The organism is Arenibaculum pallidiluteum, from assembly GCF_017355985.1.
Classification (GTDB): domain Bacteria; phylum Pseudomonadota; class Alphaproteobacteria; order Azospirillales; family Azospirillaceae; genus Arenibaculum; species Arenibaculum pallidiluteum.
This window is the reverse complement of the sequence record NZ_JAFIQU010000026.1, coordinates 1-57,671: the sequence shown is the minus strand read 5'-3', so window position 1 is coordinate 57,671 and position 57,671 is coordinate 1. Positions and strand designations below refer to the sequence as shown.

The 57,671-nt window shown below is 69.6% G+C and carries 44 protein-coding genes and 1 tRNA gene (1 of these 45 running past the window's edge); 29 read left to right on the top strand and 16 right to left on the bottom strand.

Annotated features, from left to right (window positions below; all coding sequences use genetic code 11):
* Window positions 1-589, top strand: partial view of a PRC-barrel domain-containing protein gene (locus JUB13_RS29505; protein WP_207485837.1) — the 3' portion only. It extends 20 nt beyond the left edge of the window; the window shows 589 of its 609 coding nt (coding positions 21-609); the start codon falls outside the window, past its left edge; its stop codon occupies window positions 587-589.
* Between the two features lie 95 nt (window positions 590-684).
* Window positions 685-2,253: a DegQ family serine endoprotease gene (locus tag JUB13_RS29500; protein WP_207485836.1), complete on the top strand. Its 1,569-nt coding sequence runs from the start codon at window positions 685-687 to the stop codon at window positions 2,251-2,253.
* A 52-nt stretch (window positions 2,254-2,305) separates the two neighbouring features.
* On the opposite strand, the gene JUB13_RS29495 is transcribed toward JUB13_RS29500, so the two are convergent.
* Both JUB13_RS29495 and gndA read right to left on the bottom strand, forming a co-directional pair.
* The gene (locus tag JUB13_RS29495) at window positions 2,306-2,797 is read right to left on the bottom strand and encodes a gluconokinase (protein ID WP_328703047.1); all 492 of its coding nucleotides are present in this window, start codon (window positions 2,795-2,797) and stop codon (window positions 2,306-2,308) included.
* Window positions 2,794-4,218 carry an NADP-dependent phosphogluconate dehydrogenase gene (gene gndA / locus JUB13_RS29490; protein WP_207485834.1) on the bottom strand — a complete coding sequence of 475 codons (1,425 nt, stop codon included), beginning with the start codon at window positions 4,216-4,218 and terminating at the stop codon, window positions 2,794-2,796. The genes JUB13_RS29495 and gndA overlap by 4 nt, the downstream gene beginning before the upstream one ends.
* 392 nt (window positions 4,219-4,610) lie before the next feature.
* Between gndA and glpD the strand changes: the two genes are divergently transcribed.
* From glpD to JUB13_RS29450, 8 genes are all read left to right on the top strand, one after another.
* Entirely contained in the window at window positions 4,611-6,161 is a 1,551-nt protein-coding gene (glpD, locus tag JUB13_RS29485) for a glycerol-3-phosphate dehydrogenase (RefSeq protein ID WP_207485832.1), read from the top strand.
* A complete protein-coding gene (locus tag JUB13_RS29480) occupies window positions 6,158-7,261 on the top strand; it encodes an ABC transporter ATP-binding protein (protein WP_207485830.1) in 1,104 nt (367 codons plus the stop codon). The genes glpD and JUB13_RS29480 overlap by 4 nt, the downstream gene beginning before the upstream one ends.
* A gap of 15 nt (window positions 7,262-7,276) precedes the next feature.
* Entirely contained in the window at window positions 7,277-8,392 is a 1,116-nt protein-coding gene (locus JUB13_RS29475) for an ABC transporter ATP-binding protein (RefSeq protein WP_207485827.1), read from the top strand.
* A gap of 13 nt (window positions 8,393-8,405) precedes the next feature.
* The gene (locus tag JUB13_RS29470) at window positions 8,406-9,281 is read left to right on the top strand and encodes a carbohydrate ABC transporter permease (RefSeq protein WP_207485825.1); all 876 of its coding nucleotides are present in this window, start codon (window positions 8,406-8,408) and stop codon (window positions 9,279-9,281) included.
* Between the two features lie 125 nt (window positions 9,282-9,406).
* The gene (locus tag JUB13_RS29465) at window positions 9,407-10,159 is read left to right on the top strand and encodes a carbohydrate ABC transporter permease (RefSeq protein ID WP_236025326.1); all 753 of its coding nucleotides are present in this window, start codon (window positions 9,407-9,409) and stop codon (window positions 10,157-10,159) included.
* 22 nt (window positions 10,160-10,181) lie between these two features.
* Window positions 10,182-10,460, top strand: coding sequence for a DUF2160 domain-containing protein (locus JUB13_RS29460; protein ID WP_207485821.1), 279 nt, complete (start codon window positions 10,182-10,184; stop codon window positions 10,458-10,460).
* A gap of 106 nt (window positions 10,461-10,566) precedes the next feature.
* The gene (locus JUB13_RS29455) at window positions 10,567-12,336 is read left to right on the top strand and encodes an ABC transporter substrate-binding protein (protein ID WP_236025322.1); all 1,770 of its coding nucleotides are present in this window, start codon (window positions 10,567-10,569) and stop codon (window positions 12,334-12,336) included.
* Window positions 12,337-13,051: 715 nt separating this feature from the next.
* Window positions 13,052-13,723: a hypothetical protein gene (locus tag JUB13_RS29450; RefSeq protein ID WP_207485819.1), complete on the top strand. Its 672-nt coding sequence runs from the start codon at window positions 13,052-13,054 to the stop codon at window positions 13,721-13,723.
* A 690-nt stretch (window positions 13,724-14,413) separates the two neighbouring features.
* Here the strand turns inward: JUB13_RS29450 and JUB13_RS29445 are convergent.
* The 4 genes from JUB13_RS29445 to JUB13_RS29430 form a co-directional block, all read right to left on the bottom strand.
* Window positions 14,414-14,490 (bottom strand) — tRNA-Arg (locus JUB13_RS29445).
* A 230-nt stretch (window positions 14,491-14,720) separates the two neighbouring features.
* Window positions 14,721-17,687, bottom strand: a complete 2,967-nt coding sequence (locus JUB13_RS29440; RefSeq protein ID WP_207485817.1) for a PAS domain S-box protein — start codon at window positions 17,685-17,687, stop codon at window positions 14,721-14,723.
* A gap of 371 nt (window positions 17,688-18,058) precedes the next feature.
* Window positions 18,059-19,750, bottom strand: a complete 1,692-nt coding sequence (locus JUB13_RS29435) for a methyl-accepting chemotaxis protein (protein ID WP_207485816.1) — start codon at window positions 19,748-19,750, stop codon at window positions 18,059-18,061.
* Between the two features lie 279 nt (window positions 19,751-20,029).
* The gene (locus tag JUB13_RS29430; protein WP_207485814.1) at window positions 20,030-21,112 is read right to left on the bottom strand and encodes an acyltransferase family protein; all 1,083 of its coding nucleotides are present in this window, start codon (window positions 21,110-21,112) and stop codon (window positions 20,030-20,032) included.
* Between the two features lie 289 nt (window positions 21,113-21,401).
* On the opposite strand from JUB13_RS29430, the gene JUB13_RS29425 reads away from it, so the two are divergent.
* From JUB13_RS29425 to JUB13_RS29400, 6 genes are all read left to right on the top strand, one after another.
* Window positions 21,402-22,208: an enoyl-CoA hydratase/isomerase family protein gene (locus tag JUB13_RS29425; RefSeq protein WP_236025321.1), complete on the top strand. Its 807-nt coding sequence runs from the start codon at window positions 21,402-21,404 to the stop codon at window positions 22,206-22,208.
* Between the two features lie 10 nt (window positions 22,209-22,218).
* Window positions 22,219-23,052, top strand: coding sequence for an SDR family oxidoreductase (locus tag JUB13_RS29420; protein ID WP_207485810.1), 834 nt, complete (start codon window positions 22,219-22,221; stop codon window positions 23,050-23,052).
* 139 nt (window positions 23,053-23,191) lie between these two features.
* Complete coding sequence (locus JUB13_RS29415) at window positions 23,192-24,016, top strand: alpha/beta fold hydrolase (RefSeq protein WP_207485808.1); 825 nt, start codon at window positions 23,192-23,194, stop codon at window positions 24,014-24,016.
* Window positions 24,017-24,249: 233 nt separating this feature from the next.
* Window positions 24,250-27,162 (top strand): ATP-binding protein, encoded by a 2,913-nt coding sequence (locus JUB13_RS29410; RefSeq protein ID WP_207485806.1) that lies wholly within the window; start codon window positions 24,250-24,252, stop codon window positions 27,160-27,162.
* A gap of 198 nt (window positions 27,163-27,360) precedes the next feature.
* Window positions 27,361-28,050 carry a nuclear transport factor 2 family protein gene (locus JUB13_RS29405; RefSeq protein ID WP_207485804.1) on the top strand — a complete coding sequence of 230 codons (690 nt, stop codon included), beginning with the start codon at window positions 27,361-27,363 and terminating at the stop codon, window positions 28,048-28,050.
* A 346-nt stretch (window positions 28,051-28,396) separates the two neighbouring features.
* Window positions 28,397-31,147 carry a hybrid sensor histidine kinase/response regulator gene (locus JUB13_RS29400; RefSeq protein WP_207485802.1) on the top strand — a complete coding sequence of 917 codons (2,751 nt, stop codon included), beginning with the start codon at window positions 28,397-28,399 and terminating at the stop codon, window positions 31,145-31,147.
* 22 nt (window positions 31,148-31,169) lie between these two features.
* Here JUB13_RS29400 and JUB13_RS29395 read toward each other — a convergent pair whose 3' ends face one another.
* Window positions 31,170-32,870 carry a glycoside hydrolase family 17 protein gene (locus JUB13_RS29395; protein ID WP_207485800.1) on the bottom strand — a complete coding sequence of 567 codons (1,701 nt, stop codon included), beginning with the start codon at window positions 32,868-32,870 and terminating at the stop codon, window positions 31,170-31,172.
* Between the two features lie 68 nt (window positions 32,871-32,938).
* Window positions 32,939-33,268, bottom strand: coding sequence for a heat shock protein HspQ (hspQ, locus tag JUB13_RS29390; protein ID WP_207485798.1), 330 nt, complete (start codon window positions 33,266-33,268; stop codon window positions 32,939-32,941).
* Between the two features lie 201 nt (window positions 33,269-33,469).
* Between hspQ and JUB13_RS29385 the strand changes: the two genes are divergently transcribed.
* Window positions 33,470-34,549: a COX15/CtaA family protein gene (locus JUB13_RS29385; protein ID WP_328703046.1), complete on the top strand. Its 1,080-nt coding sequence runs from the start codon at window positions 33,470-33,472 to the stop codon at window positions 34,547-34,549.
* 64 nt (window positions 34,550-34,613) lie between these two features.
* Here JUB13_RS29385 and JUB13_RS29380 read toward each other — a convergent pair whose 3' ends face one another.
* Window positions 34,614-35,393, bottom strand: a complete 780-nt coding sequence (locus JUB13_RS29380; RefSeq protein ID WP_207485794.1) for an endonuclease/exonuclease/phosphatase family protein — start codon at window positions 35,391-35,393, stop codon at window positions 34,614-34,616.
* Window positions 35,390-36,079: a TVP38/TMEM64 family protein gene (locus JUB13_RS29375; protein ID WP_207485792.1), complete on the bottom strand. Its 690-nt coding sequence runs from the start codon at window positions 36,077-36,079 to the stop codon at window positions 35,390-35,392. Before JUB13_RS29375 ends, JUB13_RS29380 begins: the two co-directional genes overlap by 4 nt.
* Before the next feature lie 180 nt (window positions 36,080-36,259).
* Here JUB13_RS29375 and JUB13_RS29370 point away from each other — a divergent pair, with 180 nt between their 5' ends.
* From JUB13_RS29370 to JUB13_RS29350, 5 genes are all read left to right on the top strand, one after another.
* Window positions 36,260-37,870: a peptide ABC transporter substrate-binding protein gene (locus tag JUB13_RS29370; RefSeq protein ID WP_236025320.1), complete on the top strand. Its 1,611-nt coding sequence runs from the start codon at window positions 36,260-36,262 to the stop codon at window positions 37,868-37,870.
* Window positions 37,871-37,933: 63 nt separating this feature from the next.
* Complete coding sequence (gene oppB / locus JUB13_RS29365; protein ID WP_207485790.1) at window positions 37,934-38,857, top strand: oligopeptide ABC transporter permease OppB; 924 nt, start codon at window positions 37,934-37,936, stop codon at window positions 38,855-38,857.
* A gap of 10 nt (window positions 38,858-38,867) precedes the next feature.
* Window positions 38,868-39,797, top strand: coding sequence for an ABC transporter permease subunit (locus JUB13_RS29360; protein WP_207485788.1), 930 nt, complete (start codon window positions 38,868-38,870; stop codon window positions 39,795-39,797).
* 4 nt (window positions 39,798-39,801) lie between these two features.
* The gene (locus JUB13_RS29355) at window positions 39,802-40,896 is read left to right on the top strand and encodes an ABC transporter ATP-binding protein (protein ID WP_207485786.1); all 1,095 of its coding nucleotides are present in this window, start codon (window positions 39,802-39,804) and stop codon (window positions 40,894-40,896) included.
* A complete protein-coding gene (locus JUB13_RS29350; RefSeq protein WP_207485784.1) occupies window positions 40,893-41,954 on the top strand; it encodes an ABC transporter ATP-binding protein in 1,062 nt (353 codons plus the stop codon). Before JUB13_RS29355 ends, JUB13_RS29350 begins: the two co-directional genes overlap by 4 nt.
* A gap of 102 nt (window positions 41,955-42,056) precedes the next feature.
* On the opposite strand, the gene JUB13_RS29345 is transcribed toward JUB13_RS29350, so the two are convergent.
* The 3 genes from JUB13_RS29345 to aceA form a co-directional block, all read right to left on the bottom strand.
* A complete protein-coding gene (locus tag JUB13_RS29345) occupies window positions 42,057-42,620 on the bottom strand; it encodes a DJ-1/PfpI family protein (protein WP_207485781.1) in 564 nt (187 codons plus the stop codon).
* Between the two features lie 509 nt (window positions 42,621-43,129).
* Entirely contained in the window at window positions 43,130-43,330 is a 201-nt protein-coding gene (locus tag JUB13_RS29340; protein WP_207485779.1) for a DUF4170 domain-containing protein, read from the bottom strand.
* A 62-nt stretch (window positions 43,331-43,392) separates the two neighbouring features.
* A complete protein-coding gene (gene aceA, locus JUB13_RS29335; protein ID WP_207485777.1) occupies window positions 43,393-44,679 on the bottom strand; it encodes an isocitrate lyase in 1,287 nt (428 codons plus the stop codon).
* 198 nt (window positions 44,680-44,877) lie between these two features.
* Here aceA and JUB13_RS29330 point away from each other — a divergent pair, with 198 nt between their 5' ends.
* From JUB13_RS29330 to JUB13_RS29315, 4 genes are all read left to right on the top strand, one after another.
* On the top strand, window positions 44,878-46,320 hold the full coding sequence (locus JUB13_RS29330) for a short-chain fatty acyl-CoA regulator family protein (RefSeq protein ID WP_328703045.1): 1,443 nt from the start codon (window positions 44,878-44,880) through the stop codon (window positions 46,318-46,320).
* Window positions 46,321-46,484: 164 nt separating this feature from the next.
* Window positions 46,485-49,955 (top strand): ATP-binding protein, encoded by a 3,471-nt coding sequence (locus JUB13_RS29325; RefSeq protein ID WP_207485775.1) that lies wholly within the window; start codon window positions 46,485-46,487, stop codon window positions 49,953-49,955.
* A 155-nt stretch (window positions 49,956-50,110) separates the two neighbouring features.
* Window positions 50,111-51,148 carry a lipid A deacylase LpxR family protein gene (locus tag JUB13_RS29320; protein WP_207485773.1) on the top strand — a complete coding sequence of 346 codons (1,038 nt, stop codon included), beginning with the start codon at window positions 50,111-50,113 and terminating at the stop codon, window positions 51,146-51,148.
* 105 nt (window positions 51,149-51,253) lie between these two features.
* The gene (locus tag JUB13_RS29315; RefSeq protein WP_236025323.1) at window positions 51,254-52,261 is read left to right on the top strand and encodes an aspartate-semialdehyde dehydrogenase; all 1,008 of its coding nucleotides are present in this window, start codon (window positions 51,254-51,256) and stop codon (window positions 52,259-52,261) included.
* A gap of 232 nt (window positions 52,262-52,493) precedes the next feature.
* Here the strand turns inward: JUB13_RS29315 and JUB13_RS29310 are convergent, their stop codons facing one another.
* Window positions 52,494-53,384, bottom strand: coding sequence for a LysR family transcriptional regulator (locus JUB13_RS29310; protein WP_207485769.1), 891 nt, complete (start codon window positions 53,382-53,384; stop codon window positions 52,494-52,496).
* A gap of 112 nt (window positions 53,385-53,496) precedes the next feature.
* Between JUB13_RS29310 and JUB13_RS29305 the strand changes: the two genes are divergently transcribed.
* A complete protein-coding gene (locus tag JUB13_RS29305) occupies window positions 53,497-54,111 on the top strand; it encodes a nitroreductase family protein (RefSeq protein WP_207485767.1) in 615 nt (204 codons plus the stop codon).
* Complete coding sequence (locus JUB13_RS29300; RefSeq protein WP_207485765.1) at window positions 54,108-55,043, top strand: DMT family transporter; 936 nt, start codon at window positions 54,108-54,110, stop codon at window positions 55,041-55,043. Before JUB13_RS29305 ends, JUB13_RS29300 begins: the two co-directional genes overlap by 4 nt.
* Window positions 55,044-55,138: 95 nt before the next feature.
* Here the strand turns inward: JUB13_RS29300 and JUB13_RS29295 are convergent, their stop codons facing one another.
* Entirely contained in the window at window positions 55,139-56,032 is an 894-nt protein-coding gene (locus tag JUB13_RS29295; protein WP_207485763.1) for a LysR family transcriptional regulator, read from the bottom strand.
* Between the two features lie 178 nt (window positions 56,033-56,210).
* Here JUB13_RS29295 and JUB13_RS29290 point away from each other — a divergent pair, with 178 nt between their 5' ends.
* Window positions 56,211-56,645, top strand: a complete 435-nt coding sequence (locus tag JUB13_RS29290) for a cupin domain-containing protein (protein WP_207485761.1) — start codon at window positions 56,211-56,213, stop codon at window positions 56,643-56,645.
* A 66-nt stretch (window positions 56,646-56,711) separates the two neighbouring features.
* Here JUB13_RS29290 and JUB13_RS29285 read toward each other — a convergent pair whose 3' ends face one another.
* The gene (locus JUB13_RS29285) at window positions 56,712-57,515 is read right to left on the bottom strand and encodes an IS5 family transposase (RefSeq protein WP_207485759.1); all 804 of its coding nucleotides are present in this window, start codon (window positions 57,513-57,515) and stop codon (window positions 56,712-56,714) included.
* Window positions 57,516-57,671: the final 156 nt, after the last annotated feature.

The following is a 57,671-nucleotide window of genomic DNA, read 5'->3' as shown; positions in this document are numbered from 1 at the left end:
AGCGCAGGCCTTGGGCCTCTGTCTTCTACCCGCCTGCGGCGACACCCTTCCGGACCGGCTCGGCGCCGGCGACCGCAGCTTCGTCCTGCCCGACTGGAAGCAGCCCGACCCCGCGGGAACGCTGCGCGCCCGGACACTGATGGGCATGGCCGTCATGGGACCGGCGGGCCCGGTGGGACAGGTGATCGATCTGATGGTAGGCCCGGACGAGCGGCTGGCCGCCGTGATGGTCGAGGGTCCGGCCGGGCAGGCCGCCATGCCCTGGGCGGCCGTGCAGGCCGAAGGCGCGGTGCTGCGCGTCGCCGGCCCCGCCGGGGTACCCCCGGCCACAGCGCCCGCCGCATCCACCTCCGGCGGGTGGAGCGTCGCGGCGCTGCTGGGCGACCTCGTCACCTTCGTCGACGGGCAGTCCTACGGCACGGTCGAGGACGTGGCCTTCGATCCCGACGGCGCCGTGCGCACGGTGGTCGTGCGGCCCGACGATCCCGGCGCCGAGGCCGCCTTGCTGCCCTTCTACGGGCGGCGCTTCGGCTTCGAGCCCGGCTCGGGCCGCTACGTGCTGCCCTTCGGCGCGCGCAGCGTCGGCTGAGCGGCGGGCGTCCCGCCCCCTCCTCCGGGTCCGGCCACGGCGGAACCTCCGCAGGCGCGACGGGTTGCAGCGGCGACAGCACAGAGGAGGAACCCATGAACGCGCGCGTCCTCGCGAGCGCCCTTGCAGGCGCGGTCGCCCTGGCGGCGGCAGGCCCGCTTCCGGCAGCCGCCCAGCAGACGGGAGCCGGCAGCCCCATGCGGCAGGCCCCGGACAGCTTCAACCCCCTGGTCCAGGAAAAGCTGCCCGCGGTCGTGAGCATCGCGACGACGCTGAACGACACCCCGCCGACGGGGCCCGGCGTCATTCCGGGCCCAGGGCCGGGCCCGGGGCCGGGTCCCCGCGGGCGCGGGCCTATTCCTGGCCTGCCGCCGATCCCCGGCCTGCCCCAGATCCCGCCCGAGCTGCGCGACCGATTCGGCCTGCCCGAGCTGCCGCCGGGCCCGCAGCGCGCGCTGGGCTCCGGCTTCGTGATCGATTCCACGGGCTACATCGTCACCAACAACCACGTGGTCGAGAATGCCGACGAGATCACGGTGATCCTGCAGGACAAGACGGAGCTGCCGGCCAAGCTGGTCGGCCGCGACGCGCGCACCGACCTTGCGCTGGTCAAGGTCGAGCCGCCGCAGCCGCTTCCCGCCGTCGCCTGGGGCGATTCCGAGAAGACCCTGGTCGGCGACTGGGTGCTCGCCATCGGCAACCCGTTCGGACTCGGCGGCACGGTCACGGCCGGCATCGTCTCGGCGCGTGCCCGCGATATCAACGCCGGCCCCTATGACGACTTCCTGCAGACCGACGCGGCGATCAACCAGGGCAATTCCGGCGGCCCGCTCTTCAACATGAACGGCGAGGTGGTCGGCGTGAACACCGCGATCTTCTCGCCGAGCGGCGGCTCCGTCGGCATCGGCTTCGCGGTGCCGTCCGCCATCGCGCGGGACATCGTCGCCCAGCTCCGCCAGTCCGGCGGCGTCGAGCGCGGCTGGCTCGGCGTGCAGATCCAGCCGGTCTCGCCCGAGATCGCCCAGGCCCTCGGCCTCGAGAAGCCCGAGGGCGCCCTGGTCAGCGGCCTGACCGAGAGCAGCCCAGCAGGCCAGGCGGGCGTCGAGGTCGGCGACGTGATCCTGAGCTACGAGGGATCGGCGGTCGGCGAGCTGCGGGACCTGACCCGCGCGGTCGCCAGGACCCCCGTCGGCAAGCGGGTGGAGATGGTGGTCTGGCGCGACAGCCAGCGGGTGACGCTGAACCCGACCATCGCTCGGCTCGAGGAGGCTGCGGCCCGCCTGGCCCGGGCCGAGACCCAGCCGCCCTCGACGGCGGTGGAGGGAGCGCTCGGCCTGGCGCTTGCCGAGATCACGCCGGAGCTGCGCCAGCGCTTCGGCCTGGAGAGCGCCGACGAGGGCGTCCTGGTCGCCGACGTGCGCGAGGGCAGCCCGGCCGACCGCCAGGGCTTCCGCCCGGGCGACGTGATCACCCGGGTCGGCCGGCAGAAGGTCTCGGAGCCTAGCCAGGTGGCCGAGGCGGTCCGGCAGGCGCGCGAGCAGAACCGCGAGGCCGTGCTGATCCTGCGCCAGCGCGAGGACGCCCAGAACTTCGTCCCCCTGCCGCTCAGGCCAGAGGGCAACGGGTCGGGCGACGGGTCGGGCGCCGGCCCGAACCGCGGCTGAGCTGCGGGCGCGGCCACGGGCGAGGACGTCCGGCCGCGACCCTGCGCGGGCCTCAGGACCCGCGCAGGGCTTGCGCGATGCCGGCGACCAGCACGTCGGGCGGCGCCGTGACCTCGACCGTCAGGGCGTCGTCCGGCGCCTCCAGCGTGGCGATCTGGGTCGGCAGCAGGGCGGGCGGCATGAAATGGCCGGGCCGTTCCCGCAGCCGCGCCGCGATCAGCGCCTCGTCGCCGCGGAGATGGACGACGCGCGCCACGTCCTCGCGGCCGGCCAGCAGCCGCTCGCGATAGGTCTTCTTCAGCGCCGAGCAGGCGACGACCACGTCGCGGCCGGCATCGGCCTCGGCCCCCATGGCAGCGGCCAGCGCGTCCAGCCAAGGCCAGCGGTCGGCATCCTCGAGCGGGGTCCCGCGGGCCATCTTCGCGACGTTGGCGGGCGGGTGGAAGTCGTCGGCCTCCAGGAAGACGGCGCCCAGCGTCGCGGCCAGGGCGCGGCCCACGGTGCTCTTCCCGGCGCCGCTGACGCCCATCACCAGCACGATCACGGGCGCGTCCAGTCGGTGTGCACGACCGCGTCCGGGCGGTCGAGACGGCGGTAGCCATGGGCGCCGAAATAGTCCCGCTGCGCCTGGATCACGTTGGCCCAGAGCTTCTCGCTTCGGTAGCCATCCCAATAGGACAGGGCCGAGGCCGTGCAGGGCACCGGCAGGCCGGCCTCGGCGGCCAGCACCAGGGCGCGCCGCCAGCCCGGCTCGGCGCGCGCGACCAGCAGGCCGATCCCGGGATCCAGCATCAGGTTCGGCAGGGTGGGGTCGCCGCGCAGCGCGTCGAGGATGCGGTCGATCAGCTTCGCGCGGATGATGCAGCCGGCCCGCCACACCCTGGCGACGGCGGCCAGGTCCATGTCCCAGCCGAAGGCCTCGGCGGCGGCCCGCATCACCGCGAAGCCCTGGGCGTAGGTCGCGATGCGTCCGCACAGCAGCGCATCGTGCACGGCCTTCGCGAGTTGGTCCGGGGTCTCCGCCGGCGGGGGCACCGGCGGGCGCGCCGCGGCCAGCCCCCGGGAGGCTCGGACCCGCTCTGCCTTCAGGGCCGACAGGCAGCGCGCATGGACGGCCTCGGCGATGGTCGGGGCCGGCATGCCGAGCTCCAGCGCCGTGGTGGCGGCCCAGTGGCCGGTACCCTTCTGCCCGGCCGCATCCAGGATCACGTCGAGCATCGGAGCCCCGGTCTCGGGATCCGTCTTGCGCAGGATGTCGGCCGTGATCTCCAGCAGGTAGGAGCCGAGCTCGCCCTGGTTCCACAGCGCGAAGGTCTCGGCCAGGCGCGCATGGGAGAAGCCGCCGAGATGCCGCAGGACGAAATACGCCTCGGCGATCAGCTGCATGTCGGCATACTCGATGCCGTTGTGGATGGTCTTCACGAAGTGGCCGGCGCCGCCGGGCCCGACCCGCGCGAAGCAGGGCTCGCCCTCGGCCCGGGCCGCGATGGCCGAGAGCATGGGCGCGACCCGCGCCACCGCCGCCTCGGTCCCGCCGGCCATCAGCGAGGGGCCGCGGCGCGCGCCCTCCTCCCCGCCCGAGACGCCCAGGCCGACATAGAGCAGCCCGCGATCGGCCGCCGCAGCCGCGCGCCGGCCGGTATCGGCGAAGTGGGAGTTGCCGCCGTCCACCAGCAGGTCGCCGGGCGCCAGATGCGGCGCGAGATCGGCGATCACCGCGTCCACCGGCGCGCCCGCGGGCACCATCAGCAGCACAGCGCGCGGGCCTGCCAGCGCCGCCACCAGCTCGGCCGGCCCGGCGCATGGGACGGCGGAGGCGGCATCGGCCGCGAAGGCGGCGCGGCGGCCCGGGTCCAGGTCCAGCCCGGCCACGCGATATCCATGGTCCGCCAGGTTGGCCGCCAGGCTCCGCCCCATCACGCCGAGGCCGACCAGCCCGAGATCCGCCTTCCCGCCCATCGCCATCGCAACTCCTCCGTCCTCCGGGCCCCATCGCCAGAGGCGCGCCAGGATGGCGCCCGCACCGGCGGGCGGCAAGGGTATAGACGACCGCGCGGCGAAGCCGCCCCAGGTCCCGTTGCGGGGGCTTCGCCCCAGCGCCCCTCGCAGCGTCCGCCGCAGCGTCGGCCGCAGCGTCGGCCGCAGCGTCGGCCGCAGCGTCGGCCACAGCCCCTCACCCGCCTCCTTGCCGCGTCAACAGCCCCGGAGAGGTGCACCCCAAGGCCATGCTTGTTCTTTTGCGCAATTGTACGTCGGGCAGCAGTTTCTTATACGAACATGTGAATGCGCGCTGGGCCGCGCATGCGAACACTGGGCCGATATGAAAACGCGCCCGATGTGAACACGGGAAGGTGTCGATGGCCGGTTCCGGACCCAATCCCTTCGACCTTCTCGTGATCGGCGGCGGCGTGAACGGAGCGGGGATCGCGCGTGACGCCGCGGGGCGCGGGCTCTCGGTCCTGCTCTGCGAGAAGGACGATCTCGGCAGCGCCACCTCCTCGGCGAGCTCCAAGCTGATCCATGGCGGGCTGCGCTACCTCGAGCATTACGAGTTCCGGCTGGTCCGCGAGGCGCTGATCGAGCGCGAGGTGCTGCTGCGCGCGGCGCCGCACATCATCTGGCCGCTGCGCTTCGTGCTGCCCCACGACCGCAGCATGCGGCCGGCCTGGATGCTGCGCCTGGGCCTGTTCCTCTACGACCATCTCGGCGGGCGCAGGCTGCTGCCGCCATCGCGCGGGATCGACCTGCGGCGCCACCCCGCCGGGCGGCCGCTGAAGCCCGTCTACACCCGCGGCTTCGAGTATTCCGACTGCTGGGTCGAGGACAGCCGCCTGGTGCTGCTGAACGCCACGGACGCCGGGCTGCGCGGGGCCGAGGTGCTGACGCGCACGCGCTGCGCCGAGGCGCGGCGCGAGGGCGCGGCCTGGCGCGCCCGGCTGCAGGCGGAGGGGACCGGCGAGGTCCGCGAGGTCGCGGCGCGCGCCGTGGTGAACGCCGCCGGTCCCTGGGTCGGCGACGTGCTGAGCGCGGGGCTGGGCCTCGCCGCGCGCTACGGGGTGCGGCTGGTCAAGGGCAGCCACATCGTCGTGCCCCGGCTCTACGAGGGCGATCACGCTTACATCCTGCAGAACGAGGACCGCCGCATCGTCTTCGCGATCCCCTACGAGCACCGCTTCACGCTGATCGGCACCACCGACGTCGACTACCGCGGGGATCCCGCGAAGGTCGCCATCAGCGAGGACGAGACGGCCTATCTCTGCCGTCTGGTCGACCGCTACTTCGAGCGGCAGCTCACCCCCGCCGACGTCGCCTGGAGCTACAGCGGCGTGCGCCCGCTTTACGATGACCGAACCGAGGATGCCTCGGCGGTCACGCGGGACTACGTGCTGGAGCTCGACACCGCGGACGGCGCCGCGCCGCCGCTCCTATCGGTGTTCGGCGGCAAGATCACGACATATCGCCGACTGGCCGAGCAGGCGGTGGACATGGTCCAGAAGGCGCTGGGCCGAGACGGGCGCCCCTGGACCGGCGGCACGCCGCTGCCGGGCGGCGACATCCCGAACGCCGATTTCGAGGGCTTCCTGGCCGGGCTCCAGCGCCGGCACCCCTGGCTTCCGCCCGCCATGGCGCGGCGGCTGGCCCGCGCCTACGGCACGCGCGCGCCGCTGCTGCTCGGCGAAGCCGCCGATCTCGCTGATCTCGGAGAGCATATGGGCGGCGATCTCTACGCGGCCGAGCTGGAATACGGCATCCGCCACGAGTTCGTGCGCACGGCCGAAGACTTCCTGTGGCGGCGCAGCAAGCTCGGCCTGCATCTGGACGCGGCAGCCCGGGAGGCCGTCGCGGCCTGGTTCGCCCGCCGCGCCGACGGCACGCGCCGGCTCAGGACCGCTGGAGGCAGCCGATGACCCTGCGCCTCGAAGACGTCTCCAAGCGGGTCGGCGCCGCGCTGCATCTGGACGGGATCTCGCTGGCGCTGGAGCCCGGCAGCTTCAACGTGCTGCTGGGCCGGACGCTGGCCGGCAAGACCTCGCTCCTGCGCCTGATGGCGGGACTCGACAAGCCGACGGGCGGCCGGATCCTCGAGGACGGGCGCGACGTGACCGGCGTGCCGGCGGGCCGCCGCGACGTCGCCATGGTCTACCAGCAGTTCATCAACTACCCGTCCTTCACGGTCTACGAGAACATCGCCTCCCCCCTGCGGCGCCAGGGCCTCGGGCGCGACGAGATCGACCGGCGCGTGCGCGGCACCGCCGCCATGCTCCACATCGAGGGTCTGCTCGACCGGCTGCCGGGGCAGCTCTCGGGCGGGCAGCAGCAGCGCACGGCGATCGCCCGGGCGCTGGTCAAGGGCGCCCGTCTGCTGCTCCTGGACGAGCCGCTGGTGAACCTCGACTACAAGCTGCGCGAGGAGCTGCGCGCCGAGCTCAGGCAGCTCTTCCGGGATACCGGGACGATCGTCGTCTACGCGACCACCGAGCCGGCCGAGGCGCTGATCATGGGGGGCAACACCGCCGTCCTCCACGAGGGGCGCCTGATCCAGCACGGGCCCACGGCCGAGGTCTACGGCCAGCCGGTGACCGCCGATTGCGCGGCGATCTTCAGCGACCCGCCCATGAACTTCCTGGACGCGATCCTGTCGGACGACCGCCTGATGCTGGGCGACGGCACGGCGCTGCCGCTGGCCGCCCACGACCGCGGCCTGCCGCCGGGTCCCTGCCGCGTCGGGATCCGCGCGAACCACCTGTCGGTGGTCCGGCCCAACGACATGGCCGTGGCGATCCGCGCGCGGGTCGAGCTGGCCGAGATCAGCGGGTCCGAGACCTTCATCCATGTCGGGCATGCCGGCGTCCCCCTGGTCGCCCAGGAGCACGGCGTGCATCCGCACCAGATCGGCGAAACCATCGCGCTCTACGTGGATCCCACGCGGATCTTCGTCTTTGCGCCCGACGGCACGCTGCAGGCGGCGCCCGCCCGGGTGCCGCAGCGCCGGCGCGGCGTCGCCTGAGAGGAGGATCGGGCCATGGCGACCATCGAGCTCCGCGACATCGCCCACAGCTACCGCCCGGATCCGCGGGGGCCCTCCGACTACGCCCTGCGGCGGCTCAGCCGGAGCTGGGAGGACGGCACGGCCTGCGCGCTGCTGGGCCCGTCGGGATGCGGCAAGACCACGCTGCTGAACATCATCTCGGGCCTGATCACGCCCAGCGAGGGTCGCATCCTGTTCGGCGGCCGGGACGTCACCGGCCTGTCGCCGGAGCGCCGGAACATCGCCCAGGTATTCCAGTTCCCCGTCATCTACGACACCATGACGGTCTACGACAACCTGGCCTTCCCGCTGCGCAACCGCGGCATGGCGCGGCCCGACCTGGACCGGCGCGTGCGCCGCGTGGCCGAGCTGCTGGATCTCACGGGCGATCTCAAGCGCCGCGCGCAGCGGCTCACCCCCGACGCCAAGCAGAAGATCTCGCTGGGGCGCGGCCTCGTGCGCGAGGACGTGGCGGCGATCCTGTTCGACGAGCCGCTGACCGTGATCGACCCGCACATGAAGTGGCAGCTCCGCCGCAAGCTCCGCGAGATCCACAAGGAGGTGCGGCTCAGCCTGATTTACGTGACCCACGACCAGGTCGAGGCGCTGACCTTCGCGGACCAGGTCGCGGTCATGGTCGACGGCGCCATCGTCCAGGTCGGCACGCCCCAGGAGCTGTTCGAAGAGCCCGCCCACACCTTCGTCGGCTACTTCATCGGCAGCCCGGGCATGAACCTGCTGCCCTGCGAGCTTGCCGAGGGCGGGGCGCGGGTCGACGGCATCCCGATCCCGCTGCCCGCGGGCCCGCGCCCCGACGCCGGCCCTCACGCCGGCCCGGGCGCCCGCTACGAGATCGGCATCCGTCCGGAATTCCTGGAGATCGACCATCTCGGCCGCGCGGCGGGGAACGGCGGCGCCGCGCCCGGCCTCGTGCCCGTTGACGTCACCGACGTCGCCTTCCTGGGCACCCACAGGATCGTGACGGCCCGCCTGGGGCGGCACACCGTCAAGGTCAAGCTGGACGAGGGGCGCCCGGTGCCCGGGGACCCCGGCCTGCGCTTCCCGCCGGGCAGGACCAAGCTCTACCGCGACGGCGTGCTGGTGAACTGAAGGGAGCCCGGCCATGGACAAGCCCTGGAACAACCGCGCCTGGCTGCTCGTCCTCCCCGTCGTCGCGATCGTCGCCTTCAGCGCGATCCTGCCGCTGATGACGGTGGTCAACTACTCGGTCCAGGACATCTTCGGCCCCGGCCAGGCCTACTGGGTCGGCACCGAGTGGTACCGCAAGGTGCTGGAGGACGAGCGGCTGCGCGACGCGCTGCTGCGCCAGATGCTGTACTCGCTGGCGGTGCTGGCGATCGAGATCCCGCTGGGCGTCGCCATCGCGCTCTGCATGCCCTCGGGCAAGGGCTGGCGGACCTCGCTGACCCTGGTGCTGCTGGCCCTGCCCCTGCTGATCCCGTGGAACGTGGTCGGCACCATCTGGCAGATCTTCGCGCGCGGCGACATCGGCCTCGGCGGCGCCGCGCTGCAGCGCCTCGGGCTCGACTACAACTACACCGGCGATCCGCTGGACGCCTGGCTCACCGTGCTCGCCATGGATGTCTGGCACTGGACCTCGCTGGTGGCGCTGCTGGCCTATGCCGGGCTGCAGGCGATCCCGCCGGCCTTCTACCAGGCGGCGAAAATCGACGGCGCCTCGCGCTGGTCGGTGTTCCGGTACATCCAGCTCCCGAAGATGCGCGGCGTTCTGATCATCGCCGTCCTGCTGCGCTTCATGGACAGCTTCATGATCTACACCGAGCCCTTCGTCCTCACCGGCGGCGGGCCCGGCAACGCCACCACCTTCCTGAGCCAGTTCCTGACGCGCATGGCGGTCGGGCAGTTCGACCTCGGCGTCGCCGCGGCCTTCTCGATCATCTACTTCCTGATCGTGCTGCTCTTTTCCTACGTCTTCTACACCTTCATCACGAAGGTCGGCACGGGAGACGCCCGATGAGCGTGCAATCCCCCACCGCCGATGGGCTGCCGGCGGCTCCGGCCGGCACGGCCGGCCCCAGGGACCGCGCGCGGGCGCGGGTCTCGGCCCGCGGCATCGCCCTGGTCCTCTACATCGTCTTCCTGATGCTGCCCATCTACTGGATGGTCAACATGTCGCTGAAGACGAACGCCGAGATCCTGTCCGGCCTGACGCTGTATCCGCGGAATCCGACGCTGCAGAACTACGTCACGATCTTCACGGATCCCAGCTGGTACTCGGGCTATTTGAACTCGATCCACTACGTGGCGCTGAACACCGTGATCTCGCTGGTGGTGGCGCTGCCGGCGGCCTACGCCTTCTCGCGCTATCGCTTCCTCGGCGACCGGCACATGTTCTTCTGGCTGCTGACCAACCGGATGGCGCCGCCGGCGGTCTTCCTGCTGCCGTTCTTCCAGCTCTATTCCACGATCGGGCTGTTCGACACGCATATCGCGGTGGCCCTGGCCCATTGCCTGTTCAACGTGCCGCTGGCGGTGTGGATCCTCGAGGGATTCATGTCCGGCGTCCCACGCGAGATCGACGAGACCGCGGCCATGGACGGCTACGGCTTCCCGCGCTTCTTCCTGACGGTGTTCCTGCCGCTGATCCGATCCGGCATCGGGGTCACCGCCTTCTTCTGCTTCATGTTCAGCTGGGTCGAGCTGCTGCTGGCGCGCACGCTGACCAGCGTGAACGCGAAGCCCATCGCGGCGACCATGACGAGGACCGTCAGCGCCGCGGGCATGGACTGGGGCCTGCTGGCCGCGGCCGGGGTGCTGACCATCGTCCCGGGCGCGCTCGTGATCTGGTTCGTGCGCAACTACATCGCCAAGGGCTTCGCCCTGGGCCGCGTCTGACCGGCGGGAAGGAGACGGCGCCATGGACCTGCAATGGATGGCCTGGACCTGGCCGACGGCCCTGTTCTTCGCGGCCATCGCCCTGATCCTCGCGGCCATGACGGCGTGGGAGATCGCCTCGCCTACGGTGGCGCGCCGGGGTTTCCTGCCGATGGAGACGACGCGCGGCGACCGTCTCTTCATCGGCCTGCTGGGCAGCGCCTACATCCACCTGGCCTGGCTCGCCCTCGGCGATGCCAGCCTCTGGATTGCCTTCGGGATCGCGATCGTCTGGATGGCGGTCGTCATGCGGCTCGGGTGAGCGCCCCCTCGCAGGGGGCGCGCATTCCGCGGCGGGGCTCCTCGGGGCCCGGACAAGAGCGGCTCCCCCGGGGAGCCCGGATAAGGAACGTCAAAGGAGGACCCAGATGACGCCCAAGCGTTCAGGGAGGATGGCGCGCCGGCTCGGCTCCGGCACCGTGCTGGCAGGCGCCCTCGGCGCCGCGTTCCTGCTGGCGGCGGGGCCGGCCGCGGCCCAGGACCAGTACCGCGATGCGGCGCGGCGCTGGATCGACCAGGAGTTCCAGCCTTCGACGCTGTCGAAGGAGGAGCAGATGCGGGAGATGGAGTGGTTCATCAAGGCGGCCGAGCCGTTCCGCGGGATGGACATCAACGTCGTCTCCGAGACCATCACCACCCATGACTACGAGGCCAGGACGCTGGCCCGCGCCTTCTCCGAGATCACGGGCATACGCCTGAAGCACGACCTGATCCAGGAGGGCGACGTCATCGAGAAGCTGCAGACGCAGATGCAGTCGGGGCGCAACGTCTACGACGCCTACGTCAACGACAGCGACCTGATCGGCACGCATTTCCGCTACGGCGCCGTGGTCCCGCTCTCGGACTGGATGAGCGGCGAAGGCAAGGACGTGACCCTGCCGACCCTGGACATCGACGACTTCATCGGGAAGAGCTTCACCACGGGCCCCGACGGCAAGCTCTACCAGCTTCCCGACCAGCAGTTCGCGAACCTCTACTGGTTCCGGGCCGACTGGTTCGCGCGGCCGGACCTGCAGCAGCGGTTCAAGGCCAAGTACGGCTACGACCTCGGCGTTCCCGTCAACTGGTCGGCCTACGAGGACATCGCGGACTTCTTCACCAACGACGTGAAGGAGATCGACGGCGTGCGCGTCTACGGCCACATGGACTACGGCAAGAAGGACCCGTCGCTGGGCTGGCGCTTCACCGACGCCTGGCTCAGCATGGCCGGGGCCGGCGACAAGGGCATCCCCAACGGCAAGCCCGTCGACGAATGGGGCATCCGGGTCGAGGGGTGCAACCCCGCGGGATCCTCGGTCACGCGCGGCGGCGACACCAACGGACCTGCGGCCGTCTACGCGCTGACCAAGTACATCGACTGGCTGAAGAAGTACGCCCCGCCCCAGGCCCAGGGCATGACCTTCAGCGAGGCCGGCCCGGTGCCCGCCCAGGGCAACGTCGCGCAGCAGATCTTCTGGTACACCGCCTTCACCGCGGACATGGCGAAGCCCGGCCTGCCGGTGGTGAACCCCGACGGCACCCCGAAATGGCGCATGGCCCCCTCGCCCCACGGCCCCTACTGGGAGGAGGGGCAGAAGCTCGGCTACCAGGATACCGGGTCCTGGACGCTGCTGAAGTCGACCCCCGTGGAGCGCCGCAAGGCCGCCTGGCTCTACGCCCAGTTCACGGTCGCCAAGTCGACCTCGCTGAAGAAGACCATCGTCGGGCTGACGCCGATCCGCGAGAGCGACCTGAAGAGCGCCGCCATGAGCGAAATGGCGCCGAAGCTGGGCGGGCTGGTCGAGTTCTACCGCAGCCCGGCGCGCGTCGCCTGGACGCCGACCGGCACCAACGTGCCGGACTATCCCAAGCTCGCGCAGCTCTGGTGGCAGAACGTCGCCGAGGCCGTGACCGGCGAGAAGACCCCGCAGCAGGCCATGGACAGCCTGGCCGAGGCCCAGGATTCGGTGCTGGCGCGGCTTGAGCGCGCCAATGTGATGACCGAGTGCGGCCCGAAGCTGAACAAGGTCCAGGACGCTCAGTACTGGTTCGACCAGCCCGGCGCGCCCAAGCCCAAGCTCGCCAACGAGAAGCCGCCGGGCGAGACCGTCGGCTACGACTCGCTCCTCCAGGCCTGGAAGGAGGGTCGCGTCAAGTAAGGCTCCGGTGCGCTCCTCCCCGCCCCGGTGCCGGACCTGGGGGTGGCGACCGCCACCCCCGATTTGCCATGCAGCGTGGCAGTACGGATCCCCTGCCGGAAGCCGCCAATTGCTCGGAGATGTGCTGACTATGCTCGCAGCCCAGCCCCGGGCTGCCTGACTCGAAGCGTCGCACCTACCACCGGGACATCATCCGGTGAAGGTGGTCGCGCCCTGCCCTCGGCGAGAGGGCATTCGATGCCTCTCGCCGAGGATCCACTCGAAGACGATGCAAATAGCATCGCAGGGCTGGCTGTGACAGCCATGTACGAGCCGGGCCTCGAACCCAATCAAGGGCGAAACCGGGAGGAAATGGTGCGCCCGGCGGATGGGCGACCATTCTTCCCGGAAGTCAGGGCCTCCGCGAGCTTGATCTTTGTCGATGCCACTTCTTTTACCCGCGCGCAAACTTGCGCACGGCCTCAGGTCCTGTTCCCGAACTCGCGAGCGCTCTCGCCAAATGCAGTCCATTGACTGGTTGCCGGTCTTCGGGCCCAATGCACACGGGAATACATGCCGATGCGGTATACGCTGTGGAACCGCGAATGCAAAAGGCACATAATCAAAATCACAGTCTCCAATAAAAATAGAACTTGATGTCTCAAAGCAATTTCTATCGCGACCACAACGACCAAAATAAATCTCTCGACCGAAAAACGCACCGGGAGATAATGACGTGTGCAGAATATCCGCAGAGCGAGGGAAACTAGCTTATTATGGAATAAAGCCCAACATGTGGGTTATGGTAAGGCCATGGCTCATAGGAGCTGTCATACTCTTGATACTCCTTCTCATACTCCTCTGGCTCAAACAGCCCATTCCGGACGACGCCAAAGCCAACACCTCCTCCCAGGAAACTGCCAAAGATGCAGTAGAAATATCAGTAATAATATTTGGATTTGTTTTTGGTTACATCCAGTGGATTATGGCTCGTTACGAGTCATCTCTCGATAAATTTTACGATAGACTTGATGTCGCTAACAATAGGCTTGGAGCGATGGTCGATCAGTCGTGGAGCCAAGCCACGCCAGGAACCCTCCCTCCATTTAACGTCTACACTCCTCCAGATCCCGTTGGAGTCTCCCTGTTTGACATGTGGGTCTTTGCTGAACTAGACAACTTAGAATACGTTGTTGAGAAATATACTTGGGGCTTTCTGACGCCGACGCTGGCATGTCGGGCGGTTGAGACTTTCAAGTCCAGATGCGTACATGATAAGACATTCACCGAAAGGGCGCTGAATTTTGCAGCGGCATCTGGATATCGCAAAACAACCCGCATCATAGTAGAAAGAATACGGTCCGACATTCAACCCCTGGCTGAACTGCAGCAGCCTGACGGACGATAATTCAATCCGCCAACTGGTGCATGTGGAAGTATTGCCCAGATGCGACGCCAGGGTCGGCGTTAGATATCGCCACCGCAATAAACCAGCAATACCACCACGAGCTAAGTGGCAGCTTCGGACAGTGCCCCCTTGCACCGTCAGCTACCATCATCCCCGATCCCAGGAGTACGAGTGCATAAGGCGCACGAGTTCCGCTAAGCCAAGCTAACGGCAAACGATTTCAATTCTGACGAAGCACGGTGCTGAGGGAAGCTGGTCCATGCCCGTCCTTGCGAATGCGGCCTTCGCCTCGTGGCCTAGGCGACTGTTCGGGGTCACGGTGGGATCGGTGGACGGGCCCCCGAGCTCAGAGGTGGCTTGGATCGCCCTGGGCTGGCGCGGACTCCCGTCCACCATTGTCCTCGCCGGCTCGGCGCTGGCGGGCAACCGAGAGATGATGGCCGGCTCGCAAGCACGCGCTTGCCGACGCCATTTGCGGTGGACGGCACGCCTCGACCCGGCGGGCCTGCACCGTTTCTCGATTTCGGCACCTCGACCGACCACTGCGCATGCCGTCGGCGCGATCAAGCAGCACCGGCCGCCCGCATGACGGCGAAGTGCCACGCTTCAGCGGGATCGCGGGTGCCAAGGGAAAGAGGCGCTGGAAACCGCAGAAACTCTATTCGCCTGAACAAGGACCTGGCGGAGAGATGGTGCGCCCGGCGGGATTCGAACCCACGGCCCCAGGATTAGGAATCCTGTGCTCTATCCTGCTGAGCTACGGGCGCGCCGGCCAGAACCAAGCGTGAACGGCTCGTCTAGCGCGGTCACTATACACAGTGGGGAAGGCCTTGTCCCGCCCTCTTCGGCGCCGTCGCCGGAACGCCGGGCCGGATCGCTCCCGCCCGTCCCCGCTCACTCCGTGATCTCGCGGATTACGCGGCAGGGATTGCCCGCGGCGAGGATGCCGGCGGCCTCCCGACTTCCGGCAGGTGCATTCCTCGGTCGCTCCCCGGGCTCACACCGCGCGGGCGCGTGCCATCAGATCGCTGACCACGCTGCGCAGCTCGCGGGCGGCAACGGGCTTGTGAAGCAGGCGGTATCCGCCGGCCTTTGCCTCGGCCAGGCGTTCCGGGGCGGTGTCGCCGGTCACGATGGCGGCCGGCACATCGTCGCCGATCCGGCCCTTCACGGCGCGGATCACGTGAAGGCCGGTCTCGCCCGCACGCAGCCGGTAATCCACCAGCAGCACCTCCGGGCTGAAGCCGCGCTGCACGACCTCCACCGCCTCGGCCACGGTCCCCGCGGACGCCACGTCGTAGCCCCAGCCTTCGATCATGGCCTGCAGGCCCATGCGCACGAGCGCCTCGTCATCCACGACGAGGACGCGCCCCGCCTCGTGCAGGGGCTCGCGCCCGTCCGCCGCGCCCAGGGCGGGGGCCGCCGGCGCGGCGAGCGGGACCTCGACCGAGAAGGTCGATCCCCGCCCGGGGACGGAGCGGACGCGAAGTTCATGCCCGAGCAGCCGCGCCAGGCGCCGCACCACCGCAAGCCCGAGGCCCAGGCCCTTGCTGCGGTCGCGCTCGGGATTGCCGATCTGGAAGAACTCTTCGAACACCTCGCCCTGGCGCTCCGGCGCGATCCCGATCCCGGTATCGACGACATCGATGCGCAGCCTTTCACCCTGCATCCTGCATCCGATCAGGATGCCGCCCCGCTCGGTGTAGCGAACCGCATTCTCGACGAGGTTCCTCAGCATCCGTTCCAGCAGGGTCGGATCGCTGAGCACCACCGCCCCGCTCTCGACCACGCGCAGCCCGAGCCCCTGTGCCGCCGCCCTGGGCGCATACTCGGCCGCGAGGCCCTGAAGGAGCGGGCCGACGGGCAGCGGCACCGGGCTGGCCACGACGAGGCCGGCATCGAGGCGCGAGACGTCGAGCAGGCTGTCCAGCAGGCCGCGAAGGCTGTGCAGCGCCTGCTCCATGGCGTCCAGCACGGCGCCCGAAGCCTGCCCCTCCAGGCGGTCCCTGAGCACCGCCATGAACAGGACCAGCGACTGGACGGGCTGGCGCAGGTCGTGGCTGGCGGCCGCAAGGAACTTGGACTTGGCGACGCTCGCCCGCTCGGCCTCGGCCTTCGCGGCGCGCAGGACGTCCTCGGAGCGCTTGCGCTCGGTGATGTCGCGGGCGATGCCGACGACGCCGACGATCGCCCCGGTCGCATCCCGCAATGGCGCCTTGGTGGTCAGGTAGAAGCGCATCTCGCCGCTGGTGGCGTCGGGGATCTCCTCCTCCACGGCGATCATGCTGCCTGTGCTGCGGATGCGGCGCTCGCCGGCCTCGATCCCCGCGACGACGTCGGCCGGGAACAGGTCCTGGTCCCGCAGTCCATGCAGCCTGTCGGGCTCGATGCCGAAGACCCGGCAGGTGCTTCCGTTCGCGACGAGATACTGGCCCTCCATATCCTTCACGAAGATCGGATCGGGGATGCTCTCGATGATCGTCTCCAGCAATGCGCTGCTGCTCTGGACCCGGCGCTCCGCCTCGCGCCGCTCCGTCACGTCGCGCGTCATCACGGTCAGGAATCGCCTTCCATCGGCTCTCCATTCGCCGATGGACACGTCGATCGGGAAGACCGATCCGTCCTTCCTGCGCCCTTCCAGCTCGCAGCGGGAGCCAACGATCCCGGCTTCGTTGGGGCGAAGGCAGTCGGAAAGCCTGCACGCGCAGCCCGGCGGATCCGTCACCAGAAGCTCCAGGCCGCGCCCGGCCAGCTCCTCGGATTCATAGCCGAACATCTGCGTGGTCGCGGAGTTGAAGGCCTGGATCGCGCCGGAATCGTCCAGCACGACGATCGCGTCCGCCGCCGTGTCGAAGATGGCCCGCAGCCGCGCCTCGGCCTTCCGGGTCTCGGCGAAGGCCCGCTCGCGCTCGGTGCCCTTGCGCTGGAGGTCCTCGGCCATGGAGTCGAAGGCGGCCGCGAGCGACACGATCTCGGAGACGCCACCGCCGAGCTGTGCCCGCGCCGCTTGGTCCCCCGACCGCCACCGGTCCGTCGCCGCTCTCAGGACCGAGATAGGCCGGTGCAGATACTGGCTCACGCCCCACCACGCGCAGAGCAAGCTGCCGGCCAGCACGGCGAAGATCAGCGCAAGCGATCGCCACAGCGCCTGTTCGATGCCCTGGTACGCTTGGTCCCGGTCGAAGCCGACCGTGATGAGCAGGTTCGTGGCGTCGGCGCCGGGAGGTGAATAGGCGAGGATCCGCGTCACGCCGTCCAGGCCGGGGAGTTCGACCGTGCCACGCTCCCGTCCCATCAGGAGGTGCCTGTAGGACAGCGGAATCGGACGTCCGATGATGTCCGGCATCTCGGGAATTCGGGCCAGGACGACCCCGGCGGCGTCCACCAACGTCACGGCGGTGTTCGGTGGCATTCCGGTCGTGGCGATATAGTCCCCGAGCCAGCGAAGGTCGAGCACCGCGGTCAGGACACCGATCGGCTGCCCGACACCGTCGCTGTAGGGGATGGCGAAGGGGAGGACAGGCAGCCCGTCGGACAGCCGCTTCACGTAATGGCCGACGACGAAGGTGCCCGTCTCCATGGCGCGGCGGACGTGGAAGACGCCACTGAAATTGATGCCGATGCCTCCCTTGTCGGTCGAGCAGCCGACCTGTCCGTTCCGGTCCCCGACATAGATGTCGAGATAGGGGGGATAGTCGCGGCGCACGCGGTCCAGAAGGTCCTGGCAGGCCGCCATGTTCTGCTCGCGCAGCGACCGCGTCTGCCTGAGGGTGACCATGATGTGCCTGATGCCGTCGACGAGCCTGACATGCTCGGCCTCGATCAGGCCGAGCACGCGCGCCGCCTGGTCGCGGACCTCGGCCTCCCGCATCCGCCGCAGGTCGAACTGGTTCCAGACCTCGATCGCGATAAGGGGCAGCAGAACGAAGATGAAGAGGACTGAAAGCCGGTGAAGAAGGCTCATGATCGCCAGGCAGACATTTCCATGCGATGCGGCGGGTCGGCCCCGGAAACCTGATGCGCCCGGCGCGGCGCGTGCGCCGCACGGGCGATGATCCACAGGGTCTCCAACCGCGGCCCGGACCGGACGTGCCGCATTGGGGGCGTCTGCGTGCGCCGGACCGGGCCTCCAACCTCGGCGCCGTTCCTTAAGCCAGAAGTATGGGCTTCTGTTCCCTTTGACAGCAGCGACCACGATGGCCGCCGCGAAATGTCACAGCGGCGCGCGGATGCGGCGCCGTGCGGCTCGATGCCGTCCGGCGGCGAACATGGATCCCCGGCCCCGGAACATTCGCCGGGGCAGGGGCGCCCGGACCTCTGGGCGCCCCACCGTGATCAGGCGGCCCGGATGCGCGCGAGGAAGCCGTCGACCTCCTGGTGAAGCGCCTCGGACTTGCGGGAAAGCTCCTGCGCAGCCGAGAGAACCTGGGTGCCGGCCTTGCCGGTCTGGGCCGCGGCGTCCGAGACGTCGGACAGCGATGCCGAGACGCTGGCCGTCGCCTGCGAGGCCTGCTGGACCGAGCGGCTGATCTCGCCCGTGGTCGCATTCTGCTGCGCGACCGCGCTGGCGATGGCCGAGCTGATCTCGTGCACCCGCGCGATGGTCCCCGCGATGCCCTTGATCGCCCCGACCGCCGAGCCGGTCACCGACTGCATGGCGGCGATCTGGGCCGAGATGTCCTCGGTGGCCTTGGCGGTCTGGCTGGCGAGGTTCTTGACCTCGGAGGCCACGACCGCGAAGCCCTTGCCGGCCTCGCCGGCGCGGGCGGCCTCGATGGTCGCGTTCAGCGCCAGCAGGTTCGTCTGGGCCGCGATGCTGCTGATCAGCTCCACCACCTCGCCGATCCGCTGGGCCGACTGCGAGAGATCGCCGACCACCGCGTTGGTCTGCTCGGCCTCGCGCATGGCGGCGCTCGCCACGCCGGCGCTGTCCTCGACCTGGCGGGCGATCTCGGCGATGGAGGCGTTCATCTCCTCGATGGCGGCGGCCACGGCGTTCACATTGGCCGAGGTCTCGTCCGAAGCCGTGGCGGAGGAGGCCGCGCGGTCCGTCGCCTGATGCGCGATGTCGGTCATGCCGCGGGCCGTGCCCTCCAGCTCGGCGGCGGCGGCGGCCAAGCCGCGCAGGATCGTCGAGACGGCGCCGTCGAAGTCGCGCAGCATGCCGTCGCGCTGGCGCGCGAGTTCGAGCGCCCGTTCACGCTGCTGGCCGGTCTCGACCTCCAGGTCCCGCGCCTTGACGAGGTCCTGGCGGAAGCCTTCGACCGAACGGGCCAGCTCGCCGACCTCGTCCCTGCGTGCGATGCCCACCACCTGGCGGTCGAGCTGCCCCGCGGCGAGACGGCGCACCTCCTGCATCAGGGCGCGCAGCGGCAGGACGAGGCCGACGCGCGAGATCAGGACGGCGACCGTAATGCCGATCGCGAGCGCCAGGAACGCCGTCGCAGCCAGGATCAGCTTCATGGTCCGCGCGAGGCCCAGCGCCGCTTCCGTCGCCTGGTCCGCGCGCTGCGAGACGCCGGCGTTATACGCCTTCACGGCATCGGTCATGGCCATCTGGCCCGCGCGGCTGGTCTGCAGCCCCTCCAGGATCACGGCCCTGTCGGCCCCGGCGCCCTTGGCGTTGAACTCCCGCGCGGTGCCCAGCATGCCCCGCACCTTGGCCTCGTAGGTGCCGAAGCCGGAGCGGATGGCAGCCACCTGGCTGGCCTGATCGCCGGCCGTGGCCGCCGCCAGCTTGTCCAGGCGCCCGTTCATCTCGGCAATGCGCTTGTCGGCCTGGGCCGAGAACTTCTCCACCTGGGTGGGCTCGTTGCCGAGTTCGTATTCCATGCGGCTCAGCGCGATGATGTCGACGCGCAGGTCGAAGGCCTCGAGCTGGGCCGCCTGTGTCCGGACGAGCTCGCCAACGGCTAATTCCGTCCTTTGCAGCGCGATGAAGCCGGCGGCGGCAATTGCCACGGAGAACAGTCCGACGACCGCCGCGGCGACGGTCGTCTTCGTCTGAATGCGCCAGTCCGCAAGCATGGTGATGTCCCGTCCATTGCTGTTCCGCAGCGTCGGCGCAGCGGCGGGAACGGCTTGGCTATCCCTTCCGCTGCACCGCGATCCTGCAGTGCAGCACGGCACGGGAAAGAACTTCTTAAAATCCTAAGAATTTTTTGTTTCCAGCCTGCGGAAGCGGCCGAGGCGGCCCTGCGGCCCGCGGGGCGCGGCTCCCGACCGGCGCCCGGACGGCGGCGAAGGCCCTAGAATGCCGACGGGCACAGCGCAGGCCATGAGGCGGGACGGCTGCCGGGACGGCCCTCAGCGCCCCGCGCGTCCCAATCCAGGCGAGGCCGGCATCCCGCTCCCCGGCAGCGGAGCGGAAGTGTCCGCCGGGCGTGCGCCCGAGCTGCCGGAAAACGGAATCTGGAACCACGCGGGCTTGATGAAGACCCAGGACAGACCGAGCCGATCGGCGATCACCGCGGCCGCGACGGGCACGGCGATGGCCACCACGGTGCAGATGGGAACCAGCAGCAGCGGCTCGGTGACCAGCCCCGTCTTGGTCAGGATGACCCGGGTCGTCGGCCCCACGATCGTGTGCATCACGAAGATCGGCAGCGAGCGGTCGCCCAGGAAGCGCAGCATGGAACCGAGCCACGTCTCGGCGATCGTGATGCAGAGGCAGGACATCGCGACGATGCCCAGGCATGCCGCGATGAACCACAGCGTGTGGTCCCGCCAGACATCCAGCGCCACCATGCCGACCGACACCACCGCGAAGGCGGGAACGGCGGCAACGGCGTACCAGGCCTTCACCCGCTGGCCGTAGGCCAGCACCAGCTCCGAGCCCATGTAGCCCATCAGGAAGTAGACGTACATGTGGCTGGCGCGGGTGATCCATTTCGGATCGGTCTCGATCCCGGCCGAGGCGATGGTCGCGGCCAGCGCCACCATCAGGAACGCCGGAAGCTTCCGGGTCGCCCAGGTGACGAGATAGAACAGGATCAGGACGTAGATGAACCACAGCACGTCGATGGGCCGGTAAGCGATCTTCAGGATCGCGTCGAGCGGCATGCCGTTGTTGCCCATGGCTCCGAACGGCACCTTAATGGCCCAGTGCACCAGCGACCACAGCAGGTAGACCCAGACGAGCTGCATGATCGTCCGGTTCACCAGGACGTCCGTGGGCCGCGCGATGCTGCGGTAGGCGAAGATGCCCGCCACGAAGAAGAACAGCGGCATCCGGAACATCGCGAGGGTCGTCGTCGAGTACAGGAACACGGTCGGGTCGATCCCGACCGCGTCGTCGACGCCGAAGAGCATGTGGCCCAGCACCACCAGGCTGATGGTCAGGCCACGTGCGCACTGGACCCACAGGATCTTGTCGGATTGCTTGGTCACAGCCGTCCCGCCGTCAGGATCGCCCTCACTTACGCCATCAATGGCACGCTCGCCCGCGCAGCCCCACTCTGCGTCCGCCGCACCACGATCGGCGAAGCGGCATCCACCCGTGGTGCCCCTTCCCCCGTGCCCGCCGCCTCCGCGCGGAGGGCGCCGGACCCCTTATGCCACGGGGCGTCATGGAGCGCCCGCGTTGAGCGGGCCCGGCATTGGCGATAGCCTTCCAGGCCCGGCCCCAGCGGCGCGGCACGGGTCCACGAGCAAACTGCCGCCCCGGGAGGAGAGTTCCTTGACCGACCTGAACAACCGAGTCCGGCTGGAGGTGTCCGAGGCCGTCGCCACCGTCACCCTGGATCGCCCGGAAGCGTTGAACGCGCTGGATCCCGCCATGGCCGAGGGGCTCCACGCGGCGCTTGCACGCTGCGAGGCCGACGAGGCCGTGCGCGCCGTGGTGATCCGAGGTGCCGGCGGCGCCTTCATGGCGGGCGGAGACGTGAAGATGTTCGCGGGCCTGCTGGCCGAGCCAGGCGGCAGCCCGCGCGCCTTCTTCGAGAAGCTGATCTCCACCGTGCACCAGTCGGTGATCCTGCTGCGCCGCATGCCGAAGCCGGTGATCGCCGCGGTCGAGGGGCCTTGCGCGGGCTTCGGCTTCAGCCTGATGCTGGCCTGCGACCTGGCGGTCGCGGCCGAGGACGCGGTGCTGACGCTAGCCTACTGCCACATCGGCGCCAGTCCCGACGGCGGGGCGACCTTCCACCTGCCGCGAGTGGTGGGCGCCCGCCGGGCGGCCGAGATCGCGCTGCTGGGCGACCGCTTCGGCGCCGCCGAGGCCGAGCGGCTCGGACTGGTCAACAGGGTCGTGCCAGCGGCAAGCCTCGAGGCCGAGACCCTTTCCCTGGCGCACCGCCTGGCGGCGGGGCCCACTGCCGCCTATGCGCGCACCAAGGCGCTGCTCAACGCCAGCCTGGACCGGCCGCTGGAATCCCAGCTCCAGGCCGAGGCCGAGAGCTTCGCCGCCGGCGCGGCGACGCGCGACTTCGCCGAGGGCGTCGCCGCCTTCGTCGCCAAGCGCAAGCCGGTCTTCCAGGGCCGGTGAGGGCAAGTCCATGACGAGCCTCCCCATCACGAGCCTCAGGGGCAAGACCCTGTTCGTGACCGGGGCGTCGCGCGGCATCGGCCTCGCGATCGCCCTGCGCGCGGCGCGCGACGGCGCCAACCTTGCCATCGTTGCCAAGACCGACGCACCGCACCCGAGGCTGCCGGGCACCATCCACACCGCCGCGGAGGCCGTCGAGGCCGCCGGCGGCCGCGCGCTGGCCCTCAAGGTCGACATCCGCGACGAGATCCAGCTCGCCGAGGCGGCGGCGCAGGCCGCCGAGACATTCGGCGGCATCGACATCGTCGTGAACAATGCCAGCGCCATCAGCCTGACGGGCACGGCCGAGACGCCGATGAAGCGTTTCGACCTGATGTTCGGCGTCAATGTGCGCGGGACCTTCGCGGCCACGCAGGCCTGCCTGCCCTGGCTCAGGAAGGCGGCGAACCCGCACATCCTGGCCCTCGCCCCGCCGCCGAACCTGAACCCGCGCTGGTTCAAGGACCACGTGGCCTACACCATCGCGAAATACGGGATGAGCCTCTGCGTGCTCGGCTGGGCCGAGGAGTTCCGCGAGGACGGCATCGCCGCCAACGCTCTGTGGCCGCGCACGCTGATCGCGACCGCGGCGCTGCAGATGATCCCCGGCGCCGGGCCGGAGCTCGGCCGCAGGCCAGAGATCGTCGCCGACGCCGCCCATGCGATCCTGGTGCGCGACAGCCGGCAGTGCACAGGCAACTTCTTCCTGGACGAGGACGTGCTGGCCGAGAGCGGCGTGACCGATCTCTCGGGCTATGCCTACGCGCCGGGCGCACGGCTCGTGCCCGACATCTTCCTGGACTGACGGAGCCTTCTGCGCCGCGCTTTACGACGATTAACACCCGCCCCGCCCAGCTTCCTGAGACACTGCATCCGGGGCGGCACCGTCGCGCCGTTCCGCCGGCTGCGCCGGACCTCGGCCATCAACCAGGGGAGACAGGACCATGCCGACGATCACGACCAGGGACGGCACCGAGATCTTCTACAAGGACTGGGGCAAGGGGCAGCCCATCGTCTTCCACCACGGTTGGCCGCTCAGCGCGGACGACTGGGACAACCAGATGCTGTTCTTCCTGGAGAACGGCTACCGCGTCATCGCCCACGACCGGCGCGGCCACGGCCGCTCGGCCCAGACCGACACGGGCAACGACATGGACACCTATGCCGCCGACGTCGCCGATCTGGCTGCGGCGCTCGACCTGCGCGATGCCGTCCATGTCGGCCACTCGACGGGCGGCGGCGAGGTCGCGCGCTACGTGGCCCGGCATGGCAAGGGACGGGTCGCCAGGGCCGTGCTGATCGGCGCCGTCCCCCCGGTCATGGTCCGCTCCGACCGGAACCCCGGCGGCCTGCCGATGGAGGTGTTCGACGGCTTCCGCGCGGCGCTGGCCGCCAACCGCGCGCAGTTCTTCCTCGATATCCCGAGCGGGCCCTTCTACGGCTTCAACCGGCCCGGCGCGAAGGTTTCCGAGGGGCTGATCCGGAACTGGTGGCGCCAGGGCATGATGGGCGGGGCCAAGCCGCACTACGACTGCATCAAGGCCTTCTCGGAGACGGACTTCACCGAGGACCTGAAGTTGATCGACGTGCCGGTGTTGATCATGCACGGCAGCGACGACCAGGTCGTCCCGATCGAGAACTCGGCCAAGCTCGCGATCAAGCTCCTCGGCGCCGGCACGCTGAAGGTCTATGAGGGCCTGTCCCACGGACTGTTCGCCACCCATCCGGAAATCATCAATCCGGACATCCTGGCCTTCATCCGGGGCTGAGCCCGGCGGGGCGGGCGCGGGCCCGGCCCGGCGTCCGCTCCGATCGCGATCCGATACGCGCAACGAGCCCCGCGACGGACGGGTGCGCACCCAGTGACAAGGCGAACTCTGCAATAGATATGCAGATGACTTCAGGGTCACGATGATGTGAATTCGCACCCACAATGGGCGTATTGCACTGGCTTCGCTGCCGGACACTATGTTCGGGAGGGGGCTGTGCGCATGAGGCGTTCATGGCGGGCGGATATGATATTCGGGAAGGCGACGTCGTATCCTTCGGCGCGTTCCGCCTTTTCCCCACGCGGCGTGCCCTTTTCCGCGACGGCGAGCCGGTGCAGCTGGGCAGCCGCGCCCTCGATATCCTGGTCGCGCTGGTGGAGCGGGCCGGGGAGGTCGTGCCGCGGCGCGATCTGATCGACCGGGTCTGGCCCGACCTCGTGGTCGAGGAGGGCAATCTCCGCGTCCACATCGCCAATCTGCGCCGCGTCCTCGGGGACGGGCGGGACGGCGCGCGCTATGTCGCGAACATCCCGGGACGCGGCTACTGCTTCGTCGCGCCGGTGGGGCGCGAAGCCCCGCCGCCGGCCGACATGGCGGGGAACATCGCGGCGGGGGCGGGTGCGGCTGCCGCGGCGGGGCCAGCCGCCCTGCCGAGTGTCCCGAGGCTGCCGCCGCGCTTGGCGCGGATGGTCGGGCGCGACGAGACCGTCGCCGCCCTGTCCGGCTCGCTGGCACGACATCGCTTCGTCAGCGTGGTCGGACCCGGGGGGATGGGCAAGACGACGGTCGCCGTCTCCGTCGCCCATTCCGTTCTCGACGATTTCGGGCAGGCCGTCTTCTTCGTGGACCTGGGATCGCTTGCTGACAGTACGCTCGTCAATGCGGCTGTGGCCACGGCGCTCGGCTTCGTGCCGCAGGCCGAGGATCCCCTGCCCGGCCTGCTCGCCTTCCTGGCGGGCCGACGCATCCTGCTGGTGCTCGACAACTGCGAGCATGTCGTCGACGCGGCGGCGACGCTCGCCGAGCGCCTGTACAGCCAGGCGCCGCACCTGTTCATCCTGACGACGAGCCGCGAGGCGCTTCGTGCCGAGGGCGAGCACGTGCACCTGCTGCATCCCCTTGACACCCCGCCTTCGGAGGAGGGGCTGACGGCGGCGCAGGCGCTGGCCTGGCCGGCCATCCAGCTCTTCATGGAGCGCGCGGCATCGGGAGGATACCGGTCCGCGCTCACGGACGAGGACGCGCCCATCGTCGCCGGCATATGCCAGCGGCTCGACGGTCTCGCCCTCGCGATCGAGCTGGCCGCGGGCCGCGTCGGCTCATACGGCATCCGGGGCACGGCCGAACTGCTCGACAACCGCTTCAAGCTCCTCTGGCAGGGGCGGCGCAGCGCCCTGCCCCGGCACCAGACCATGCAGGCCATGCTGGACTGGAGCTACAACCTGCTCAGCGAGCGCGACCGCTGCGTCCTGCGCCGGCTGTCGACCTTTGCCGGTATCTTCACGCTCGAGGCCGCGCAGGACGTCGCCTCCGACTTGGACGTTCCGCCGACGGAGGTGGCCGAGGCGCTGTCGAGTCTCGTGGACAGGTCCCTGGTCTGGGCTTCCGCCTATTCCGGCGCAGCCTATTACCGGCTGCTGGACACCACGCGGTCCTACGCCGCGCTGAAGCTCGCCCAGAGTGACGAGGCAGACGCGGTCGCCCGCCGCCACGCCTTGCACTACTGCCGCCGGCTTGCGCCGGAGACGACGCCGTCGCTGATCGCGGGCGGCGGCGACCTCCCGGCCCAGGCGCTCCTCATGGGCAACATCCGCGCCGCGCTGGAATGGAGCTTCTCCGGGCACGGCGACGGCGCCCTCGGGGTCGACCTCGCCGCCCGCGCGGCGCCCCTGTTCCTGGGCCTGTCCCTGCTGCACGACTGCCAGCGCTGGTGCGAGCTGGGCCTGGCCCGCCTCGACGAGGCCGACCGCGGCAGCGCCAAGGAGCTCTCACTCCAGGCGGCGCTGGCGATCTCGGCCATGTTCACCAAGGGCAACGGCCGGGAGATCCGGGCGGCCATCGAGCGCGGCCTGAACCTCGCCAGCGCGCTCGGCAGCAGCGAGTACGAGCTTCACCTTCTGGCCGGGCTGCACATCTTCCTGACCCGGATCGGGGAGTTCCACGACGCCGTGAGGGTGGCCGAGCGCAGCGCCACTGTGGCGGCAGCCATCGGGGATCCCTCCGCAGGCGTGATGGCGGACTGGATGCTCGGCACCGCGTACCACCTGATCGGCGACCACGCCGAAGCGCTGCGGTATTGCGAGCGCGGCCTCCGCCGCGCCGCCGCCGGGGTGATGCATGTGGACTTCTTCGGTTTCGACCATCGCGTCCGGGCCCTCATCGTGCTCGTCCGGGCCTTGTGGCTGCGGGGCTTTGCGGATCAGTCGGCGCGGGTCGCGGTCCAGGCGATCGCCGAGGCCGAAAGGCGCGAGCAGCCGGTCACGCTGTGCATCGCCCTGATCTATACGACCACGGCCTCGATCTGGGCCGGAGAGCTGGAGACGGCCGGGCAGCGGGCGGCGCGCCTCGTGGAGCATGCCGCGAAGCACTCGCTGGGGCCCTACCATGCCGTCGGCCTGGCGCTGCAGGGCGAGATCGCCATCCGCATGCGGCAGGCGCCGCGGGGCGTCTCGTTGCTGCGCGAGGCGCTGGGGGCGCTCCGTGCGGAGCAGCACCAGATCCTGACGACGCCGTTCCTGCGCGCGCTCGCCGAGGGGCTGGCCGAGTGCGGGCAGTTCGACGAGGCTTCGGCGACCATAGACGGCACCCTGGCACGGGCCAGGGAGCGCGGCGAGGCCTTCCACCTGCCGGACCTCCTGCGCGCGCGGGGAGAGATCCTCCTCACGGCACCGGGACCGGACCTGGCTGCGGCGGAGGCCGCGCTGCTGCGCGCGGTGCAATGCGCCCAGACGCAATCGGCGCCGGGCTGGGAGCTGCGGGCCGCGCTGCCGTTGGCACGGCTGTGGCTGCGCCAGGGGCGCCGCGCCGAGGCGCGCGAGATGCTCTCGGCAGCCCTGCACCAGTTCACGGAGGGCTTCGGCACCGCCGACCTGCGCGAGGCCCGGCGCCTCCTCCACGAGGCGGAGCATATGGGTCTCACCGCCTAGGGGCGGTCCGGGGCACGCCCTGAACCGGCGTCTGGCGCGGGCGCATTGATTGGCCGCGGGCATGGGAGCGGCTGGAAGGGGGCGCAGGCGCCCGGCCACGGAATTTACGCGCCTTAGCACCACTGAACGCGACGGGCGCGAGCCGCGCGGCGAAGGTTCAGGTCTCGGCTTTCGCCATCCCGCCAGCAAAGGCGCCCGATGTCCTCCCGGATCCTTCCCCCCGCGGTGGAGACGTTCCTGCGCGCGGCGCAGTCCAACGATCCCGACCTCGTCGCATCCGCGATCCACGGGGGCGGTGTCCTCCATTTCCGCAAGAGAACGCTCGAGGGACATGCCATCCGCGCCTGGGCGGAGCGCCTGTTCAGACGGGCGCCGCTGACCTTCCGGATCATCAGCCACGACCGGCAGTCCGGAGAGCTGCTGCTGACGGTGATGGTCGGGCGGAACGGCAGGCCCGGCGCGCTCGGCACCTTCGACTGCCGCTTCGCGCTGACGGCCGGAAGCATCCGGCGGGTGAGCATCGCGCCCAGCCGGACGCCGGACCTTCCCCCGCCGCTCGCCGCCTTCGTCCGCGCGACGAACGACGGCGATCTGGAGACCCTGCTGGCGACCTTCGCCGAGGATGCTCTTGTGAACGACCAGCTGCTCGACTACTGGGGAAAGAGCGCGATCCGCGACTGGGCCATCCGGGACGTCATCGGCGACAGGCTCGCCATGCACGTCGTCAGATGCGTCGAGCACTACGGCAACATCATCCTCACGGCGAATGTCGATGGCGATTTCGACACGCGCGGCCTGCCGGAACCCCTGGTGCTCGCCTTCTACTGCTCGGTGTCCGACGGCAGGATCGTCCAGCTCATCATCCTGCGGAACCAGGCGGGTACCTGAGCATCCGGGCTCCGGCCGCCACCCGCCGGCATCGTCCGGCCAGATCCCCAATTTCGCAGAGATCAGGGCGTTGTGATCGGCAGGTCCGTGCGGGTATACCGCCGGCATGAGAACGAACCCTGCCTCCTTGACGCGTCGTCCCGCCCCAAGGCTACCTGCTTGGTCGGGGCGGAAGCAGCATTCGGCCGCCGGCAAACCGCCGATGGCCTCGTCCCGGCCGGCATGCGCCTGCTGAAGCGCGAAGAGCCCTTGGACCAAAGAGGCGCCCGGAAACGTTCGGTATCCGATGAACGACGCCATCGCTGACGGTTTGTCGTGCGTTTCCTTCCTGGCGGAAGGAGGCGAAATGGGCACCTTGATGCGGGCTCATGACTGGGCCGCCTCCCCGCTCGGCCCGCCGGAGCGCTGGGCCGTGCCCTTGCGCACGCTCGTCTCGGTGCTGCTGAGCTCGCACCAGCCGATGTTCGTGGCCTGGGGAACGGAACGGACCCTTCTCTACAACGACGCCTATTCCGAGATCCTCGGGCGGAAGCATCCAGAGGCGCTCGGCCGTCCGTTCCTCGACGTCTGGTCCGAGATCCGGGACGATCTCGCGCCCATCGTGGCCGAGGCCTACGCCGGGCGGGCGGTGCGCATGGACGACATCACGCTCGTCATGCACCGCAAGGGCTATCCCGAGGAAACCCATTTCGCATTCTCCTACACGCCGGTGCGCGACGAGACGGGCGCGGTCGCAGGGCTTTTCTGCCCGTGCATCGAGACCACCGAGGAGGTTCTCGGAAAGCGGCGCCTGGCGGCGGAGAGCGACCGGCTCCGCGAGCTGTTCCGGCAGGCGCCAGGGTTCTGCTACGTCTGGCGCGGCCCCGATCACGTCTACGAGATGGCGAACGACGCCTATTTCCAGCTCGTCGGGCGACGCGACATCATCGGGAGGCCCGCCCGTGAAGCCCTGCCCGAGATCGAGGGACAGGGTTTCTTCGAATGGGCGGACCGGGCCTATGCCACGGGCGAGGCCTTCGTCGGCCGCGACGTGCCGGCCAGGCTCCAGCGGCACCCCGGGCAGCCGCTGGAGGAGCGTTTCGTCACCTTCATCTTCCAGCCCATCCGTGATGCCGACGGGCAGGTGACGGGCCTTTTCGTCCAGGGAAGCGACGTCACGGAGGCCAAGCGGGTCGAAGCCGCCTTGCGCGCGAGCGAGGCGCGCTTCCGGGCCGCGCTGGAGATCAGGACGGTCGGCGCGATCTATTTCGACATGGATGGCCGGATCACCGATGCCAACGATGCCTTCCTCGAGATGAGCGGCTACAGCCACGAGGACCTGCGCTCGGGGCTCGTGACCTGGCAGCGCATGACCCCGCCCGAATGGATGGAGCATTCCGAGACGGCCTTCGCCGAGCTGAAGGCCATCGGGCAGACCACGCCCTACGAGAAGGAGTACCTGCGCAAGGACGGCTCGCGCTGGTGGGGCCTGTTCGCGGCCACGATGATCGATGACAGGACCGGCTTCGAGTTCGTCCTGGACATCAGCAAGGCCAAGGAGAACGAGGCAGCCCTGCGGGAGCTCAATGCCACGCTCGAGATGCGCGTCGCCGAGCGCACCGCCGACCGCGACCGTATGTGGCGCCTTTCGACCGACGTCATGATCGTGCATCGCCTCGACTCCACCATCACGGCGGTCAATCCGGCCTGGGGCACGGTGCTGGGCTGGTCGGAGGAGGAGCTGCTCGGAGCCTCGGCCCTCGGCCTCATCCACCCCGACGATCTGAAGGCGACCCACGTCGAGAACGAAAGGCTCGCGGCAGGGCGCACGACGCACCGGTTCCTGAACCGCCTGCGGCACCGGGACGGCAGCTATCGCTGGATCTCGTGGACGGCCGTTCCCGACGGCAGCCTCGTCCACGCCGTCGGGCGCGACGTCACGGCCGAGAAGGAAAGCGAGGCGGCCCTCCAGCAGGCCGAGGACCAGCTGCGCCAGGCGCAGAAGCTGGAGGCGGTCGGGCAGCTCACCGGCGGGCTTGCCCATGACTTCAACAACCTGCTGCAGGCGCTCGGCGGCTGCCTCAACATGATCCGCCGGCGCACGGCGGAGCCGAAGCTCGGACCGCTGCTGGACGCGGGCCAGCAGGCCGTCGATCGTGGGGCCAAGCTCGTGCAGCAGCTCATGGCCTTCGCCCGGCGCGAGGGCCTGCGCCCGGAGGCGATCAGCGTGCGCGACCGGGTGCTCGCGATGACGGCGCTTCTGGAGCGCGCCCTGCGCGCCGATATCCGGCTCGAGACGCGATTCGCGCCGGGCCTCTGGCCGGTGGAGGCGGATCCGACGCAGTTCGAGCTGGCGCTCATCAACCTCGCGGTGAACGCCCGTGACGCGATGCCGGAAGGCGGTCGGATGACCATCGAGGCGGAGAACGTCGTCCTGGAGCCGGGGGACCCGACGGGGCTGGTGGGGGAATTCGTCCGCCTGCGCATCTGCGATACCGGAACCGGCATGTCGGAGGAAGTGCGCGACAAGGCCTTCGACCCGTTCTTCACCACCAAGGAGGTCGGCAAGGGCAGCGGCCTGGGGCTGGCCCAGGTCTACGGCCTGGCGCGACAGGCGGGCGGGAGCGCCTGGATCGACAGCGAGCTCGGCCGCGGCACCTCGGTGATCCTGCTGCTGCGCCGCTCGGCTCGCTCTGCCGCGGCGATGGAGACGGCCGCCGCGGTCGCGGCGCCGATGGCGGGCTGCAGCGGCCGCGTGCTGCTGGTCGAGGACGACACCATCGTGGCCTCGATCGTCGCGGCGGGGCTGGAGGACGCCGGCTACGAGGTGACGCGGGTCGCCACCGCGGACGAGGCCCTGCCGCTCCTTGCGGGCGATGCGCAAGTCGACCTTCTGTTCTCCGACGTGGTGATGCCCGGCCGTATCGGGGGCGTGGAGCTTGCCCGCGAGGCCCGGCGCATGCGGCCCGACCTGCCCATCGTGCTGACCACAGGCTACAGCGAGCGGGTGGCGCAGGCGGAGGGCGTGCGTATCCTGGCCAAGCCCTACCGGATCGACGATCTCCTTCGCCTGCTGCAATCCGTCTCGCGGGAGAGGAGGCGTTCCGGGCAGATGTGACGGGCGCGGGCGCCCCGCGGCGTCATGCCTTGCGCAGCGCCCGGACCTCGGCCGCGAAGGGTACCGCCAGCAGGACCAGCAGCCCTGCCCAGGCCAGGGCCTCGCGGTTCTGGATTCCCTCGCTGACGACCAGCCCCAGCGCGCCCAGGGGCAGCAGCGCCGCCAGCGCGGCAGCGAAGGGCGCAAGCCTTGCTGCCTGGCCCAGGCTGCGCACCCGTGCGGCCGGGACCGGGGTGCCGCCCGAGAGCAGCCCCGCGAAGGCGAAGGCCGAGAAGCCGCCGCCGCGCCGCCAGGCGCGCAGGATGCCGAGCCCGATCAGCACCAGCACCGGCCCTGCGAAGTCGGGGATCGGAAAGTCGCGGTAGCGCCCGTTGAACACCAGCAGATAGGTCGCCAGCACCGCGACGCCGGCCATCACCGCCAGCACCAGCCCGCCGAAGCCGGCAAGGCGCGTGCCCGGGGTCTCCATCTCCGCGAAGACCGCGCACTCCCGCCCGGGCTCGGCCGCCGGGCCCACGCTCTCCGAGAACAGCCGCAGCACCGCCGGGACCAGGGTCACGGCCAGCGCCGCGTGCAGCGCCCACAGCAGCCAGGCGCGGACCGTCTCGAAGGGATAGTAGGTCTGGGTCGCCCCGACGTGCCAGGCCCAGACGAGGCCGCTGCCGAGCACGAAGGCCGCCACGCAGCCTGCCGCGAAGCCGGCCGTGCCGACCTGCCGCGTGCGCACCGCGCCGATGCCCAACAGGGCCAGCGCCGCCGCCGTCGAGAAGCCGAAATGAAGGCGCCAGGACGGGTTCGCGACCACCGAGCCCGTCAGGTGGAACTTGCGCTCGCGCTCGGCCGAGAACAGGCCCCAGTTGGCGCCCACGGTCCCCTCGTTCAGGGACTTCCAGGGTTGGTCGAAGGCCTCGATCAGGTTGTAGTCGAAGCCTTCGCGGGCGGCCAAGCGGATCACCATGTTGATGAAGCGCGCCTTGTCCACCAGCCCCGTGGTGGCCGGCCCGCGCGAGCGGCCCGCCGTCGGCCAGCCGATCTCGCCCACCAGGATCGGCTTGCCGGGGAAGCGCTCCTTGATGACGTGCAGCGCCTCCAGGATCCGCTCCTCGGACTGCTCGGCCGAGACCGGGATGTCCTCCCAGTAGGGCAGGATATGGATCACGATGAAGTCGACATGCTCGGCGACCTGGGGGTTCTGCAGCCAGAACTCCCAGACATCCGCATAGCCGACGGGCTGGGCGATCGCGGCGCGGACCTCGTCGATATAGGCGATGAGCTGCTCCGGGGTCTGGCTGCGCCGCAGCAGCACCTCGTTGCCCACGATCACCCGCCGGATCACGTCGGGATAGGCGTTGGCGGCCTGGATCAGCGCCGCGACCTCGGCCCGGTTGATCTCGGGCTTGGTGTCGATCCAGGCGCTGTGCGTGACCGTCAGGCCGAACTCGCGGGCGAGCGGCGGGACGGCTTCGAGTCCCTCGCGCGCCGTATAGGTGCGCACGCCGTGCACCTCTGTGGAGAGCAGCTTCAGGTCCTCGGCGATCTGCTCGCGCGTCGGGAAGGTCTCGGTCAGCGGGCTCTGATTCGCGCGGAAGGGCGCGAAGGAGACGCTGGGCAGCTTTCCGCCGGGCAGCTCCTCCAGGGGCACCGGCCGGTTCGGCAGGGCCCACAGACCGAAGGTGGCGGCGATGGCGGCGGCGAGGATCAGGAGACGGGTCAGGGCGCGCATGGCGGGCTCAATACACCAAGCCGCGCGCCCGGGCCATGGCCGCCGTCACACCCCCGCGGCGGCCGCGCCTATTGGAGCGACTGGGCACGCAGGCGGTAGCGCGTTCCGTCGAACTTCTCGAAGGAGGCGTCGACCAGCGGATGCGCCACCGGCCCGTTCTCGGAATCCGGCACCAGGTTCTGCTCGGAAACGTAGGCGACGTAGGCGGTTTCGGGGTTCACCGCATAGAGATGGTAGAAGGGCTGGTCCTTGCGGGGACGCGCCTCCGCCGGGATGGCCTGGTACCATTCCTCGGTGTTGTTGAATTCGGGATCGATGTCGAAGACGACGCCGCGGAACTCGAAGATCCGGTGCTTCACCACGTCTCCGATACCGTATTTCGCGCACTTCGCCTTCATCGGGGTCCTCCTGAGCCCCCGTGATGTAGCGCAGCCGGGGCGCGATGCCCAGCCCCGCAATGGTTGCCGTGGAAACTGGAATCTCCGCGCGCGCATGCTATGGATGCGGCCGCTTGCCGCAGCCGGCCTCCCTTGGCCGCGCGGCGCGGCAGCCCATCTGCACCATCGAATCTGCGCGGACCTCAGAGGATCGGACGGACAGTGACCTCGCTCACCCACACCCCGGCGGCCGCGGCCGCGCACCGGGCCGGCACGCCGCGGGCCATCGCCGTCTGGCTGCTGGTCTGCGCGGCCATGGTCTTCGCGATGGCCGTGATCGGGGCGGTGACCCGGCTGACGGAATCGGGCCTCTCCATGGTGGAGTGGCGGCCGCTGATCGGGATCCTGCCGCCGCTCTCCGAGGCCGAGTGGCAGCGCGTCTTCGAGCTCTACAAGCAGTTTCCGGAATACCGGCTGCGGAACGCCGGCATGACCATCGAGCAGTTCCGGGGCATCTTCTTCTGGGAATGGTTCCACCGGCTCTGGGGCCAGCTGATCGGCTTCGTGTTCCTGCTGCCCTTCCTGTGGTTCTGGCTCACGCGGCGCATTCCGAAGGGCCTGATGCCCCGGCTGGCCGGGCTGTTCGTCCTGGGCGGGTTTCAGGGGCTGGTCGGGTGGTTCATGGTGCTGAGCGGGCTGGTCGACCGCCCCTCGGTGAGCCATTACCGCCTGGCCATGCACCTCTCCATGGCCTTCCTGATCTACGTGCTGCTGCTGCGCGTGGCGCTGGACCTGCTGGATCCCGCGTCCGGCGGCCACCGGGCCGCGCCCGCGGGCAGCCTGCGCCGGCATGCCCGCGCGGCCTCGGCGGCGGTGGCGGTCACCGTGGTCTGGGGCGCCTTCACGGCCGGGCTGGACGCGGGGCTCGTCTACCCGACCTGGCCGCTGATGGGCGGGCGCCTCGTCCCGGCCGAGGCCTGGGACCTCGCCCCGACCTGGTCCAACCTGTTCGAGAACCACGCCACCGTGCAGTTCGCCCACCGGTGGCTGGCAGCGGCCGCGGCCCTGGCCGTGCTGGCGCTCGGCTGGCGCGCCTGGTCGGCCCAGGGCATGACGGCGCGCGGGCGCGCGCTGGGCGTGGCCCTGGGCCTTGCGGCGCTGGGCCAGGTCACCCTCGGCATCGGAACGCTGCATTCGGGCGTCGCCGTCGGCATCGCCGCGGCCCACCAGGCGGGCGCGCTGGTGGTGATCAGCCTGCTCGCCTGGTTCCTGCACGAGATCCGGCGGCCCCAGGCTGCCTGAGGGACTCCGAGCGGAGACCTCCCGATAGGGGCGGCTGCGGCGGCCTGTGGCCGCCGCAGCCTACTCAGCGCCGCACGGCGATCGTCGCGCGCACCGGCAGGTGGTCGGAGGCGCGGCGGGTGTGCTTCGTCTTCACGACCTCGAAGCTGGCGAGCTGGAGTTCGCCGGTCACGTAGATCCGGTCCAGCCGCAGCGCCGGCAGGCGAACGTGGAAGCTGCGCGGCGCGGCGCAGTCGTCGAAGCTGCGTGCCAGCCGCTTGAGCCGGGGCGAGCGGCCGCGCCATTCGTTCAGGTCGCCCATGAAGACGGTGGGCCGCGGCGGGCCGGCTTCCATCGCGTGCAGGACGCGCGTGATCTGGGCGTTGCGCTCCCACGGGTCGAGGCCGAGATGCGCCACGATCACGCGCACGACCCGGTCGCCGACCTGGATGTCGGCGTCGATGGCGCCGCGGGGCTCGCGCATGGGCAATGAGAGGTCGATGGGCCGCACCGCGAGAACCGGCAGGTTGGTCAGCAGCGCGTTGCCGTAATGGGCGCGCTCGTTGTGCTTGGTCGGGCCCGGATAGGCCTTCAGGCCGGATCCCTGGGAGATGGCGGCGAACTGGTCGCGCCCGATCTCGCCGCGGTGATGCCAGCCGACCTCCTGCAGGCCGACCACGTCGCATTCCAGGCCGCGCACCACCTCGGCCACCCGCTCGGGCGAGAACTTGGCGTCGATGCCGACGCAGCTATGGACGTTGTACGTCGCGATCCGGAAGCTCGCGAGCCCCGCGGGCGGCGTGCCGGTGCGCTCGTCCTGGACCTCCTCCGGTTCATCGGCCAGCTCGTCTCGGAACTCGTTCACGCGCGCTCCTCGCTTCCGTCCCTGATATCCCCGCTTCCCAGCAGCCGGCCCGCGGCCCAGCCCAGCGCCAGCGCCGCGCCTGCCGCCGCCACGACGAGCCCCAGCGTCTCCGGCCGCGGATCGCGCAGGGCCCTGCCGATCTGGGTGCCGAACAGGCTGAAGGCCAGCGTCCCCGGCGCCATGCCGATCGCCGTCCCGGCAAGGAAGTGAGTGAACCGCAGATGCGATGCCCCCGCCACCAGATTCACCACGGTGAAGGGTGCGGTCGGCACGATCCGCACCACCGCCACGGCCAGGACGCCCTGGCGGGCGAACCAGTGGCTCGCCCGGTTCACCCCGGGGCCGCCGAAGCGCCGCACCAGCCGCGCGCCCGACAGCCGCCCCAGCCAGAAGACCGTCGCCGCCGAGGCGAGGCACCCCGCCAGCGCCGTCAGGAAGCCCGCGACCGGTCCCAGCGCCATCGCGGTGACCGCGATCAGCACGAGCACCGGGAACATCAGGCATCCGCCCAGCACGAAGAGCGCCACGATCACCGGCGGGCCCAGCGCGCCCAAATCCGCCACCCGCTCGGCCCAGTCCACGAGGCGGCCGGGTTCGGCCAGGGCCGAGAGCGGCGTGAAGTGCCAGAGCGCCGCCAGGCCCGCCAGCAGCGCGGCTGCGAGCAGGACGCCCAGGACGAAGCGCATGCGCGGGGACCATCTCATCAGAAGGGGACAACACGCGAGTTCGGGGTTCGGCACGTCACCCGAAAGCGCGGCGCAGAAGCCGGGTTTTCCCGTTGATCGGCCCAGGACGACAACCTACCGTTTCGCTGCGCGTCCGCAGAAGACCGCCGTCCAAGGAACCCGAACAGGAGCAGGACAGAGATGCAGGATATCCCAAGGATGCTGGGCCGGCTCGCGACGGGGCTCGCGCTCGGGATCGCGCTGACGGCCGCCGCCATGGGCGTGGCGCAGGCCGAGGTGGTTCTGCGGCGCGGCAACGGCGCCGAGCCGGCGACGCTGGACACCCACAAGTCCACGGGCGTGCCCGAAAGCTACATCCAGATGGACCTGTTCGAAGGCCTTCTGGCCTCGGACCCCGAGGCCAAGCCGATCCCCGGCGCGGCCGAGAGCTGGACCATCAGCGACGACGGAACGGTCTACACGTTCAAGTTGCGCTCCGATGCGAAATGGTCCGACGGCTCGCCCGTCACCGCCGAGGATTTCGTCTTCTCCTGGCGCCGCCTGGCCGATCCCGCGACCGCGTCCCAGTACGCCTTCTTCATCTGGCCCGTGAAGAACGGCGAGGCGATCACCAAGGGGGAGATGCCGCCCGACGCGCTGGCGGTCGAGGCCGTGGACCAGAAGACCCTGAAGGTCACGCTGCGCGCGCCGACACCCTATTTCCTGTCCGCGCAGCTCCACCACGCGCTGTTCCCGGTCTCCAAGGCCAATGTCGAGAAGTTCGGGGCCGACTACCTGAAGCCCGGCAACCTCGTCAGCAACGGCGCCTACACGCTGGCCGAGCACGTGCCCCAGAGCCACGTGAAGCTCGTGAAGAACCCGGCCTATTACGGTGCCAAGGACGTCAAGGTCGACACGGTCTACTTCTACGTGACCGAGGACATCGACGCCGAGCTCAAGCGCTTCCGCGCGGGCGACCTCGACGCCACCTACGAGATGCCGCCCCAGCAGATCCCCTGGGCCAAGGCGAACATGGCGGATTCATTCCGCGCCCCGGCCTATCTCGGCAGCTACTACTACGCCTTCAACCTGACCCACGAGCCCTGGAAGTCGAACGCGAAGCTGCGCAAGGCGGTGTCGCTGGCCGTCGACCGCGAGATCCTGGTGGAGAAGATCACCCAGGCGGGCGAGCTGCCGGCCTACGGCTTCGTGCCGCCGGGCATCGTGAACTACCAGTCGGCGACGCTCGACTATGCCGGCATGCCCCAGAAGGACCGCGACGCGCTCGCCAAGAAGCTGTTCGCCGAAGCCGGCTACGGGCCCGGCAAGCCGCTGGACCTCGAGATCTTCTACAACACCAACGATCGCCACAAGAAGATCGCCATCGCCGTCGGCGGCATGCTCAAGCAGAAGCTCGGCATCAACACGACGCTGACGAACCAGGAATGGAAGGTCTACCTGGATGCGCGGAACCAGAAGACCTACAAGGACGTGATCCGCGTCGGCTGGATCGGCGACTACAACGATCCCAACACGTTCCTGGAGCTGCTGCGCGGCGACATCGGCCCGCAGAACCCCGCGGCCTACGACAATCCCCGCTACAACGAGCTGCTGAGCAAGGCCGGCAGGACCGCCGACCTGCAGGAGCGCGGCCGCATCATGACCGAGGCCGAGGCGCTGATGCTGGAGGATCACCCGATCATCCCGCTCTACTACTACACGCGGCCCCTGATGGTGGCGAGCTACGTCAAGGGCTGGCAGGACAACATCCTGAACTACCACCCGACTCGCTTCATCACGGTGCAGAAGTGACGGCGGGCGCGCCGGTGCGCCGGCGCGCCCTCCCCCGCCCCGGAGCCGCGGTGGAGGGCAAGCGTGCTTAGCTACGCCGTCCGGCGCCTGCTGGGCGCCATACCGACCCTGCTGGTGATCCTGACCATCGCCTTCTTCATGATCCGGCTGGCGCCGGGCGGCCCCTTCGACGACGAGCGGACGCTGCCGGCCGAGATCGAGGCGAACATGAAGGCCGCCTACAACCTGGACCAGCCCCTCCCGGTGCAGTACCTGCGCTATCTCGGCGGCGTGCTGCGCGGGGATTTCGGCCCGTCCTTCAAGTACCGGGACTTCACGGTCAACCAGCTGATCTGGGGCGGCTTCCCGGTGTCTCTGCGCATCGGCGGCATCGCGATCGCGCTGGCCGCGGTGGTCGGCACGACCCTGGGCGCGCTCGCCGCCCTGCGCCAGAACTCGGGCCTCGACCACGGGGTGATGGCGCTGGCCATGACCGGCATCACCATCCCGAACTTCGTCGTCGCCCCGCTGCTGACGCTGGTGCTGGGCGTCCATCTCGGGCTGCTGCCGGTGGGCGGCTACGGCGACGGGTCGTGGCGGAACCTGCTGCTGCCCGTGGTCGCCCTCGCCCTGCCGCAGATCGCCTACATCGCGCGCCTGACCCGCGCCTCCATGATCGAGACGCTGCGCTCGAACTTCGTGCGGACGGCCCGCGCCAAGGGCCTGCCCGAGGGGACCATGCTGCGCCGCCACGCGCTCAAGGGGGCGCTGCTGCCGGTCGTTTCCTACCTCGGCCCCGCGACCGCGGGGATCATCACGGGATCGGTGGTGATCGAGCAGATCTTCGGGATTCCCGGCATCGGCCGTTACTTCGTCCAGGGCGCGCTGAACCGCGACTACACGCTGGTGATGGGCGTCGTGGTCTTCTACGGCGCGCTGATCATCCTGTTCAACCTGCTGGTCGACCTGCTGTACGGCGCGCTCGACCCGCGCGTGCGCTACGACTGAGCGGGCCTCCATGCCGACCGACCTGTCCGCGACCCACCCCAACCAGCCGGTCCCCCCGATCGCGCCCCTGCCCGCTCCGCCGCGGCCGGTGCGGGGCCGCTCGCTCTGGGCCGACGCCTGGCGCCGGCTGCTGCGCAACCGCGCCGCCGTGGCCGGCGCGACGATCCTGGTCCTGATGGCCCTGGCCTGCGTGGCCGGGCCCATGCTGATCCCGTACGCGCTGGACGACATCTTCTGGGACGCGATCCAGGCGCCGCCGAGCCTGGAGGCCGGGCATCCCTTCGGCACCGACGCCAACGGCCGCGACCTGCTGGTCCGGACCCTCCACGGCGGCCGTGTCTCGCTGATGGTCGGGCTGGTCGCGACGCTGGTCAGCCTGGTGATCGGGGTGAGCTACGGCGCCATCGCGGGCTATGCCGGTGGGCGGGTCGATTCCGTGATGATGCGGGTGGTCGACATCCTCTACTCGCTGCCCTTCATGTTCTTCGTGATCCTGCTGATGGTCTTCTTCGGGCGGAACATCCTGCTGATCTTCGTCGCCATCGGTGCGGTGGAGTGGCTGGACATGGCGCGCATCGTCCGCGGCCAGACCCTGAGCATCAAGCGCAAGGAGTTCATCGAGGCCGCGCGGGCGGGCGGCGTGCACGGCTTCGCCATCGTGCGCCGGCACGTGATCCCCAACGCGCTGGGACCAGTCGTCGTCTACATGACGCTGACCGTCCCCAAGGTGATCCTGCTGGAGAGCTTCCTGAGCTTCCTGGGCCTCGGCGTGCAGGAGCCGATGACGAGCTGGGGCGTGCTGATCTCGGAAGGGGCCGCGAACATGGAGGCGGCCTGGTGGATGCTGGTCTTCCCGGCAGGCTTCCTGGCGGTCGCGCTGTTCTCCCTGAACTTCATCGGCGACGGGGTGCGCGACGCCCTCGACCCGCGGGACCGCTGACCCCATGGCCCTTCCCAACGCCGCCCGCCCCGATGGTGCCCGCCCCGATGCCGCCCAGCAAGACGCGATCGGCGGTCCCGCACCGCTTGCCGCCGCGGTTCCGGTCCTGGCGGTCGAGCACCTCACCGTCGGCTTCGAGACGCCCGAGGGGCCCGTGCACGCCGTCGCCGATGTCAGCTTCACCATCGCTCCCGGCGAGACGCTGGGGGTCGTCGGCGAATCCGGCTCGGGCAAGAGCCAGCTCTTCATGGCGGTGATGGGGCTTCTGGCCGCCAACGGGCGCGCCTCGGGATCGGTGCGCTTCCGCGGCGAGGAGATCCTGGGCCTGCCGACTGCCCGGCTGAACCGGATCCGGGGGTCCCGGATCGCGATGATCTTTCAGGACCCCATGACCTCGCTGAACCCCTATCTGCGCATCTCGGCGCAGATGACCGAGGTCCTGCGGCTGCACAAGGGCATGTCCGAGCGCGACGCCCTGCGCCGCGCCGTCGAGATGCTCGACCTCGTGCGCATCCCCGAGGCCGCGCGGCGCATCGCCATGTACCCGCACGAGTTCTCCGGCGGCATGCGCCAGCGGGTCATGATCGCCATGGCTCTCCTGTGCCAGCCGGACCTGCTGATCGCGGACGAGCCGACGACCGCGCTGGACGTGACGGTCCAGGCCCAGATCCTGGACCTGATGGCCGATCTCAAGCGCGAGTTCGACACCGCCATCGTGATGATCACCCACGACCTCGGCGTGATCGCCGGGCTGGCCGACCGCGTGGCCGTGATGTATGCGGGCCGGCTCGTCGAGCGCGGGCCGGTGCGCCGGATCTTCTACGAGCCCGGACATCCCTATACCGAGGCGCTGCTGCGCAGCATGCCGCGCCTGGACGAGGGCGAGGCGTTCGGAGAGCTGCCGACCATCGGGGGCCAGCCGCCGAACCTGCAGCGCCTGCCCCCCGGCTGTGCCTTCCAGGACCGCTGCCCCTACGTCTTCGACCTGTGCCTGCGCGAGCCGCCGGCCCTGCTGCCCACGGATGCTGGCTCCCACCCTGCCGATCCCGCGAGCCGGCTCTCGGCCTGCCACCGGGCGCGACCGGGAGGCGTGCCATGAGCGCACCGCGCGTCACGACGCAGGAGCAGGACGGCGCGCGGTCGCGGGCGCCCGACGACGGCTCCGGCGCGCCGCTGCTGTCGGTGCGCGACCTGCGGGTGCATTTCCCGATAGCATCCGGCTTCCTGCGCAAGCCGTTCCTGCTGCGCGCCGTGGACGGGGTCAGCTTCGACCTGCATCCCGGAGAGACGCTCGGCGTGGTCGGCGAATCCGGCTGCGGCAAGTCCACCCTCGGCCGCGCGATCCTGCGCCTGGTCGAGCCCAGTGCCGGCCGGGTGGCCTGGCTCGGCGAGGATTTGGCCGCCCTGCCCCCCGGCGCGCTGCGCGCGCACCGGCGCGACATGCAGATCATCTTCCAGGATCCGCTGGCATCGCTCGACCCGCGCATGACGGTCGGCGACATCATCGGCGAACCGTTGGCGACCTTCGAGGGCGGCCTGCCCCGCGCCGAGCGCCGCCGGCGGGTCGAGGAGACCATGCGCAAGGTCGGGCTGGTGCCCGAGATGATCAACCGCTACCCGCACGAGTTCTCCGGCGGCCAGGCGCAGCGCATCGGCATCGCCCGCGCCATGGTGCTGCGGCCGCGACTGGTCATCTGCGACGAGCCGGTCTCGGCGCTCGACGTCTCGATCCAGGCGCAGATCGTGAACCTGCTGGTGCGCCTCCAGCGCGAGCACGGTCTGGCGCTTGTCTTCATCAGCCACGACCTGTCGGTGGTGCGGCACATCTCGCACCGCGTGATGGTGCTCTATCTCGGCAAGGTGGCCGAGATCGCCGACCGGGACGCCATATACCGGGCGCCGCGCCACCCCTACACGCAGGCGCTGATCTCGGCGGTGCCCCTGCCGGACCCCGATCGGGAGCGCGCAAAGCGCCGCATCGTGCTCAGGGCCGAGCTGCCCTCGCCGCTCTCGCCGCCCTCGGGCTGCTACTTCCGTACCCGCTGCCCCAAGGCCCAGCCGGTCTGCGCCGAGCGCGCGCCGGAGCTCTACCCCGTCGGCCCCGGCCACGGCGCGGCCTGCCATTTCTGGGACACGCCGACGCCCACCGCCGGGTGATGGACCGGCGAACGGCACAGAAAAAGGCGCCGGCCCTCGCGGGCGGCGCCTTTTCTCCAGGACATCCCGGCCTTGCGGCCGGGGAACCACACCATTTCGGCGTCAGGCGGCCTTTTTGACCTGCGCGGCCTCGCCGAAGACCTTCAGCAGCGTCTCGACGAAGCTGCCGACGGCGTCCTGCCCGACGGCGGTCACCAGGACCTTGTCCGTCACGACGGCATCCTCGGAGATCGTCGCGCCGGCTTCGGTCAGCGCCGCACGAGCCGCCTCGGGCGCGGCCACGGTCCGGCCCTTGGCCTTCTGGACATGGACCAGCAGCTCGACGCCATCGCCGATCGCGGCCACCGGCTTTCCGCCGTCCATGAAGCCCGACAGGATGCGCTTGGTGTGCGGGTTCTGGCTGAGCTTCGCGACGGAGCGCGTACCGCCCGGCAGGACCAGCATGTCGAAATCGGCACCCAGCACCTCGGCGATGCCGCGGTCGACCGGGAAGTAGTGGCCCCAGGCCGCCCCGTGCCAGCCGTTGACCAGGCCCTGCTCGGGCGAGATCACGCGGACGGTGGCTCCGGCCTTCAGCAATGCGCGTTGCGGCTCGGTCATCTCGATCTCCTCGAAGCCGTTGGCGACGAGGATGGCGATGGTCTTTCCGGCAAGCGGTTGATCCATCTTAGAGAACCTCCTTGGTTGTTGCTCGGTGCCGGCGCATCGGTAACGCCTCCGTCCGGAATGGGTTCCGAGGCATTCCTCCCCATCCGGTCGGACTGCACGCAAGTGTCGGCCCCTCCGCCCGACGAGGTACATCGTGGCGCCCGGGGAGCCATGCACGAGTGCAGAAACCGCTGCGCGGACCAGGGAGGCCCGCGATCGGGATCGGGACGCGCCGGGGCGTCATGTCGGCATGGGCCTTAAGTGGCCCGTGCAGCGAGCCAAGTCAATGGGGAAAGAGCCTGCGTCCCGCAAGTGACGCAGGGCGGAACGATCCAGTGAAGCGGCCGGCGCGGCCCAGGACGGGCGGATCGTGGCGCCGGCGGACGGCCCGCATGGCGGACCGGCGGGATGGGCATGGCCCGCATCCCGCACGGGATCGGCGGGGGCGCCAACCGCCCCCGCCGTCCGGACCGGTCCCTCGCGGGAGCGGTGGCGTGCTCACCCGCGAGGGTGGGCGTGCTCAGCCCTTACGGAGCGCCCTCGCGGGCGATCGTAAAGCGCATATAGGCGTTGCTGCGCGTCAACTCGACCGCTGTCTGCCACTTCGATCGAGCCTTCTCGTAGCTGTCGAAGGGGCCGTAGACCTGGCACGTGCCGTCCGCGATCTCGTCGAAGCGGGTGTCCTTGTACTCGCCGCCGACGACCCAGAAACGGTTGGCGATGCTCATGACGTCTTCTCCTGCCTTCATGTGCCGAATGTGCTTTTCCCGCGGGGCCGGGCCCGCCGGGATCAGTGGAACTGGTCGGATTCGGTGCTGTCCTTCATGGCGGTCGTCGAGGACTGCCCGCCGGAGATCGCGACGCTGACCGCGTCGAAGTATCCGGTGCCGACCTCGCGCTGGTGCTTCACCGCGGTGAAGCCGTCCTTCTCGGCCGCGAACTCCGCCTGCTGGAGCTCGGAATAGGCCGCCATGCCACGCTCCTTGTAGCCCTTGGCGAGCTTGAAGGTCGTGTAGTTCAGGTTGTGGAAGCTCGCCAGCGTGACGAACTGGTACTTGTAGCCCATGGCGCCCAGCTCGCGCTGGAAGTTCGCGATGGTGGCCTCGTCCAGGTTGGCCTTCCAGTTGAAGCTCGGGGAGCAGTTGTAGGCCAGCATCTTGCCCGGAAACTGCTTCTGAACGGCCTCGGCGAAGCGCCGCGCCTCGGCGAGGTTCGGCTTCGAGGTCTCCCACCACAGCAGGTCCGCATAGGGCGCGTAGGCCAGGCCGCGGGCGATGCAGTGGTCGACGCCCATGCCCTTCTTCAGGCGGTAGAAGCCCTCGGAGGTACGGCCCTGCTCGAAGTCGATGAAGGGATGGTCGCGCTCGTCGATGTCCGAGGTGATGAGCTGCGCGCTCTCGGCATCGGTGCGCGCCAGCAGCAGCGTCGAGGTGCCGCACACGTCGGCGCCCATGCGGGCGGCGTTCAGGATGCGGATGAACTGCTGGGTCGGGATCAGCACCTTGCCGCCGAGATGGCCGCACTTCTTCTCGGAGGCGAGCTGGTCCTCGAAGTGGACGCCGGCGGCGCCGGCCTCGATCATGGCCTTCATCAGCTCGAAGGCGTTCAGCGGCCCGCCGAAGCCGGCCTCGGCGTCGGCGACGATGGGAGCGAACCAGTAGGTGCCGCTCTTGCCCTCCATGTGGTGGATCTCGTCGGCGCGCTTCAGCGTGCTGTTGATGCGCTTGACCACCGCGGGCACGGAGTTCGCGGGGTAGAGGCTCTGGTCCGGATACATCTGGCCCGCCAGGTTGGCGTCGCCGGCGACCTGCCAGCCGGAGAGGTAGATCGCCTCGAGGCCGGCCTTGACCATCTGCATGGCCTGGTTGCCCGTGAACGCGCCCAGCGAGTGGACGTAGGGCCGCGTGTGCAGGAGTTCCCACAACCGGCGCGCGCCCATCTCGGCCAGCGTGTACTCGATCTTTACCGAGCCGCTCAGCCGCTTCACATCCTCGGCCGTGTAGTCGCGGCGGATGCCTTCCCAGCGGGCTGCGTGGATCTGCTCGGCCTTGCGGGCGCTGTCGTCGAGAGGTGCCATGTCCGTTCCCTTGCATTCTTGTGTGAGGCCGCGTTGCGGCGCAGCACGTTCTTCACAGGTATGACGTGAAACACCGGACCAGCAAGGATGTCCGGTTTGTAAAGTGGTGCAGCTGTCACAAGTCTGACCGGGGTTGCTGTAAATCAGTAAATTTTGTAAACTCGACAGGCTGCGGATGGATGGACGAGGGGAGCTCCGGTGGAACGCAAGGCGATGCTGGGGCACAAGGTCAGGAGGCTCCGGCGCGAGCGTGGCCTGACCCAGGCGCAGATGGCCGAGATGCTCGGGATCTCGCCCTCCTATCTCAACCTTATCGAGAACAACCAGCGTCCGCTGACCGTGCCCCTGCTGCTCAAGCTCGGGAACGCCTTCGACGTCGACCTCCAGGCCTTCGCCGAGGACGAGGAGACGCGGCTCCTGGCCTCGCTGAAGGAGGTCTTCGCCGACCCCCTCTTCGGAACGAGCGACCTGAAGCGGCAGGACTTCCGCGAGCTCGCCTCGGTGAACCCCGCGCTCGCCCAGGCGGTGGTGACGCTGTACCAGGCCTATCGCGAGACCCGCGAGGACATGGAGACCCTGGCCGAGCGGGTGGCCGACCGGGACAAGCTGCAGATCGTGCAGACCCAGGCCTTCCCGATCGAGGAGGCGCGCGAGTTCTTCCACGCCCAGAGCAACCACTTCCCCGAGATCGAGGAGGCGGCCGAGACGCTGTGGCGGGCGCTGACCGTCGAGCATGGCGACGTGTTCGGCGCGCTGGTGGACTTCCTGAACCGCGAGGTCAACGTCCGGGTCAAGGTGATGCCGGGCGAGGTAATGGGCCAGAGCCTTCGCCGCTTCGACAGGCACAGCCGCCGCATTCTCCTGTCCGAGCTGCTGCCGGGTTCCGGCCGGACCTTCCAGCTCGCCTACCAGATCGCCCTGCTGCAGCACCGCGACCTGCTGGACGCGGTGACGGCCTCCCACACCTTCTCCGTGGAGGAGACGCGCCGGCTCGTGCGCATCGGCCTCGCCAACTACTTCGCCGGCGCCGTCATGATGCCGTATCAGCGCTTCCTCGATGCGGCGCGGGCGGTGCGCTACGACATCGAGATCCTGGAAAGCCGGTTCAACGCGAGCTTCGAGCAGGTCTGCCACCGGCTGACGACGATGCAGCGCCCCGGCGCCAAGGGCGTTCCCTTCTTCATGGTCCGGGTCGACAAGGCCGGCAACGTCTCCAAGCGCTTCTCCGCGACCTCGCTGCATTTCGCGCGGTTCGGCGGCGCATGTCCGCGCTGGACCGTGCACGACGCCTTCCGCACGCCGGGACAGATGCTGACACAGCTCGCCCGTATGCCGGACGGCACGGCCTATTTCTCGGTCGCGCGCACCGTCACGAAGTCGAGCGGCGGCTTCCGCAGTCCGCCCCAGCAGTTCGCCATCGCCTTGGGATGCGAGGTGCAGCATGCCGGGCAGCTCGTCTATGCCGACGGCATCGACCTGCAGAACACCGAAGCAGCGACGCCGATCGGCGTCAACTGCCGGCTCTGCCCGCGGCTGGACTGCTCGCAGCGCGCCTTCCCGCCGCTGAACCAGCGTCTGCTGATCGACGAGAACCTGCGCGGCCTCTCGACCTACACCTTCGTTCCCGGCGCCGGCGTCTAGGGAATTGCGCATCCTCCCCCGAGCGGCTTCCGCGATATTCCCTCAAATCCCTCGCGATTGCATAAATAGGTAACTTCTGCGATACTCCGCAGAGGATTGCAGGAAACAACGAAGCTGCCGACCCGGACGGGACGGCGGAGCCGGCGCGGCCCGGGAAGGCAGTGATGCGCGTACGTCTCCTCCTGGTGATCCTTCTCGCCGTCCTGCCGCTCGCCGCAACGACCGTCCTCCTGATGCTCGAGGCCCGCCGGTCCGAGATCCGGCACGTCCAGGAGCAGGCCCTGCAGCTCGCCCGCTGGGGCGCTGCCGAGCAGGACGGCCTGATCCGCGAGGCGCGCAACCTCCTCGAAGTGCTGTCCCTGTCGCCGGAGGCCACGCAGGGCGACCGCGCCTCCTGCGAGGCGCGGCTGAAGCCGATCACGGCGCGGAACGCCTGGATGACGGACCTGTGGATCTCGCGGCCGGACGGAACCATCGCCTGCTCGACCCGTCCGGAATCCTACGCCTTATCCATGACGGGCCGACCCTATTTCCACCGCGCGATGGACACGCACGTGTTCACGCTGGGCGAGTTCACCCTCGGCCGCAGCTCGGGGCGGCCGGTCATCGTCGCCAGCCTCGCCTTCGGCGACAGAAAGGGCGCCGCTGATGGCGTCCTGCATGTCGGCATCGACCTGGCCCTGTTGGGCCGGGTCGGCGAGGAGGCGGCGCGTTCCATCGACGGGACGCTGCTGATCTTCGATGCGAACGGCACCGCCCTCGTCCACCAGCCCGATCCCGGCGGCATCGTCGGTAGGTCCTTCGTGACGCACCCGCTGTTCCGGACGCTGTCCGAGGCCGGCGCCGGGGCGGTGGAAGCGCCCGGGCTCGACGGGTCCGAGCAGATCGTGGGATTCACCAGGCTGACCGGAACGCCGGCCATGGTCGCCATTTCGGTGCCGCGCGACCGGGCCTTGGCTTTGATCGACCAGGAGACGCGAATCGCGCTCCTGTCCGTGGCGGCCGTCGTCGCCGCGGCAGGCCTCGCAGCCTGGTCCTTCGCGGGAAGGAGCATCGCGCGCGGCATAGCGCATCTCGTCGCCAAGGCCGAGACGCTGGGCTCCGGCGGCCGCCCCGACGAGGGCGGCCCGGGTCTGGTCGGCGAGCTGCGCCAGCTTTCGTCCTCGCTCGACGGGATGGCCGCCCAGATCGAGGCCCGGGGCACCGCGGTGCGCGCCAGCGAGGAACGGCTGCAGTCCGTGCTGCGCGCCGCCGCCATCGGCTGGTGGGAATTTCACTTCGGCGAAAACCGCATCCTGGTCAGCGAGCATCTGCCCGAGCTGCTGGGCTACCGCGCCGAGGATATCGCCGATATCGCGGCCAAGTGGCTGGAGAACGTGCACCCGGAGGATTCCGGGCGGGTCCTCTCCGCCTTCCAGGCGCATCTGGACGGTACGACCGCAAGCTACGACGTCCAGTACAGGCTCCGCGCCGCCGACGGACGCTGGCACTGGATGTCCTCGCGCGGGATGGTGGTCGAGCGCGACGGGTCTGGCCGCCCCCTGCGGGCCTGCGGCACGATCCAGGACGTGACGGAGCTGCACGTCGCCGAGGAGGCGATGAGGCGCAGCGAAGCCCTGTTCCGCGACGCGATCGAGCAGCTCTCCGAAGGCTTCGTGCTGTACGATGCAGAGGACCGGCTGGTCGTCACGAACTCCAAGTACCGCGAGCTCTACGCCCTCTCCGCCGACCTGCTGGTGCCGGGAACGCGGCACGCGGACATCGTCCGCGGGATGGCCGCGCGCGGCCAGTTCGCGGAGCCCGGGCACGAGAATCTCTGGCTCGACCCCGCCCTGACGAGCCGGCGCCGCAGCACCGGCGAGCCGCTGGAACAGCGTCTGGGCGACGGCAAGGTCCTGCTGGTCTCGGACCGGCGCACGACGGTGGGCGGCTGGGTCGGCGTGCGCACCGACGTGACGCGCCTGAAGCGCCAAGAGGAGGCCCTGCGCCGGAACCAGCTCGAGCTCGAGCAGGCGCTGGCCGACGTGACCGCCGCGCGGGAGCGGATCGAAGGCCAGGCCGAGCGCCTGGCCGAGCTGGCCGCGCGCTACGACGCCGAGCGGGCACGCGCCGAGGCCGCGAACGCCGCGAAGTCGGAGTTCCTGGCCGCCATGAGCCACGAGATCCGCACCCCGCTCAACGGCGTCATCGGTTTCGCAGACCTGCTGCTGGAGACGCCGCTCGACGACGAGCAGCGCCGCTACGTCACCTTCCAGCGCGAGGCAGGGCGGACCCTTCTGGCGGTGGTGAACGACATCCTGGACTGGGCCAAGATCGAGGCCGGCAAGCTGGAGGTGGAGCCGCATCCCTTCGACCTCCACGAACTGCTGCGCGGCTGCGAGGGCCTGTTCTCCGAGGCGGCCGAGCGCAAGGGCCTGACGATCCGGCTGGAAGCCGCGGGCGACCTTCCGCAGACCGTCTTCGGGGACGGCATGCGGCTCCGCCAGGTGCTGCTGAACCTGCTTGGCAACGCCGTCAAGTTCACCGCCCGCGGCGGGATCGTCCTGTCCGCCTCCCCATCGCCCCGTCCCCCCGCAAGCACGGGGGCCGGCCATGTGCGCTTCGCCGTGACGGATACCGGGATCGGCATCCCGCCCGAGCGCATGGAGCATCTCTTCGAGCGGTTCAGCCAGATCGACGCCTCGACGAGCCGGCGCTTCGGCGGGACGGGGCTCGGCCTCGCCATCTGCAAGCAGCTCGTGGGTCTGATGGGCGGGACCATCGGCGTGGAGAGCAGGCCGGGCGAGGGCAGCCGCTTCTGGTTCGACCTGCCGCTGCCGCTGGGCACGCTTCCGAGCCCCGGCGACCCGGTGGCGAAGGCCGAGCGCGCCGCACGCATCCTGCTGGCCGAGGACGTGCCCATGAACCAGGAGCTCGCGGCCCGGGTCCTGCGCTCCGCCGGGCACCGCGTCGACATCGTCGGGGACGGCGCCGAGGCGGTCGCGGCCGCCCGCAAGGGCACCTACGACCTGATCCTGATGGATGTCCAGATGCCCGTGCTCGACGGCATCGAGGCGACGCGGCGGATCCGCGCCATGGCCGGAAGCGAGGGCCGGGTGCCGATCCTGGCGCTCACCGCCAATGCGGTGCGCGAGGAGCTCGACCGCTGCATGGCGGCGGGCATGAACGACACCATTGTGAAGCCCTTCGCCTTCGCCCACCTGCTGGAGAAGGTCGCGAGCTGGGCCGGAGCCGCCACAAAGCCTTCCACCGCAAAGCCCGGCGCCGCGGCCGAGCCCACTCCTGCCGCGCCGGAGCCCTCGGTCGACGAGCGCGTCGTCACCGACCTGCGCAGCGTCTTCGGGAGGATCGCCTTCCGCGACTTCGTCTCGTCCTCGGCCGCGGACATCCGCTCCCGCATCGGCGCGATCGAAGCCGACCTCGGCGACTCCGCCACCGTCGCCTTCCACGCCCATGCAATGGTCTCGCTGGCGGGGAATCTCGGCCTGACCGAGCTCTCGCGCGAGGCGCGGCGCCTGGAGGCTCTCGCCCGGTCGGGCGAGAGCATGGCGCTGCAGGCGGCGTTCGCGGGGATGCGACGGGCGGGCGACATGGCCCTCGACCGCCTGGGCGCGCTGGGCGAGGCCGCGGAGTAGCGCGGCCCCCCGGAAGGCCGGTTGGCACCAGGGCCGCGCTTCGCTAGAAGCTGCGGAGAGCCGCTCCGACGGAGCCGTCGCCCCTCCCCGGCCATCCGCACCCGGTCAGCCCCATCCGGTCGGCCCCACCCGGCCAATCCCATGAGGTCGCCTGCATGAAGACGAGCCACAAGGCGTTGCTCCTGCGGCTGCGCGCCATCCCGTTCGCCCTTGCGCTCGGCGCCTGCGCGGGCGCCTCGGGAACGGTGAACATCCAGAATGACGCATTCCTAGGCGGGACCGACCGGCACTACACCAACGGGCTGTATTTCGGCGCGCTTGGCGCGCCCCCGCAGCGGCTGGCCGAGACCGCGAAGGCGATCCTGCCCGAGGCCATGGCAGGGCGGGAGCTGCTGGCCGGCGCCGCGCTGTCCCAGCAGATGTACACACCTTCTGATATCGGGCTGCGGCCGCCCGATCCCGACGACCGCCCCTACGCCGGCTGGCTCTTCGGACGTCTGAGCCTGGTTGCGGCCGAGGCGCCGCCGCCCGTGGCTCCTGCGGTCGACGCGCCGGCCTGGCGCCTCGCCCCCGTGGACCGGTTCGACCTGGATGTCGGCATGGTCGGCCCCTACTCGCTCGCCGCCGACACGCAGCGCTGGTGGCATCGCACCTGGGGCTTCCAGGAGCCCCGCGGCTGGGGCTCGCAGATCCAGAACGAGCCGGGCCTGGTCGCGAGCTGGGAGCGCAGCCTGCCGCTGCGCGGCACCCGCGTCCTGGGTCCGCTGGACGTGGAGCTGACGCCCCATGTCACGGCCAGCCTGGGCAACGTCTTCACCTTCGCCGGGGCGGGCGGGACGGTCAGGATCGGGCAGAACCTGCCGCGCCTGCTGGGCGCCCCGCTGCTGCGCAGCATCGGCGGCGCGCTGCCGGAGCGCGGCGACGAGGAGCTTGGCTGGTACGTCTTCGCGGGGACAGAGGGGCGGGCCGTCGCCCGCAACCTGTTCCTGGACGGCAATACCTTCCGCGACAACAGCCCCGACGTCGACCGATCGACCTTCGTGGCGGACGTCCAGGTCGGGGCAGGACTGACCTTCGGACGCTGGCGCCTGACCTACGTGCAGAGCTTCCGCACGCAGGAGTTCCGCGGCCAGGACTTCGGCGACAGCTTCGGGTCCGTCCTGCTGTCATTCCCGCTCGGCCCCGCCGAATAGGCTTCGCAGCCGCGACAAAGGTTTCTACCCGCGCTCTGCCGATTCGTGATACCAGCTTCACCCCCGACCCAACCAATCAGGGGTGAAGGAGCATTCCCCATGTCCATGCGTGTTGACGGGAAGCGGGTGGCGGTCGTCGGTGCGACGGGCGCCGTCGGCACCGAGATGGTCTCGGTGCTGCACCGCCGCGGGTTCCCGGTGTCCGAGCTGACCCTGTTCGCCTCCGAGCGGAGCGCGGAGCGGACCCTCGAGACTCCGTTCGGGACCAAAACCGTCAAACCGTTCACCCTGGACGCCGCGCGCCGGCACGACATCGTCCTGCTGGCGGTCTCGGGGGATTTCGCGAAGCAGTATGCCCGCGACATCACGGCCGAGGGTGCGGTCGTGATCGACAACTCCTCGGCCTTCCGCTACGAGCCCGAGATCCCGCTGGTCGTGCCCGAGATCAACCCCGGGGCCGCCAAGGGCCACCGGCTGATCGCGAACCCGAACTGCACCACGGCGATCCTGGTCGTGGCGCTGAACCCCCTGCACAAGGCCTTCGGCCTGCGCAAGGTGATCGTCTCGACCTACCAGGCCACCAGCGGCGCGGGCGCCGCCGGCATGGAAGAGCTGACGACGCAGTCGCGGAACCTGCTGGAGGGCCGCCCGGTCGAGCACAAGACCTTCGTCCATCCGATCCCGTTCAACCTGATCCCGCACATCGATGCGTTCCAGGACAACGGCTACACCAAGGAGGAGATGAAGGTCGTCTGGGAGACCCGGAAGATCATGGGCCTTCCCGACCTGCCGGTGAGCTGCACGGCCGTCCGGATCCCGACGCTGCGCGCGCATTCCGAGAGCGTGGTGATCGAGACCGAGAAGCCCGTGGACCCCGCCATCGCCCGCAACATCCTGGGCGAGGCCCCGGGCGTGAAGCTGGTGGACGACCCCGCGCGCAACCTCTATCCGATGCCCCTAACCGCGGCGACGCAGTTCGACGTCGAGGTCGGCCGCATCCGGCAGAACCTGATCTTCGGCCGCAACGGGCTGGAGTTCTTCGTGTGCGGCGACCAGCTGCTGAAGGGCGCGGCCCTGAACGCAGTCCAGATCGCCGAGGTCGTGATCGCCTGAGCCCCCTCGGGTGATGCCTGTCGGCTGATGCCGGCGGGCCGAACGGGAAGCCGGAACGGGACGGAAGTGGCGGCGTCGGGGCGCCGCTTCCGACTCGGAGCGCGAACATTCCGCGCACATACGGCGAAATCCGAACGTACGACAAACAAACAGTGCACGCGGCGCATACCGGGACGTACTGGGTCACGCCTCAGCCCGTGCGCACAAGTGACCGAGGGCTGAATGACCGCCCTCACTGCCGGCCGAACTCCTCAGCGAGGAAGGCGAGGAATGCCTGAATCTTCGGAGCAAGGTGCTGCCGCGACGGGTAGATGGCATAAAGCGTGGTCTCGACCGTGCTCCAATCCTCCAGGGCGCATTGGAGGCGCCCTTCCCTCAGGTCGTCCTCGACATAGGGATAGGGCATCAGGCTGAGGGCGAAACCCTCGCGTAGCGCGTCGCGCACGGCAAGGCTCGAAGTCACGGAATACCGGGCGTTGACCGGGATTCGCTCGGTGCGCCCGTTCTTCCTGAATTCCCAGACGTCCGCATGTCCCGAGAGGCTGAAGCGGACGCACTCGTGCGATCTCAGATCGGACGGCGTCTTCGGCCGGCCCCGGGCCTCGAAATAGGACGGGGCTGCGCAGAGCACGTGCGGCATGACCGCGAGCTTCCTGGCGATCAGGTTCGAATCCTCAAGCCTGTCGCTGCCGCGGATGGCGAGGTCGAAGCCTTCCCGAATGAGGTCGACCCGCCTGTCGTCGAGATGGAGGTCCAGGGTGACCTGCGGATAGCGCGACAGGAAGCGGGGTATTGCTGCGGAGATCCGTGTCAGGGTGACGGTCATCGGCGCGCTGACACGCAAGGTGCCGCTCGGTCCCGTCCTGAGCGGGGACAGGGCCTCCTCCGCCTCCGAGAACGCGTCCAATCCGCGCACGACGTGCTCCAGATAGATCCGGCCCGCGTCCGTAAGGGCCATGCGCCGCGTCGTCCGGTTGATGAGCCTGGCGCCAACGTGCGCCTCCAGCTCGGCGATGTTCTTGCTGACCGCTGCCGGCGACAGCCCGAGCCGCCGTCCGGCCTCGGCGAACCCGTTCAGCTCGGCCACGTGGCGGAACACCTGCAAGGCGGTGAAGCGGTCCATCGAATCGTGCACCGATAGTGAATAATATTTTTACCAGATACGCGATTATCAACTCGAAGCGAAGGCTTCACCATCTCCTCCGACACCTTTTCCCACCTACGGAGACGGAGTGATGACCAACCCTGCCATCGCTCTCATCGAGAGGCGTGTCTCGGCCAACCGGTTCGATGCCGGCCATGCGCTGTCGGACGCCGAGATCGAGGAGCTGACGCGCCTCGCGACACGCGCGCCGACCGCCTACAACCTGCAGAACTGGCGCTTCGTCGCCGTGCGGACGCCTGAGGCCAAGGCGCGACTGCAAAGCCTCGCCCATGGTCAGGCCAAGGTGTCGGACGCTGCTGTCACTTTCATCGTTTGCGGCCTGCTGCCCGACCACGCCACCATCCCGGACCGGCTGCGTTCTTTCGTGGAGGCCGGGTACATGCCGGCGGACATGGTCGCGGGCTGGCAGGAAGGTGCCCGCGCGCAATATGCCGATCCCCAGCGAGCCCGCGACGAGGCCGTGCGCTCGGCGTCCCTGGGCGCCGCGACGCTGATCCATGCCGCCGAAGCGCTGGGCCTCGCCTCGGGGCCAATGGTCGGGTTCGATGCCGAAGGCGTGGCGCGTGAGTTCGGCCTCGGGCCGAAGCAGGTGCCCGTGATGCTGGTCGCGGTCGGCCGCGCCGCTCCGGGAAACTGGCCGCAGAAGCCGCGCCGCCCGCTTGCCGAGGTCCTCGAGATCGCATGAGAACGAATGCTTCCGACTTGCTGTTGACGGCCGCCGCGCCCGCTATCTGGGGCAGCACCTATGCCGTCACCACCGAGTTCCTTCCGAATTTCTCGCCGCTGACGGTCGCGATGCTTCGCGCCCTGCCGGCGGGGCTGATTCTGCTTCTGCTCGTGCGGAAGCTGCCGACCGGGATCTGGTGGGCGCGCATCCTCCTGCTCGGTGCCCTGAACTTCTCGATCTTCCTGAGCATGCTGTTCATCGCGGCCTACCGGCTTCCCGGCGGCGTTGCCGCTACCATTGGGGCCATACAGCCGCTGCTGGTGGTGTTCCTGGCCTATTTCGTGCTCGCCAGCCCGATCCGTCTCCTATCCGTTCTCGCCGCCATCGTCGGGGCCGCGGGGGTGGCGCTGCTTGTGCTGACCCCGGGTGCCGCCCTCGATCCGGTCGGCATCATGGCGGGACTTGCCGGAGCCGCTTCCATGGCGTGCGGGATGGTTCTGAGCCGCAAGTGGCAGCCGCCGGTCTCCCTGCTGACATTCACCGCATGGCAATTGACCGCCGGTGGTCTCCTTCTGGTTCCAGCGGCCCTCATCTTCGAACCAGCCATTCCGGTCCCGACCATGACCAACGTGCTCGCGCTGACATGGCTCGGCCTGGTCGGCATGGCCCTGACCTACTTTCTCTGGCTGCGCGGCGTCACGCGCCTGGATTCGTCGGTGGTTTCACCGCTCCTCCTGCTCAGTCCAGTCACAGCCGTGCTGCTCGGCTGGCTGTTCCTGGACCAGACGCTGACCGCGCTTCAGATCGCCGGCGGCATGCTCGTCATCGGCAGCATCTGGCTTGGGCAGAGCGCCAATCACCGTTCCGAAGCGGTGTCGAAGCGGAACCCGGAGGTAATTGTCCCCAGGCTCAATCCCGCGCATAAGGGAACTTCCGGCTCCGCGTCCTGAGTGGTTCCGGAGAGTGCCAAAGGTTGGAAGCAAGGACTACGCCGTGTCGCCAAAGGGGTGATGTGAACCTGACGTGATCGCATCCTGGTCGGGTGTCAGCCGGTCAGGATCGGCTTGAGGGCGTCGAGCTCCGAGATGATGAAGTCGAAGAATGCGGAGACCCGGCGGCTGTTCCGTTGGTCGGGATGAGTGAGCAGCCGCCAAGCTCGCGTCAGTTCCGGAACCGGGCCGAGAACGCGTATCAGATCCGGCTCGCAGTCGCCGAGCGCAATCGGCAGCGGAGCGATGCCGACCCCGGCCTTTGCGGAGGAGACGAGTCCGAGGACGCTGTTCGTGCGCGCCACGAACTCGGCATGCGGAGCGATCTCGCGCAGCCACGTGCTGATGCGGTGCAGGGTGAGCGTCTCGTCGAAGCCGATTAGCGAACGGGTCCTCAGTTCCTCGATCGACGACGGCGCACCGTGGCCCGCGACATAGGCATGGCTGGCGTAGATCGCCCAGATCGAGTCAGCGATCTTGCGGCCGACGAGCACGCCGTCATCCGTATCGCCGGACCGCAACGCCACGTCCGCCTCGCCCTTGGACAGATCGACGTAGCGGTCGCTGAGGACGAACTCGACCTTCAGGTCCGGGTGGCGGGCATGGAAGCGGTCGAGAAGGCCTGATTGCGTCAGGCGATAGGCAATCGGCTCCGGACAGGTCAAGCGGACCGTGCCGGCCTGCGCGCGCTGGGCTTCCTTCAGGTGCTGCTCGAAAGCCGCGGCGGCGGAGGCAATGCTCTCGGCATGAGGGAGCATCGCCTTTCCAAGATCGGTCAGCCGGTACCCGCTCGGATGCCGTTCTACGAGACGCTCACCGAGCTGGCGCTCGAGTTCGGCGAGGCGGCGCTGCACGGTCGACTGGTTGACGCCCAGGACGCGCGCCGCGGCCAGCGTGCTGCCGTGCTGCGCCACCGCGAGCAGATGCTTAAGGTCGTCCCAGACGAACATGCCTCGGCCGATCGGTTCGCCGTCGAGGCATCATGCAGATTTGCGGCCCCCTTCCGCAATGCTGCGGGTGTCCTGGGCGGCGACCGTGGCTTAGCCTGACGACCATCAACCGCATCACCTGCCGAGCTGGCGGCGCGGCGCAGGCTCCGAGGAGCCGCGGCCGTTCGGATGCGCAGCCATGATCTGGATGGAGGGAGCGATGAAGCGCCAGGCCGTCTTTCTCGGGGTCCTGATGTGCGTCGGGCCGGTACATGCGCAGCATGTCCAGCACGTGCCCGAGGGAAGCGCCCGCCCCGATCCTCCGGCCCTGAAGGAGGTCTCCAAGGACTTCCCGACCGGAGGTGCGCTCGAGGCGAGGGTCATGACGGCGACCCTGGAGCCAGGGACGACCTCACCCTGGCATACGCACTCGGCTCCTGTGGCCGTCTATGTCGTCGACGGAACCTTCACGCTCGAGATGGAGGATCGGACCGTGTCGTTGAAGTCCGGACAAGCGATGCTGGAACCTGTCAATGTCAAAATGCGGGCCGCCAACCGGGACACGACGCCCGTGAGGGTCGTGATTTTCCAGGTAAGCCCGCCGGAGGATCCTTTCCTCGTGCCGAGCAAATGATTCGCCCGCTGTGAGCTCGCCTGCCCTACTGCGTTGCTGCCCTGGATCGCCAGCTCTCAAGTGTGCCTAATAAATGTCGTTGAGGCTCCGAAGCCAAACCATGACCGAGGCGAGTTGGACGAAGGCGAGGTAGTGGGCATCGAGCTTGTCATAGCGGGTAGCAACACGGCGGAACTGCTTCAGCTTGCCGACCAACCGCTCGACGAGGTTCCGTCTTCGGTAGGCATCGCGGTCGAAGTCGGGGTTCGCGGGCTGGTCGGCGCGGCTCGGGATGATCGGCACGATGTGCTTGCAGCGGAACGCGGCGAGCAGCCCGGCAGTCGAGTATGCCTTGTCCACGATCACGGTCGCGGGCTTCCAGCGCGGCCGTCCGGGTCTGCCGGTGCGCAGGGCTCCCTGCTCGAACAGCGGCCCGACACCGAGCAGGTCGTGGCGTTCGCCGGCCGTCACATGCAGCGCCACCGGGCGTCCGTAGGCGTCGGCGCGCAGGTGGAGCTTGGTCGAGAAGCCGCCGCGCGAGCGGCCGAGAGCCTGCTCGCCTGCCGCTTTCCGTGCCCCGGCGGCATGAGCGTGGGCGCGGATCACACTGCTGTCGAGCATGTGTACCTCCCAACCGGCGTCCGGCGCCATGGCACGCAGCTCCGCAACGACGCGGCCCCAGATACCGGCGGCGGTCCAACGTTGCAGCCGCCGCCAGGCGCTGCGCCAATTCATCACCTCCGCCGGAAGATCGCGCCAGGGCGAACCGGTTCGGGCAAGCCAGAGGATAGCCTCGATGAATCGCCGGTGATCGAGACAAGGCCGGCCCGTCCTGGGCTTCTGTGGTGGCAGCAGGGGTGAAAGCCGACGCCACATGGCCTCGGCCAGCATTGTCCTGATCTTCACCCCGCCCAGATGCGATCAGATCGCCCTCGCGCAAACCTCTTTGGCGACATGGCCTAGCTCTACTTTGGCAGTTCTACTCGCACCTGTGCTGGACAAGCCAGCACCGACAGTGCGGGCATCGGATGGGCGCCGTCTCGAGGA

Bases quoted from the DNA above. Each gene is read 5' to 3' on its own strand.
- JUB13_RS29500 (WP_207485836.1), top strand. From the start codon at position 685: ATGAACGCGCGCGTCCTCGCGAGCGCCCTTGCAGGCGCGGTCGCCCTG.
- gndA (WP_207485834.1), bottom strand. From the start codon at position 4,218: ATGGCGATGGGCGGGAAGGCGGATCTCGGGCTGGTCGGCCTCGGCGTG.
- glpD (WP_207485832.1), top strand. From the start codon at position 4,611: ATGGCCGGTTCCGGACCCAATCCCTTCGACCTTCTCGTGATCGGCGGC.
- JUB13_RS29480 (WP_207485830.1), top strand. From the start codon at position 6,158: ATGACCCTGCGCCTCGAAGACGTCTCCAAGCGGGTCGGCGCCGCGCTG.
- JUB13_RS29475 (WP_207485827.1), top strand. From the start codon at position 7,277: ATGGCGACCATCGAGCTCCGCGACATCGCCCACAGCTACCGCCCGGAT.
- JUB13_RS29470 (WP_207485825.1), top strand. From the start codon at position 8,406: ATGGACAAGCCCTGGAACAACCGCGCCTGGCTGCTCGTCCTCCCCGTC.
- JUB13_RS29465 (WP_236025326.1), top strand. From the start codon at position 9,407: ATGCTGCCCATCTACTGGATGGTCAACATGTCGCTGAAGACGAACGCC.
- JUB13_RS29460 (WP_207485821.1), top strand. From the start codon at position 10,182: ATGGACCTGCAATGGATGGCCTGGACCTGGCCGACGGCCCTGTTCTTC.
- JUB13_RS29455 (WP_236025322.1), top strand. From the start codon at position 10,567: ATGACGCCCAAGCGTTCAGGGAGGATGGCGCGCCGGCTCGGCTCCGGC.
- JUB13_RS29440 (WP_207485817.1), bottom strand. From the start codon at position 17,687: ATGAGCCTTCTTCACCGGCTTTCAGTCCTCTTCATCTTCGTTCTGCTG.
- JUB13_RS29435 (WP_207485816.1), bottom strand. From the start codon at position 19,750: ATGCTTGCGGACTGGCGCATTCAGACGAAGACGACCGTCGCCGCGGCG.
- JUB13_RS29420 (WP_207485810.1), top strand. From the start codon at position 22,219: ATGACGAGCCTCCCCATCACGAGCCTCAGGGGCAAGACCCTGTTCGTG.
- JUB13_RS29415 (WP_207485808.1), top strand. From the start codon at position 23,192: ATGCCGACGATCACGACCAGGGACGGCACCGAGATCTTCTACAAGGAC.
- JUB13_RS29410 (WP_207485806.1), top strand. From the start codon at position 24,250: ATGGCGGGCGGATATGATATTCGGGAAGGCGACGTCGTATCCTTCGGC.
- JUB13_RS29405 (WP_207485804.1), top strand. From the start codon at position 27,361: ATGTCCTCCCGGATCCTTCCCCCCGCGGTGGAGACGTTCCTGCGCGCG.
- JUB13_RS29400 (WP_207485802.1), top strand. From the start codon at position 28,397: ATGGGCACCTTGATGCGGGCTCATGACTGGGCCGCCTCCCCGCTCGGC.
- JUB13_RS29395 (WP_207485800.1), bottom strand. From the start codon at position 32,870: ATGCGCGCCCTGACCCGTCTCCTGATCCTCGCCGCCGCCATCGCCGCC.
- hspQ (WP_207485798.1), bottom strand. From the start codon at position 33,268: ATGAAGGCGAAGTGCGCGAAATACGGTATCGGAGACGTGGTGAAGCAC.
- JUB13_RS29375 (WP_207485792.1), bottom strand. From the start codon at position 36,079: ATGCGCTTCGTCCTGGGCGTCCTGCTCGCAGCCGCGCTGCTGGCGGGC.
- JUB13_RS29370 (WP_236025320.1), top strand. From the start codon at position 36,260: ATGCAGGATATCCCAAGGATGCTGGGCCGGCTCGCGACGGGGCTCGCG.
- JUB13_RS29360 (WP_207485788.1), top strand. From the start codon at position 38,868: ATGCCGACCGACCTGTCCGCGACCCACCCCAACCAGCCGGTCCCCCCG.
- JUB13_RS29355 (WP_207485786.1), top strand. From the start codon at position 39,802: ATGGCCCTTCCCAACGCCGCCCGCCCCGATGGTGCCCGCCCCGATGCC.
- JUB13_RS29350 (WP_207485784.1), top strand. From the start codon at position 40,893: ATGAGCGCACCGCGCGTCACGACGCAGGAGCAGGACGGCGCGCGGTCG.
- JUB13_RS29345 (WP_207485781.1), bottom strand. From the start codon at position 42,620: ATGGATCAACCGCTTGCCGGAAAGACCATCGCCATCCTCGTCGCCAAC.
- JUB13_RS29340 (WP_207485779.1), bottom strand. From the start codon at position 43,330: ATGAGCATCGCCAACCGTTTCTGGGTCGTCGGCGGCGAGTACAAGGAC.
- aceA (WP_207485777.1), bottom strand. From the start codon at position 44,679: ATGGCACCTCTCGACGACAGCGCCCGCAAGGCCGAGCAGATCCACGCA.
- JUB13_RS29325 (WP_207485775.1), top strand. From the start codon at position 46,485: ATGCGCGTACGTCTCCTCCTGGTGATCCTTCTCGCCGTCCTGCCGCTC.
- JUB13_RS29320 (WP_207485773.1), top strand. From the start codon at position 50,111: ATGAAGACGAGCCACAAGGCGTTGCTCCTGCGGCTGCGCGCCATCCCG.
- JUB13_RS29315 (WP_236025323.1), top strand. From the start codon at position 51,254: ATGCGTGTTGACGGGAAGCGGGTGGCGGTCGTCGGTGCGACGGGCGCC.
- JUB13_RS29310 (WP_207485769.1), bottom strand. From the start codon at position 53,384: ATGGACCGCTTCACCGCCTTGCAGGTGTTCCGCCACGTGGCCGAGCTG.
- JUB13_RS29305 (WP_207485767.1), top strand. From the start codon at position 53,497: ATGACCAACCCTGCCATCGCTCTCATCGAGAGGCGTGTCTCGGCCAAC.
- JUB13_RS29300 (WP_207485765.1), top strand. From the start codon at position 54,108: ATGAGAACGAATGCTTCCGACTTGCTGTTGACGGCCGCCGCGCCCGCT.
- JUB13_RS29295 (WP_207485763.1), bottom strand. From the start codon at position 56,032: ATGTTCGTCTGGGACGACCTTAAGCATCTGCTCGCGGTGGCGCAGCAC.
- JUB13_RS29290 (WP_207485761.1), top strand. From the start codon at position 56,211: ATGATCTGGATGGAGGGAGCGATGAAGCGCCAGGCCGTCTTTCTCGGG.
- JUB13_RS29285 (WP_207485759.1), bottom strand. From the start codon at position 57,515: ATGCTGGCCGAGGCCATGTGGCGTCGGCTTTCACCCCTGCTGCCACCA.